We start from the raw sequence: 55,854 nt of genomic DNA, 5'->3' as shown, positions 1-55,854 counted from the left end.
GGCGTGCTCGGGGCGGACGACCCGGCTCGCGCCGGGGATGGCGTCGGGCAGCAGGAAGGCCCCGCCACCCACCGCGACCAGGGGTCTGTCCGTTTTGCCGAGCGCCATCCGGTCCACCGCGTCGATGATCATCTCGTCCGCGATGGCCACCGCTCTTTGCAGGGTGTCTGCCATTCTTTCCGACATGTCACCCGAGTCGCGCGCCCGGACGGCGGCCTCGAGGCGCTCGCGCCACCCGGCCGCCTCGTCCGGGGTCCGGCCCGCCGCCACGGCCGCGTCGGTCATCGTCACCGTGGAGCCGCCGAACACGAGCGCCTCCTCGACGATCCGGTAACCCACCGAGTCGGGGCCGATGCCCGGATTGCGGACGACCGTGCCGCCGCCGAGCGCGATGGCCAGGATGTCGGGCATGCGGAAGTTGGTCAGCACCCCGCCGATCTCGACCGCCGCCGCCGACTCCCTCGGGAAGCCGCCCACCAGCACGCCGAGATCGGTGGAGGTGCCGCCGACGTCCACCACGATCGCGTCGGCGACCCCCGACAGGTACGCGGCGCCGCGCAGGGAGTTCGCCGGACCCGAGCCGATCGTGGAGACCGGCAGCCGGGCGGCGTGCTCCAGCGTCATGAGCGTGCCGTCGTTCTGCGCCAGGTACGGCCTCGCGCCCAGGCCCCGTTCGGCCAGCGCGGTGACCAGGGCCTCGGTCACGTGGGTGGCGACGCCGTACAGGGCGGCGTTGAGCACGGTGGCGTTCTCGCGCTCCAGCAGCCCGAGCGAGCCGATCTCGTGGCTCACCGAGACCGGCAGGCCGTACTCGGCCTTGATCAGCTCCTCGACGACGCGCTCGTGATCGCCGCTGGCCGGGCTGAACACGCCGGTGACCGCCACCGCGTCGGCCTCCAGGCCGTCCAGGAAGCGGCGCACGGCGTCGAGCCCCGGCGGGCCGATCTCGCGGCCGTCCACGTAGTGGCCGCCGGGCACGATCGCCTCCCCCGCCGAGACGGCCGCGCGCAGGTCGCCGGGCCAGCCGGACAGTGGCGGGACGGAGGTGGTGGCGGGCGCGCCGAGCCGTAGCACGGCGACGCGGCCGAGGTTGCGCCGCTCGAGGAGGGCGTTGGTCGCGTGCGTGGTGCCGAGCATGACCCGGCCGATCCGCGTTCGGCCCTCTCCGTCCTCTCCGAGCTCGCCGAGGACCGCGTCCAGGGCGGCCCGGAGCCCTTCCGTCACGTCCGGCGTGGTCGGCCGCTTGGCCTTGGCGATCACGCGGCCGTCGGCGTCGAGCACCACCGCGTCCGTGTTCGTGCCGCCGACGTCGATCCCCACCCGCAGGTCAGCCATGCGCCGTCAACTCCTCGACGGGAACGTGGTCCAGGTCGTAGCCGAACGCCCGGGGCCCGGCCGTCTCCAGGCCCTTGGGGGTGCGCCAGAGCGGGTCGCACGGCCAGGCGAGCACCGTGACGCGCTGGCCGTACCTGAGCCCCTCGGTCTGGACGGCGGCGGCGGTCTCGGTGTCCACGACGGTGATGAGGTCGGGCACGATGGCCCGCACCCGGCCGTCCTCCAGGGCGACCAGGTTCTCGTTCTGCAGCTCCAGGGTGAGGCGGCGGCCCCGGTCATCGCCGGTGCCCTCGATCGTGGCCGTCCCCCGGACGAACCCGCCCGTGGTGCGCCGCTCCACGTCCGTCAGCTTGCCGGTGATCAGCCGGGCGGCGCCCAGGCTCCCCTGGAGCGCGCCGAGCGGGTCCGCCGCGCCCTCCGTGGCCCTGCCGATCTCGATGGCGCGGGTCACCGTACCCTCGATGACCGCGCCTCTGGCCCGTACGGTGGTGAGCACGTAGTCGGCCATCAGCGCGGACGAGCCCGCGGCCACGCAGACCGCCCTGGCCAGCCGTTCCGACCAGAGGCCGTCGACGGGGCGGATGGTCACCACGTTCCCGACGATGTCAGACATGATCACCAGGTCGGCCGGCAGCCCCGCCACGTACATCGACACCATCTGGACCTCGGGGAACGCCCGCCCCATGCCGTCGGCGTCGAGCAGCGGCAGGCCGAGCCGGGCGGCCCAGGCGACGGGCGCGACCCCGTTGGAGCCGCCGATCTCGGAGGACATGATCGCGCTCGGCGAGCGGCCGAAGAGGCGTTCGATCTCCTCGGCGATGCGCTTGGGCTCGTCCGCGCTGTGGATCATCTCGTGGCTCACGGTCGGAGCCCCGATGCCCGACAGCGGCACGATCAGCGCGTCGTCGTCCAGGTCGTCCAGGCCGATCAGCGGGACCTCGCCGTACTCGCGGACGGCCCCGATCGCCGCCAGCGATCCGGTACGCACGTCACCACCGCCCCCGGTGCCCAGGACGGCACACCCGCGGGCGAGCGCCGGAATATCGCTCTCGTCAATATTCATATGGCGACACAACCAAGCACACTTCATCTCATTTAGCCAGTCCAGGGCATGTGCTGGCGCCTGGGCCGCGGCGCTTGATACATCTGAGGTCGGAACGGGAGGGCACATGCGGATTTCGGTGGCCGCCGACAGCAAGGACGGGGTGGCCGAACGGGTCGTGTCGGAGCTGCGCAGGCGGGGACACGAGGTGGTCACCCACGGCGCGCTCAGCGAGGAGGAGCGCGACGACTGGGCATGGGCCTCCGAGCTGGCCGCCCGCGACGTGCGCGAGGGGCGGGCCGACCAGGCGGTGGTCTGCTGCTGGACCGGTACGGGCGCCTCGATCGCGGCGAACAAGGTGCCCGGGATCCGAGCGGCGCTGTGCGTGGACGCCTACACGGCCGACGGGGCCAGGAAGTGGAACGACGCCAACGTGCTGGCGCTCAGCCTGCGGCTCACGTCCGAGGTGGTGCTCGACGAGATCCTCGACGCCTGGCTGGCGGGATGGCCGAGCGCCGAGTCCGCCGACGTGGCGAACATCTCCCACCTGGACGAGATCTGACTAACCTGTATAGGCATGCCGAACTTACACTGTACGCACTGCGGTGAGGAGGGGCTCGAGGCCGGGTTCATCCGAGACTCGGGCGAGAACTCTCCGGGCTTCGCCAGATGGGTCGAGGGCGCGCTGGAGCGCGGGATCTTCGGCGGCGCCAAGCTGATGGGCCGGCCGAAGTGGGAGATCGACGCCTACCGCTGCCGATACTGCTACCACGTGGAGCTTTTCGCGGCCCGCCGCGACTGAGCGCGACCGTCCGTGACTTGACGCGACCGGTCGCGGCCGAGAAACGGCAAGATCTTTCGCGCGGCGCCGCCCGTGAACGTGACCAGTCTCGGCCGATCCCGGCCGGGAGGCGGAAATCGTCGGCATCGCCGTTTAGGGTGCTTGCCATGACCGACGTGCTGCTCCGCGGCGGGCACCCCTGGGGGCGCGACGCCCCCGCCGACATCCTCGTCCGTGACGGCCGGATCCACCTCGTCGCCCCAGGCGTCGAGGCGCCGGGCGCCCGGATCGTCGACATCGCCGGGCAGCTCGTGCTGCCCGGTCTCGTCGAGGCGCACTGTCACCTCGACAAGACCCTCTACGGCGGCCCGTGGGTGCCCCACTCGGCCGACGACACGCTGGCCGGGCGCATCGGAAACGACCTCGGCCGCCGCGCGGAGCTGGGCGTGCCGAGCGCCGAGCGGATCGGCGCGCTGCTGGCGCGCATGAGCGCGGCGGGCACGTCCCACGTCCGCACCCACACCGACATCGACCCCCAGGTGGGGCTGCGGGGCGTGGAGGCCGTGCTCGAGGCGGCCGCCTCCTCCCCCGTCGACGTTCGGCAGGTCGCCTTCCCCCAGCACGGCGTGCTGATCAACCCCGGCACGGCCGAGCTGCTCGAAGAGGCGCTGAAGAGCGGCGTGGAGGCGGTCGGCGGCCTCGACCCTGCGGGCATCGACCGCGACCCCGTACGCCACCTCGACCTGGTCTTCGGCCTGGCCGAGCGCTACGGCGCCCACCTCGACCTCCATCTGCACGACGGCGGGTCGCTCGGCGGGTGGGAGCTCGAGCTCATCACCGAGCGCACCAGGGCGCTGGGGCTGGGCGGCCGGGTGACGGTCAGCCACGCGTACGCGCTCGGCCAGCTCGACGACGCCTACCAGGACCGCCTGGTCCAGGGGTTCGCCGAGGCGGGCGTCGCCATCGCGACCGCGGCCGTCTACAGCTTCCCCGTGCCGCCGATCAAGAAGCTGCGGGCCGCGGGCGTCACCGTCGCCTGCGGCCACGACGGCATCCGCGACCTGTGGGGGCCCTACGGCAGCGGCGACATGCTGGAGCGGGCGATGCACGTCGCCTACCGCAGCACGTTCCGCAGGGACGAGGACATCGAGCTGGCGCTGGAGGCCGCCACCTACGGCGGCGCCCGCGCGCTCGGGCTGGAGTCGTACGGCCTGTCCCCGGGCGACCGGGCCGACCTGGTCGTGGTGCCGTGCGGGGGCGCGGCGGAGGCCGTGGTCGTTCACCCTGCGCGCACTCTGGTCATGAAAGACGGCGTCGTCCTGCACAATTGACCGGCGGGACCATCGAAAGGCAGGCAAGTGCTCTCTATTCACCAGCGGATCGCGGCAGAGCTGGGCGTACGCGACGGCCAGGTGCAGGCGGCCGTCGAGCTGCTCGACGGCGGCGCCACCGTGCCGTTCATCGCGCGATACCGAAAAGAGGTCACCGGCACCCTCGACGACGCGCAGCTGCGCACGCTCGAAGAGCGCCTGCGCTACCTGCGCGAGCTGGAGGAGCGGCGGGCGGCGATCCTTGAGTCGATCGAGTCTCAGGGCAAGCTCGACGACGAGCTGCGCGAGCAGATCATGGCGGCCGAGACCAAGGCCCGGCTCGAGGACATCTATCTGCCGTACAAACCCAAGCGGCGCACCAAGGCGCAGATCGCCCGCGAGCTCGGCCTGGAGCCGCTGGCCGACCAGCTGCTCGGCGACCCGACGCTCGACCCCGCCGCCACGGCCGAGGGCTTCGTCACCGAGGGCGTGGCCGACGCGGGCGCGGCGTTGGAGGGGGCCAGGGCGATCCTGATCGAGCGGTTCGCCGAGGACGCCGACCTGATCGGCGGCCTGCGCGAGCAGCTCTGGAGCCGCGGGCAGCTCGTGTCGAAGGTCCGCGAGGGCAAGGAGGAGGCGGGGGCCAAGTTCTCCGACTACTTCGAGTTCGGCGAGCCGTTCACGAAGCTGCCCTCGCACCGGATCCTGGCGATGTTCAGGGGCGAGAAGGAGGAGGTGCTGTCGGTCGCGCTGGAGCCGGACGACAGCCCCGAATACGAGATGCGCATCGCGTCCCGGTTCGGCGTCTCCGACCAGGGGCGGCCGGCCGACAAGTGGCTGGGCGAGACCGTGCGCTGGGCCTGGCGCACCCGCATCCTCGTGCACCTCGGCATCGACCTGCGGATGCGGCTGTGGCAGGCGGCCGAGGACGAGGCGGTGCGGGTCTTCGCGGCCAACCTGCGCGACCTGCTGCTCGCCGCCCCCGCCGGGAGCCGGGCGACCATGGGCCTCGACCCCGGTCTGCGTACGGGGGTCAAGGTCGCCGTGGTCGACGCCACGGGCAAGGTCGTCGAGACCGCGACCATCTACCCCCACGAGCCCAAGCGGCAGTGGGACCAGTCGCTGGCCGTCCTGGGCGCGCTCGCGCAGCGCCACGGGGTCGAGCTGATCGCCATCGGCAACGGCACCGCCTCCCGCGAGACCGACAAGCTGGCCGGTGACCTGGTCAAGCACATGCCGTCGATCACCAAGATCGTCGTTTCCGAGGCCGGGGCCTCGGTCTACTCGGCCTCGCCGTACGCGTCGCAGGAGCTGCCCGAGCTCGACGTGTCCCTGCGCGGCGCGGTCTCGATCGCCCGCCGGCTCCAGGACCCGCTGGCCGAGCTGGTCAAGATCGACCCCAAGTCCATCGGCGTCGGCCAATACCAGCATGACCTGGCGGAGTCCAAGCTCTCCCGCTCGCTCGACGCGGTGGTCGAAGACTGCGTCAACGCCGTCGGGGTCGACGTCAACACCGCCTCGGCGCCCCTGCTCACGCGCGTGTCCGGCATCGGCTCCACGCTGGCCGAGAGCATCGTCCGCCACCGCGACTCCAACGGCCCCTTCCGTACGCGCGCCGCGCTCAAGCAGGTGCCCCGGCTCGGGCCCAAGGCGTTCGAGCAGTGCGCGGGCTTCCTGCGCATCCGCGAGGGCGACGACCCGCTCGACGTGTCGAGCGTGCATCCGGAGGCCTACCCGGTGGTCCGCCGGATCCTCACCTCGGCCAAGACCGACCTCAAGTCGCTGATCGGCAACACCGCGGCCCTGCGCTCGATGAAGCCCGAGACCTTCACCGACGAGACGTTCGGCCTGCCGACGGTCACCGACATCCTGCGCGAGCTGGAGAAGCCAGGCCGCGACCCGCGTCCCGCCTTCAAGACCGCCGTCTTCAAGGAGGGCGTCGAGAAGCTCTCCGACCTGTCCTCGGGCATGATCCTGGAGGGCGTGGTCACCAACGTCGCCGCCTTCGGCGCCTTCGTGGACATCGGCGTCCACCAGGACGGCCTGGTCCACGTCTCGGCCATGTCGCGAAACTTCGTCAAGGATCCGCGTGACGTGGCCAAGCCCGGCGACATCGTCCGCGTCAAGGTCCTCGACGTCGACATCCCCCGCAAGCGCATCTCCCTGACCCTGCGCCTGGACGACGAGACCCCCGCCCAGTCCCCGGGCGACGGCTCCCGCCGAGGCGGCGGCCGCGGAGAGGGCAACCGCGGCGACGGGGGTCGCGGCGAAGGCGGCCGCAGAGACGGCGCACGCGGTGACGGTGCACGTGGCGACGGTGCACGCGGTGACGGCGGGCGCGGCGACGGGAAGGGCAACGGCGGCCAGCGCGACCGCACCCAGGGCCGCGGCGACGACCAGCGCGGCCGGGGAGACGGCGGTCGTGGGGACGGTGGCCGTCGCGGCGGAGGCGGCGGGGGCGACCAGCGCGGTCGCGGAGACGGCCAGCGCGGCGGCCAGCGCCGCCAGGACCGCCCGGCCCCCTCCGGCGCCATGGCCGAAGCCCTCCGCAAGGCAGGCCTCACCGACTAACCCACCACCAACCCACCGGCCCCTCCCGCGGAACCAGCCGCGCGAGGGGCCACGGCGTACCACCCCAGCGAGGACGACGGCCCTCCCTCCGGCGCAGTTGGCACGCCGCCACACGCGCACCCCACCCCTGGTCGCCCCAGACCACTCGGCGAAGACGCCGCGCACCCGCGGGCGATCCTCCACACGCGGGACAGCCGAACAACCCGGGGCCGGGCGATACGGTCGAAGGTTGACTTCCTCCTCCGCCTAAGGGCAGAGGGTTCCAGCCCTCACGGGCTGGGCTTCCTGCTTCACAGCCGACCGCACCCGGGAGTACCCGGAATGTCTCACATCAGCTCCACAGGCAGACACGGCAAGACCTGCCGCCAGAATGTTCTTGGCCGCGTTGATGTCCCGGTCGTGCCGGGTGAGGCAGCCCGGACAAGTCCAGTGCCGGGTGGACAGGCTCAGCTCAGCGAGCAGGTGCCCACAGCGGGAGCATGTCTTGGACGAGGGATACCAGCGATCTATCACGATCAGGCGGCGACCATACTTGGCTGCCTTGTACTCCAGCATGCGACGGAAGGAGCCCCATCCGCAGTCGGAGATCGCTTTGGCCAGGCTGCGGTTGCGGACCATGCCACGCACGTTGAGGTCCTCAATGAGGATAGTGTCGGCCTGGCGGACCATTCGGGTGCTGACCCGGTGCAGGAAGTCCTGTCGGGCGTCCCGCATCTTGCGGTGGGCGCGGGCGACCTTGGCCTTGGCCTTGGCCCGGTTGTTGCTCCCACGTTCCTTGTGGGCCATGCGCCGCTGGTAGCGGGCCAGGTTGCGCGCCTTGCGGTCCAGCAGGCGCGGGTTGGCGACACGGTCCCCATTGGAGGTCACCGCGAAATCCTTGACACCCAGGTCAACGCCGATCATCCGCCCGGCCGGCGGGAGTTGCTCGCCGTCGTTGCCTTCGGTGTCGACAGCGATGGAGACATACCAGCGGCCGTCGGGGTCTCGGGAGACGGTCACGGTGGTCGGGTTCAGTGTGGCCGGGTCCACGTCGGGCCACGACCAGACGAACTCCAGCGGGCCGTCCAGCTTGCCCAGGTGCAGACGCCCGTCACGCCAGCGGAAAGCCGACCGCGTGTAGGCTGCGGCCTGCTTGCCGTGCCGGGACTTGAAGCGCGGGTAACGGGCACGTCCGGCGAAGAAATTCATAAACGCTGTGTACTGGTGCCTGAGCGTCTGCTGGAGCGGCACCGACACCTCGTACAGGAAGTCGTGTTCGCCGTCACGTTTGAGCTGGGTCAGGTATCGGTCTGTTTCGGCGTAGGAGGTCTTCCGGCCTTCGGTGTGGTAGCGGGCGTGCCGCCAGGCCAGGACCGTGTTCCAAATCAGACGTACGCATCCAAACGTGCGGTTGAGCCCCGCGACCTGTTCGGGGGTAGGGTAGGCCCGCATTTTGTACGCCGTACGCACGTTCGAATCCTACCGAAATCCAAGAAGATCCATAAGCATTTTGGAAAGGAGTGGCTATGTGCGCTTTGCGCTTGAGACCAGCGCGGCCACGTCGGCGTTATGCTGGCGGGGGTCTGGTTCCATCTGGCCCTAAAGGACCGGCCCTCCTACAGAGGTTTAAGTGAACACGACAGTGTTTACCATGGCGATTACCCAAGCACGTGACCTGCTCCGGTGGTGCTCGCCGCTGAGGACCGAGCTGTGGGCGGCGCGGCTCGCCGCCGATCTCGAGCCGGACCAGGTGGAGCCCTTCCTGCGGCAACTGTCCGAGGACGGCGGGACGGAGGCGCGGCTCGCGCTCGCGGCCCTGGCGGCGGTCGACCCGGCCGCCGACGCACGCCCAGCGTCCGACGCACAGCCTGCGTCCGACGCAGGCCCCACATCCGATACACCCCTCCCATCCGATACACGGCCCGCGTCCGGCGAAGGTCCTGTGGCCGATGTGGGCTCGGGGTCCGGAGCGGACGCTCGGGGTGGGGCGGGGTCCCAGGGCCAGGCGGCGGCGAGCGTGTACGTCAGGGCCGCTGACGGCGTCCTGGAGACGCTGCCCGGGTGGGTGCGGCGGATGGGGCGGGTGGCGTGTGAGGGCGGCTGGTACGGCAAGGCGGACCCGTACGGCGAGCAGGCCCTCGCGGCCCTGTCGTTCCGGTACGAGAACGGCAAGGAGCCGCACCTCCTCGTCGTCGCCATCGACCAGGTGAACGGCGGTCTGGCGGTGGACGCGGTGGTCGAGGAGGTGAAGTTCCTCGACGACCTGGGCCTGCGGGCCGAGGAGCCGGGAGCGGTCGCTGGGCGGGTGCTGGACGCGTTCGAGCTGGGCGACCGGATCATGGGGGCGCTGGTCGCCGACACGCTGCCCGCCGTGCGGCCGGTCGCGCTCTCCAGGGCCCGCGCGGTGCCCGATCTCGTACGCCCGGCGCCCGACGACACCGTGAGCCGGTTCCGCGAGCTGCCGGACCTGCCCGGGGCGCGGGAGGCGTTCGAGAAGCTTGCCGAGTTCGTGGGCGATCGTCCTCTGTGGTGGAGCCCGGCGCGGGTCACCCAGTTCCTGACGTCCTGGTTGCCCAGGGAGGCCATCCTGTCGGAGGCGGGAATCGCGGCGATGCCGGAGGTGGTGCGGGCCTGGAGCCGCTTCTGCGGAGCGCATCCCGCGGTGCTCGCCCAGGTCGAGGCGGACGCGCCGCGGCTGCCCGCCCTCATGGCCGACGAGTCCTTGGCGAGCCTCGGCAAGCGCATCGCCAAGAACCGCCTCTGACGCCGGCGTCCTGATACCCCCAGAGGCAGGCCGGCGTCCCGGTACGCCCACGAGTGCGCCGCCATATCCGGATGCGGCCGCCGGCGGCCCCCCGCTACGGCCGCGCTGAGGGTCGCAGTCCGTCGATGGCGAAGGCCAGCAGCCGTTCCCCCTGCTCGGGCGTCGTCTGCTCGCCCGCCCACGCAAGCGCGTTGATCAAGGTGTAGAAGTCCGAGGCGGTCGCGTCGGGGCGTACGGCGCCGGCCGCCTGCGCGCGTTCGAGCAGCCGTTCGCCGGCGGTCAGCACGGACTGGCAGGCGGCGTGCAACTCCGAGGTCTCGTCCTCGATGCTGCGCATGAGCGAGGTGGCCAGCCCCCGATACATCGCCGCATGCGCGATCCCCGCGCGCGCCCAGGTGATCAGCGCCTCGTGGGCGTCCGGGTGGTCGAGGAGGTCGCGGGCCCGGCCGGCCAGGGCCTCCATGCGGTCGCGCATCAGGGCCTCGAGCAGCGCCTGCCGGGTGGGGAAGTGGCTGTAGAGCGTGCCGTTCGCCACCCCCGCGCGCCGCGCGACGTCCTCCAGCGAGGACTCCACCCCGTGCTCGGCGAACGCCGCCGCCGCTTCGGCGAGCAGCCGTTCGTAGTTGCGGCGCGCGTCGGCGCGCATCCGGCGCCGGGGCGCTGGGCCGGTGGTCGTCATAGACACTCCCAGGTTGCTTAACTTGAGACTATCTCAATATATTTCTTGAGACAGTCTCATCTTACTGTGAGGAGCCCTGGTGAACCTCGTCGACAAGCCCGTCCTGGTGACCGGCGCCACCGGACGCCAAGGCGGCGCCACCGCCGTCCAACTGCTCGCCTCCGGCTGGCCGGTCCGCGCCCTCGTCCGCGACCCGGACGCGCCGGCGGCCCAGGCGCTGAAGGCGAAGGGCGCCGAGCTACGCGTTGGAGACCTCGACGACACCGGCTCGCTCGCGGAAGCGGCGGCCGGCGCGTACGGCGTCTTCGGCGTCACGCCCGACGACGACGACCTCGACCGGGAGATCCGCCGCGGCCGCGCCCTCGTCGACGCCGCCGCCGCGGCCGGAACCTCCCACTTCGTGTTCACCTCGGTCGGCGGCGCCGACCGAGGTGCCGGCCTGCCCTACTGGGACAGCAAGTGGCAGATCGAGCAGCACATACGCGCGTCCGGCCTGCCCGCGACGATCCTGCGGCCGGTCCGGTTCATGGAGAACCACACCATTCCCGGCCTGCCCGTCGGCGGGATCGCAGGCGGCGAGCTCAGGCATCTCTTCGGCCCGGACACGCCGGTGCAGCTCATCGCCGCCGCGGACATCGGCGTCTTCGCCCGCCTCGCCTTCTCCCACCCGCGGGACTACCTCGGGCAGGCGATCGAGATCGCCGGGGACGAGCTGACCCCCAGGCGGACGGTGGAGCTGATCAGCCGGAGCCTCGGGCGCGAGATCACCTACCGGCAGCTGCCCATCGGCTCTCTCGGGCTCGGTCCGGACGCCGAGAGCGCCTTCGCGGACGAGCGCGGACTGTGGCGCGCCGACATCGCGGCGTTGCGCGAACGCCACCCCGGTCTCCTGGACTTCCGCACCTGGCTCCGGGACGGCGGCACCGAGCAGATCCGGGCCCTGCTCACCTGAGCTGCGCGGACGCGCTCGACAGGAGCATGTCGAGGGCCGTGGGGTAGGCGCTGTCGTTCATCTCGGCCACCAGCAGCGGCGCCGTCGCGGCGATGTTCGGGTGCGTACGGGCGGGCAGCCGCGCGTACGTGGCCTGCCACACCTCCTCGTCCGCCTCCCGCGCCGCCTTGGGCAGGGCCAGCGTGGCGGCGTCGAGGATGGCGAAGGCCAGGCTCTGGTCGATGAACGCGTGATAGATCCGCACCGCGTCCCCGTCCGCGAATCCGGCACCGCGCAGGATGCCGATGATGGTCTCGTCCCCGGCCACCTCGTTCGGCCGGCCGGTGACCCGGCTGGCGGTCAGCACCGCGGCCTGCGGGTGCGCCAGGTACGCGTGGTGGATGCGCAGGCCCAGCTCGCGCAGGTCGGCGCGCCAGTCGCCGGTAGGCCGCCAGTCGGCCATCGCCGTGCCGAACAGCTCGTCCGCGATCGCCAGCACCAGGTCGTCCATGCCGCGGAAATAGCGGTAGACCGTGCTGGCGTCCGCGCCCAGCGCCAGACCCAGGCGGCGGGCGGACAGCCCCGCCGCCCCGTGCTCGCGGAGCATGCGGAGCGAGGTCTCCACGATGAGCTGATGGGTGAGGACCTGCCCGTGTTTGGTGGGGCGGCGCCGTCTGCGCGCCGCCTCCGGCACCACTCGCTTGGCCACGAGTACGGCCTCCTTATGCCAACGCCATTGACGTTGACGAGCCTACCCAAGTTAAATTCTCGACACACCCCCCAAAACAGCATTAAAAGGGGACTTATCGTCATGCGTATCCTTCTCGTTGGAGCCGGCGGCGTGGGAACCGCCATCACCCGGATCGCCGCCCGCCGCCCTTTTCTCGACCACATGGTGGTCGCCGACTACGATCTCCCCCGCGCCAAGGCCGCCGTCGCCGCGCTGGGCGAGCAGGCGGACCGGTTCACCCCTGTCAAGATCGACGCGGCCGACCGGGCCGCGGTCACCGCGCTGCTGAAAGAGCACCGGTGCGACGTCCTCCTGAACGCGACCGACCCCCGATTCGTGTTGCCGCTGTTCGAGGCGGCCCTCGCGGCCGACGCCGACTACCTCGACATGGCCATGTCGATGTCCAGGCCGCACCCCGACCGCCCGTACGAGGAGGTGGGGGTCAAGCTGGGCGACGACCAGTTCGCCCGCGCCGCCGAGTGGACCGCGCAGGGCCGGCTGGCGCTGGTCGGCATGGGCGTGGAGCCCGGCCTGGCCGACGTGTTCGCCCGCTACGCCGCCGACGAGCTCTTCGACGAGATCGAGGAGATCGGCATCAGGGACGGCGCCAACCTGACCGTCGACGGCTACGAGTTCGCCCCGTCGTTCAGCATCTGGACCACCATCGAGGAGTGCCTCAACCCGCCGGTCATCTACGAGAAGGACCGCGGCTGGTACACCACCGAGCCGTTCAGCGAGCCCGAGATCTTCGACTTCCCCGACGGGATCGGCCCCGTGGAGTGCGTCAACGTCGAGCACGAGGAGGTCATGCTGGTCCCCCGGTGGATCCCGGCGCAGCGGGTCACCTTCAAGTACGGGCTCGGCGAGGACTTCATCGGCAAGCTCAAGACCCTGCACGCGCTCGGCGTGGACCGCACCGAGCCGGTCGCGGTCCGGACCGACGACGGCACCGCCAGGGTGTCGCCGCGCGACGTGGTGGCCGCCGTGCTGCCCGACCCGGCGGGCCTCGGCGACCGCATGCGCGGCAAGACCTGCGCCGGGACCTGGGTGAAGGGCGTCAAGGACGGGCGGCCCCGCGAGGTGTACCTCTACCACGTGGTGGACAACCAGTGGTCGATGCGCGAGTACGGCTCCCAGGCCGTGGTCTGGCAGACCGCCGTGAACCCGGTCGTGGCCCTGGAACTGATGGCGAACGGGGTCTGGAAGGGCACGGGCGTGCTGGGGCCCGAGGCGTTCGAGCCGGGCCCGTTCCTGGACCTCCTGGTGGAGTACGGGTCACCCTGGCGCATGCGCGAACAGTGAGCGCGAGATCATGGAGGCGTAACGACCCGCACGACGAAGGGCAGCGCCTTGAGCATCGCCGACGACCCCGACCGCGCACCGGCCCGATCCCACTTGTACGCCATGGGCTGGTCGGAGGAGGACATGCGCCGCCCGGTGGTCGGCATCGCCTCCACCTGGACCGGCACGATGCCGTGCAACCTCACCCACCGTGAGCTGGCCGCCCACGTGGCCGAGGGGGTGCGCGCGGCGGGCGGCACGCCGATGGAGTTCAACACGATCGCGGTCTCCGACAACCTCACGATGCACACCCCCGGGATGCGCACGTCGCTGGTCAGCCGCGAGGTCATCGCCGACTCGATCGAGCTCATGGGCCGCGCGCACGGCTTCGACGCGCTGGTGGTCATCGTGGGCTGCGACAAGACCGTGCCGGCCGGGATCATGGCGCTCGCCCGCCTGGACGTGCCCGCCGTCGTCCTCTACAGCGGCACGATGATGCCCGGCAGGTGGCGCGGGCGCGACGTCACGATCCAGGACATGTGGGAGGCCCTCGGCGAGCGCGCCGTCGGCCGCCTCGACCAGGCGGAGCTGGACGACCTGGCCAAGCACGCCTGCCCGGGCGCCGGCACCTGCGCCGCCCAGTACACCGCCAACACCATGGGCAGCGTCGCCGACTTCCTCGGCCTGGCGCCGTTCGGAGTGGGTGACATCCCGGCGGTGGCGGAGGAGAAGAACGCCGCGGCCCGGCGGGTCGGCGAGATCGCCATGGAGGCGCTGGCCCGCGACGCCCGCCCCTCGCGGGTGCTGACCGCAGACGCCCTGCACAACGCGATCGTCTCGGTCGCCGCCATGGGCGGCTCCACCAACGCCGTCCTGCACCTGCTGGCCATCGCCCGCGAGGCGGGGCTGCCGCTGCGCATCGACGAGATCGGCGAGGTCTGCCGCCGGGTCCCGATCATCACGGGGCTCAAGCCGAGCGGCGGCGACCACACGGCCCTGGACCTGTGGCGGGCCGGCGGCACCTCGCTGGTGGTGCGCCGCCTGCTGGAGGCCGGGCTGCTGCGCGAGAACGCCACGCTGGTGGACGGCCGCACGCTGGCGGAGGTCGCGGCCGACGCCGAGGAGACGCCGGGGCAGGAGGTGGTGGCGAGCGTGGCCGAGCCGTTCAAGCCGCGTGGCGCGCTGGCCATCCTGCGGGGCTCTCTCGCGCCCGACGGCTGCGTGCTCAAGCTGGGCGGCAAGGACGACTTCCGCCACGAGGGCCCGGCCAAGGTGTTCGACTCGGAGCACGACTGCTACGTCGCCATCCAGGAGGGTCACATCGTGCCGGGCGACGTCATCGTCCTGCGTTACGAGGGCCCCGCGGGCGGTCCCGGCATGCAGGAGATGCTCTCGATCACGGGTCCGCTCGTCGGCCGCGGCCTCGGCGCCTCGGTGGCGCTGGTCACCGACGGGCGCTTCAGCGGGGTCTCGCACGGGCGCGTCGTCGGGCACGTGGCGCCGGAGGCGTACCACGGCGGGCCGATCGCGCTGGTGCGCGACGGTGACACGGTGGTCATCGACAGCGCGGCGGGGGCGATCGAGCTGGTGGTGCCGGAGGAGGAGCTGGCGCTGCGCCGCGCCTCGTGGAAGCGGCCCGAGAGAGAGGTCGAGCGGGGGGTGCTGACCAAGTACATGGCGACGGTGGCCTCCGCCTCGGACGGCGCCGTCACGGCCTGATCCGGGTCGAGCAGGCGGCGCGGGCCGCTATGCTGCGCAGTGACGTACTCGAGTCGCTGTTAGGAGATTTGCGCGATGTACAAGGAGTTCGCTGTCGAGGCCGTGATGTGGCTCGTTCCGGTCGCGGTGCTGATCGGGGTGGCACTCCTCGTCACCGCGTGAGCCAGGGGCTCAGCCGGGGGTCGGCTTGGCCCCTGGCGGCCGCTCAGCGGTAGTACCTGTACGAGACGTACGTGTTGGCGTAGCGGTTGAAACTGCTGAAGCCGTCCAGCCAGTTGTTGTAAGCCTGAGACAGGGACCGCGTCCGCACGGTGCTCTCTGCACCGGCCGAAGTAGACCTTGGTGCGGATGAGCTGGCGGGTGCCGCCATGAGTGTGGCGGCGGTAAAGAAGATCCGATACGAAACGGTTATCCGTTCTCCCATGAGGCCAGCGGGCTACGCGGTGAAGCTCCCGGGTTCGTTGAGCTCGGCGATGGCCAGCTCGGCCGTGGTGCGGATGTCGAAGAACTTGTCGAGCGCGGTGATCGCGAACAGGTGCTTGCACCGGCCGTTCAGCCCTGCCAGCAGCAGCCGGCCGCCCGAGGCGGTGACGGCCTTGTGCAGGTAGACCAGCACGGACAGGCCGGAGGAGTCACAGACGCTGACCGCCTGCATGTCGATGACGAGCATCGGGGGCTGGGTGAGATCGAGGGCCTTGGTGACACGATCACGGACCTCGGCGGCAGACCCGAAGTCGAAGTCCCCCGTCAGTCGCGCGATGACACAGGGTCCCTGGAGCCCGAGGCTTATCGACAAGGCCTGCTCCGAAGTCACCCAGCTCCACCTACCTGCATTGCTTGCCCGATCCACCTACTTTACGAGAAGTAGCGCTTCGGGTTGAACACCAGCATCTGCTCAATCTGGTCGTCGGTCACACCCGAGTCCAGCAGTGCGGCCAAGACGTCGTCGTGGATGTGATCGTAGCGCCAGTTCGGCGCGAGCGTTGAGCGGGCCTCGTCCCAGGCGCCGCCGAAGTAGTCCATGAAGCACGCCGTGTCGTGGCTGAGGACCATGCGATCGGCATATCCGCGCCCGCACAGCTGCGCGACCGTGGCCACCCGCTGCGCGGTCGGGTTGTACGGATCCAGCCCGAACCGGTCCATCCCCAGCGTCGCGCCCGTGTCGGCCAGGCGCATGAGGTAGTCGAGGTCGTTGCTGTCGCCCGCGTGCCCGACGACCACCTTCGCCAGGTCGACGCCCTCCTTGGCGAACAGGTCGAGCGCGATCAGCCCGCTCTGCGTGAAGGAGTTCGTGTGGATGGTGATCGGCGCGCCGGTGCGCAGGTGCGCCTGCGCGACGGCCCGGCAGATGCGCTCGACGCCGGGCGTCAGGCCCTTCTGCTCGACCACGCACTTCAGGAACGCCGCCTTCACGCCGGTGTCGGCGATGCCCTCGGTGAGGTCGCGGACGAAGTCGTCGATCATCGGGTCCGGCATGTCGATGAACAGGCCGGGGCCGCGGTGCTCGTACTGGTGGGGCAGCTCCTCGAAGGAGTAGATGCCGGTGGCGACCACGATGTTCAGGCCGGGCACCTGCTCGGCGACGCGCTGGATGCGCGGGATGTAGCGGCCGAGGCCCCACACCGTCGGGTCGACGATCGTCCGCACGCCCTTCGCGGCCACCGCGTTCAGCTTGGCGACCGCGTCCGCCACCCGGGCCTCCTCGTCCCACCAGGCACCTCTGCCGTAGTTGTCGAGGTGCTCGGTGGCGAGGACGAACACGTGCTCGTGCATGAGCGTCTGCCCGAGCTCCTCGACGTCTACGGGGCCGCGAATGGTGGGGACGGTGGCCATGGGCGCCTCCATACCGGCTGGTCGGTGTGCGCCACCGTAGGCTCCCTCCGGGACTCCGTCAACCAGCCACTCCGGCCGTGGCGAGGCGGCGGAACAGCGGCTCGGGCCGGGGCAGCCGCTCGCCGGCGACCGCAGCCGCCACCCGAGCCGCCGCCGTCGGCAGGAAGGGCTCCAGCTGTACGGCCAGCGTCCGGCAGGCGTGCACCAGCGTCCCCAGCGCGGCCTCCTGCCCGGCCCGGGGCTGCCGCCACGGTTGAGTCCGCTCGACGTACCTGTTGGCCTCCTCGACGAGCGCCCAGACGGCCGTCGCCGCCCGCCGGAAATCGAATGCCTCCAGCGCCTCGTCCACCGGCACCGCGGCCAGTTCCTCCCCTGCCGGGGGCACGTGGCCGTCCAGGAAGCGGTGGACCATGGTGACGACCCGGTTGACCAGGTTCCCCAGGCCGTTGGCCAGGTCCTCGTCCGCCCGGGCGACCAGCCGTTCCTCGGTGAAGTCGGCGTCGCCCACGCGCGGCACCTCGCGCAGCAGCCACCACCGCACGGCATCGACCCCGTACGCGTCCACGAGCGCCACCGGATCGGCCGCGCCGCCCGACGACTTGCTGATCTTGCGGCCGCCCACCGTGAGGTAGTCGTGCACGAAGATCTCCGTGGGCAGCGGCTCGCCCGCGGAGAGAAGCATCGCCGGCCAGTACACGGCGTGGAACCGGATCACGCCCTTGCCCATCAGGTGCACCTTGCGCCGCTCGGAGACCCACCAGCGGTCGTAGTCGTCGCCCTCGAGCGCGGTGACGTAGTTGGCCAGCGCGTCCCACCACACGTACACCACCTGGTCCGGGTCGCCGGGCACGGGGATGCCCCACCCTCGGGCGCGGGCGGCGGAGCGCGAGACGCTGATGTCGTCCAGCCCGGCCTCGATGAACGCCAGCACCTCGTTCCGCCGCGCGACCGGCTCGATCCTGAGCCGCCCGACGCGGATGAGCTCGCTCAGGGCGTCCTGGTAACGGGAGAGCCGGAAGAACCAGTTGTGCTCGGAGACGCGCTGCAGCGGCGCCTCGTGCCCGTCGGGACAGGGGCCTTCCGGGTAGAACTGCTCGCAGCCCACGCAGTAGAGCCCCTCGTAGTGCCGCTGGTAGAGGTCGTGCCCGGTCGCCTCCCAGATCCGCTCGACCCCGGCCCGGTGCCCGGGGTGGACGCTCGTCCGGATGAACGAGTCGAACGACAGGTCCAGCGGCTCCCGCAGCCCTTCGAACGCGGCCGCGTTCCGGTCCACCAGCTCCCGCACCGGCACGCCCGCCGCCTCGGCTGCCAGCACGTTCTTCAGCGAGTTGTCGTCGGTCCCGGTCTGGAACCGCACCGGCTCGCCGCGCCGCCGGTGGTGCCTGGCCAGCACGTCGGCCTGCACGAGCTCCAGGGCGTGCCCGAGGTGGGGGCGGGCGTTGACGTACGGGATGGTCGTCGTGAGATACATCAGGTGCCTCCAAGGGGCCCCGAACACGACGAGAGGCCCCGCTCGCAGGGCCTCGACAAGACGTCGCCGACGAAACCCCCTAAGGGGCCATCATCTTCGGCGAGATCGTCATGCCGCCCATGCTAACGACGTCCACCCGCCCCGGCCACCCGTTAACGCCCGGCGCGGTGGCGGACCAGCCAGACGGCCAGGCCGACCGCGAAGACCGCCAGGCCCGCCAGCACCGACGCCGGCGGGAGCGTGGCGGCCAGCAGCACGCACAGGCCCAGCCCCAGCCCGGCGACCGGCCGGGGCGGCGCGCCTTCCGCGCGGTCGAGCGTGAGCGCGCACGCGTTGGCGATGCCGTAGTAGACCAGCACGCCGAACGACGAGAACCCGATCGTCCCCCGCAGGTCGGCGACCAGCAGCAGCACGATCACCGCGGCCCCGACGGCCAGCTCGGCCCGGCGCGGCACCTGCCGCGCCGGATCCACCACGGCCAGCGCGCCGGGCAGGTCGCGCTCGCGCGCCATGGCCAGGACCGTGCGCGAGACGCCCAGCAGCAGCGCCATCAGCGCGCCCAGCGCCGCCACCGCGGCCCCGGCGCCCACCACCGGCACCAGCCACGGGGCCCCGGCCGCCCTGACGACGTCGGCCAGCGGCGCCGGGGACCTGGCCAGCAGCTCCGGCCCGAGCGCGCGCAGCGCGGCCACCGCGACCAGCGCGTAGACGACGAACGTGATGCCCAGCGCGATGCCGACCGCCCGCGGGATGGTGCGGGCCGGGTCGCGCACCTCCTCGCCGAGGGTGGCGATCCGGGCATAACCGGCGAACGCGAAGAACAGCAGCCCGGCCGCCTGCAACACACCCCAGACGTCGACCTGTGACCCGGGCAGGGGCTCGTAGGCGAACCAGCCGAACGTGACCGTGTCGTCGCCGAGCAGCCCCGTGACCACCACCGCGGCGAGCACGGCCAGCACGAACACGACGATCACCCGGGCCACCCCGGCCGAGCGCTGCACGCCGTACAGGCTGACCGCCGTCAGCGCGGCGACCGCGCCGACGGCCAGCGGCCTGGCCAGCGCGGGGGCGACGTAGGCGCCGAACGTGAGCGCCATCGCCGCGCACGAGGCCGTCTTGCCGACCGTGAAGCCCCAGCCCGCCAGGTAGCCCCAGAGCGGGCCGAGCCGCCGCCTGCCGTAGACGTAGGTGCCGCCGGACTCGGGGTAGAGCGCGGCCAGGCGGGCCGAGGAGGTGGCGTTGCAGTACGCCACGACGCCGGCCAGCACGAGGGCCACCGGCAGCCAGGCGCCCGCCGCGGCCGCCGCGGGCGCGAAGGCCGCGAACACGCCCGCGCCGATCATCGCGCTCAGCCCCACCACGACCGCGTCGGTGGTGCCGAGCCGCCGCGACAGCTCCTCCGGCACGTGCCCGCCCCCTCTCCCGCCTCAGGAGGCTCCCACTCTGCCGCATCGCACCGACAACCCGGCCGACGGCGGGGTGAACGCCCGCTGTCAGGTCTCCGCGTCGTCAGTGGCGTCGTCGGTGGCGTCGTCGGTGGCGGGGGCGGGCACGACCAGCACCGGCCGGCCCGCGTTGTGCAGCACCCGGTCGGACGTGCTGCCGAGCAGCAGCGAACGCACCCCGCCGAAGCCCCGCGTCCCCGTCACGACGAGCCTGGCGTCGATCTCGTCGGCCACGTCCACGATCGTCGACCACACCGCCACCGAGTCCGCATCGCACCGAGGGGTCGCGTCCAGGCCGGCCTTGCGGGCGAGGTCCGCGCCGTGCTCGGCGAGCTCCCGCATCGCCACCTCGATCGCCGCGTCCTCCGTGCCCAACTGGTCGATCGCCATCATGAGCCCGGCGGAGGCCCTGGCCGAGGCCATCGCCGCCCGCTCCCACACCGTCAGCACGACGGCGGACTCCCCCTTCAGGAGCTCGCCCGCGAAGGCGATCGCGGCCTTGGCGTCGTCGGAACCGTCATACGCAATCAAAATCGTCATCTCAGCACTCCCACATCGTGATCGGGCCCGTACCTCTATCCCGGGCAAGCCGTTTCACGCCTACGTCAGGGGTAGCCGCCTCATATGACCGTTACGCGATTCCACGACCTGCCCCTCGCCGAGCGCGACCGCGAGTGGGACGCCGCCGCGGCGGACAAGCGGGTGCGCAAGTGGGCGGACGCCGAGGACAAGCCGAACGCGAAATACCGCGAGGCCTTCATCTGGTACGACGCCGACAACGCCGACGAGTTCGGGGCGTACAAGCTGCCGATCGCCGACGTCGTGAACGGGGAGCTGAAGGCGGTGCCGCGGGCCGTGTTCGCCGCGGCCGCGGTCATAGAGGGCGCCAGGGGCGGGGTCGATCTGCCGAAGAAGGACATCGAACCCGTCAAGGAGCACCTGGCGCGCTACTACGCCAAGCTGGGCGAGGAGCCGCCCTGGGAGCGCTGAGCCAGCGGCTTGAGCATCGACAGCCCGGCCAGCGCCAGCACGCCGATTTCGGTGACGACCACGGCCCGCTGGGTCAGCCCGGCCGGGATCTCGTCGTTGGTCAACGGGATGCCGAACATCCGCACCACGTACGGGACCACGACCAGCAGCAGGGCTCCGAGCGCCACCCCGCTGAGGATCCGCACCGCCCTGGCGTACCGGATCCTGGCCTTGGCCAGCAGCATCCCCGCCGCGGGCATCACCAGGAACGCGGCGAAGGCGGCGTAGCGGTGGATGCCACCCGACAACGACAGCGGCACTCCCGGCCGGTCGGTGGGAAAGGCGCCGATCAGGAACATGCTCGCCCCCCACGCCAGCAGCAGCGCGACGACCCAGCGGCTCATCCCGGCGCGGCGCATCGCCTCGGCGATCAACGCGGAGCCCACCGCGAACAACGTCAGCGAGGCGGGCAGCAACCAGCCGGACGCCTGGAAGGCGTACTCGCTGATGACGCTGTGCAACGGGTCGAGGTCGGATTCCGCGTGGAGGGTGAGCATGGCGCCGCTTCCGGTGCCGATGGCCGCGAATCCGCTGACAAGCAATGCCTTCATGCCTCAAAGCTCGTGGAAAGCGGCCTCGCGGAATATCGGAGATCGACCCTGAAGTGACCTGAACGATCCCTTAATACCTCGGTCGGAAACGACCCTGAGAACACCCGGCCACCTGCGCAGACGTGACCCTGAGTAGGGACTCCCCCCTCAGGGTGGGTCCCGGGCGCCTGACCCGGTTTGACCTGGAACGCACTCCAGGGGTGAACCTGGAAACATGAAGAAGCGCACTCTCGGGAACGGCGGGCCTCAGGTCTCGGCGCTGGGCCTCGGCTGCATGGGCATGTCCGACTTCTACGGGCCGGGCGATGAGAAGGAGTCGATCGCCGTCATCCACCGCGCACTCGACCTGGGCATGAATTTTCTGGACACGGCCGACACGTATGGGCTCGGGGCCAACGAGGAGCTCGTCGGCCGGGCCGTCAGGGACCGGCGGGACGAGGTGGTGCTGGCCACCAAGTTCGGCGTCAAGCGCGGCGGCGGCACCCGCTCCGTCGAGAACAGCCCGGAGTACATCAGGGCCGCCTGCGACGCCTCGCTCCGGCGCCTCGGCGTGGACCACATCGACCTGTACTACATGCACCGCCGCAACAGGAACGTCCCCGTCGAGGAGTCGGTCGGCGCGATGGCCGAGCTGGTCGAGCAGGGCAAGGTAGGCCATCTCGGGCTGTCGGAGGTGAGCGCGGGCACCCTGCGCAGGGCCTCGGCCGTCCACCCGATCGCGGCCCTGCAGAGCGAGTACTCGCTGTTCACCCGGGGGCTGGAGGCGGAGATCCTGCCCACGGCCAGGGAACTGGGCGTGGCGCTGGTGGCGTACTCGCCGATCAGCCGCGGCTTCCTGTCCGGCGCGCTGCCGCCCGTGGAGGAGCTGTCCGAGGACGACGTCCGCCGGTGGATGCCGCGCCTCGCGGGCGAGAACGCCGAGCGCAACGCCGGGCTGGTCGCGGAGGTACGGAAGATCGCCGACGCCGCCGGGATCACCGCCGCGCAGCTCGCGCTGGCCTGGGTGCTGGCCCAGGGGGACGACGTCGTGCCGATCCCGGGGACGAAGCGGCTGACGTACCTGGAGGAGAACGCGGCGGCGGCCGACATCACGCTGACCGCCGACCAGCTCGCCGCCCTGGCCCGCGCCGTCCCGGCGGACGCCGTCGCCGGCACCCGCTATCCGGATATGTCGGAGATCGAGGGGTAGTGGCCGGCCGGGCTCAGGCGACGGGGCCGGGCGCGTCGAAGTAGACGCGGATGGCGGTCGCCCCCGGGCGGGTGTGCACGCGTACGAGGTCGCTCAGGAGGTTGACGATCAGCAGGCCGCGAGACCCCGCGTGGCGCGGGTCGACCGGGCGGCGGCCCACCAGCGGGTCGGTGATGTGCCCGGCGTCGCTGACCTCGCACACCAGCCGCCCGTCCTCGGCCCAGGCCCGGATCGTGCCCGAGCCGCCGCCGTGGTCGAGGCTGTTGGCGCCCAGCTCGGCCACCGTCAGCTGGATGTCGTCGAGCCGGTCGCCGGAGAATCCCATCTCCGCCGCCCGCCGCGCGGCCAGGCCGCGGGCCGCCGACAGGCTGGTGCGGTCGAAGCGCAGCGAGACGAAGTCGGCGGGCTCGTCGAGCGGCCGGTTGTGCGCGGACACCACCAGCTCGGGCGCGTATTCGGCGCTGGCCCACTCCCCCGAGAGGTCGCACAGCACGGGGTGGGTGCGCTCCGCCTCCTGGAGGACCTCGGGAGCGAGCCGGTCGGCGTCGTACGGGCACAGGATCGTGACTTGCCGCCCCGCGAACGACAGGTTGATCAGCGCCTCGTGCTGCGCGGCGGCCCCGTATTCCGTCCTGGTGCGCCCCGGCCAGATCGGCTCTCCGATGATCCGCACGTGCCCGCCGGTATGCCGGTCGGCGAAGTCGCGCAGCACGGCGGGGATGATCCGCCCCGGATTGCGCCCGGCCTCCTGCATGTCGAGCAGGTGCACGGCCTTGGCGTCGTCGCCGAGCTCGGCCTCGATCAGGGCCAGATTGCGGGCCGGCACCGCGATCGCGACAGGCTCGTCCAGGGCCAGCCCCGCGCGGACGAATGCGCTGGTGGCAGCCACATATTCCCGGTCGCCCCGATAGAGGAGCGCCGGGTGCGTGAACGGTTCCGCCAACATCAGCATTCACGCTACCCAAGGAAGATGACTTCACAGCAATCCGGTGGGTAGGTAATTGGCGTGAAGCGAATCCGGGTCGTTCGCCGCCCCCGCCTCGTCCGGGGGCCGCTCCCCCTTGATCTCCGCACCCCTTCCGGCCGACAACTCCCGTTCTGAGCGCTGCGACTCTATGCTCAAGATATGTCGCAATTGCAGATGCGAGTGTCCGACGAGGACCGAGAGCGCACCGCGCAACAGCTCCAGCACGCCTTCGCCGAAGGCCGGCTCACCCAGCTGGAGCTCGAAGACCGCCTTGAGATCGCCCTCACCGCGAGGACCTACGGCGAACTGCTGGGCCTGATCGAGGATCTCCCCACCGACCAGCCGCAGGTCGACGACGTGGTCGACCTGGAGTCCAAGAACGGCCAGATCAAGCGCGCCGGCGACTGGGCCGTCCCCCGGCGGCTGCGGGTGGCCTCCAAGTACGGCGGCGTCGAGCTGGACCTCTCCGAGGCCGTCATCACCCACCCGGTGGTGGACATCGAGCTCGACCTCGCGTACGGCTCCGCCAAGATCATCCTCCCGGACGGCGGCGTCGCGAACGTGGACGCCTTCCGCAGCGACTGGGGCCAGGTCCACACCTCCGACGTGCCCGGCAGGCCCCGCCCCGGCGCCGTGCACGTGGTGATCAGCGGTAGCACGAAGTACGGCAGCCTGACCGTCCGCTACCCGCGCAAACGCTGGCTCGCCCGCTGAGGCTTTACGCCCACTTGATACCCGTGGTGTTAGTGGGGTGCAAGCGACAGTCAAGGGCTGATCCATAATGTTCCCTTCGTTCGTAGAAACCACCGAAGGGCAAGAAATGACTCCCCCTCGTCGTCGCCTGGCCGTCGCGGCCGCGACGCTGACCCTTGCTGTCCTCACGAGCACCGGCTGTGGTGCGCTGGGCCAGGCGGTTGACTGCAACACCGCCGCCCAGGAGGCCACCAAGATCATGAATGAGTGGACCACCGCGATCACCAAGGACGCCACCGACACGAAGGCCATCGGCACGGCCTCGAAGGACGCGGCGGGCAAGACCAAGGAGCTCGCGGGCAAGTACGACGGCGAAGTCGCCGCCGCGCTGAACGACCTCGCCGCCGGTTTCGAGACCCTGGAGAAGGGCGACCTGGCCGAAGTGTCCTCGTTCACGGGCAAGATGCAGGGCTTCTCGACCAAGATCACCTCTGCCTGCAGCTGACGCTGAGCCCGCGGTCGCCGTTCCGCCTGTGGGGGGCAGGACGGCGCGGCGGCCGCGCCACGTTCGGGTGGATTCGTTCTACCCTTGCTGCCCGTGACGGGTGACACTCTGGCGGCGCGACAGGGGGCGTCCGCCGCCGCCTTCCTCTGGAAGATCCGGCTGTCCGGCCACCGCGTACGCGTGGGCGCCATCGCGCTCGTCGCCGCGGTGGCCTACGCCGTGCTCGGCCTGGTCAAGCTGGCCACGTTCCGGGCCACGTCGTTCGACCTGGTGATCGTGGACCAGGCGGTGCGCAACTACGCGGCGCTTCGGCCGCCGCACATCCCCGTGCTGGGCATGTTCCACGGGCGGGGCATGGACTACGTGCAGCTCGCCGACCATTTCTCGCCCGTCTACGCGATGCTCGCGCCCCTCTACTGGATCCACGACGGGCCCGAGACGCTGATCGTCGCGCAGGCGCTGCTGTTCGCCGCCGCGATCCCGTTCATCTGGCTGTTCACCCGGCGCGTGCTCGGCGTGGCGCCCGCCTACCTGGTCTCCGTGGCGTACGCGCTGTCGTGGCCCGTCGCGCAGGCCGTGGCGTTCGACGCGCACGAGGTCATGTTCGTCCCCGTGCTCACCGCGATCATGATCGAGCGCTACCACGCCGGCCACCGGCTGCCCGCCCTCATCGCGATGCTCGACCTCCTGCTGGTCAAGGAGGACATGGGGCTGATGGTGATCGGGGCGGGGCTGTGCCTGCTCGTCCTGGGCGACCGGCTGCGGGGGCTGCTGTGCATGGCGCTCGGGATGGGGGCCGTCCTGCTCGTACGCGGGCTGGCGATCACAGCCTTCGGCGGCGACTCCAAGGACTTCTGGGCCTACAACCATCTCGGCCCCGACGTGCCGAGCGCGATCCTGGCGCTGCTGCGCGACCCGATCGCGGCCGTGCTGCTGCCGTTCAGCGAGGAGGCCAAGGTCGACACGCTGTTCCTGCTGGTGTGGCCGACGCTGCTGCTGTGCCTGCTCTCGCCGCTGTCGCTGGTGGCGCTGCCGCACGTGCTGGAGCGCATGTTGTCCGACCGCTCCCAGTGGTGGCAGGCCGACTTCCAGTACAGCGCGTTCACCGTGGTCATCCTCTTCTGTGCGGGCGTGGACGGGCTGGCCAGGCTGCTGCGCTGGATGAAGCGCTCCGACGACACCTCGCTCAAGCTCGCCTGGGCGACGGCCGCCTGCGTGGTCGCGATCACCCTGGTGCCCAGATTCGCGCTGGACCAGCTCTACCATCCGCCCTTCTACCAGGAGCCCAAGGCGGCCGCCGCCGCCGAGGCCGTGAGCAAGGTGCCCTCCGGGGTCACCGTCGAGGCGGTCAACTCCGTCGGCCCCGCCCTGACCTCCAGGACCACCGTCCTGCTGTGGACGGCCCAGTCGCATGGCGCGCCGTGGGTGGTGGCCGACACCTCCCGCTGGGAGTTCCCCTTCGGCTCTGCGGACGAGCAGCGCGCCGCGGTCGACGCGCTGCAGGGCCAGGGGTACGCGAAGGTGTTCGAGCGCGACGGTTACGTGGTGCTCCGGCGCGGCTGAAGCGCCTCCGCGTAGGCCCGGTCGAACCCGTCGAGGACCGACGGCCACGAGCCCGCCGCCGGAGGGGTCGCCCGGTTGTGCGCGGCGATCGACTCGCGCAGCGCCGCGTCCGTGCAGAGCCGGGCCACCGCGCGGGCCAGGTCGCCGAGCGTGTGGCCGAGCAGCCCCTCCGTGCCGTCCGCGACGAAGTCGGCGACCCCGCTCTGCGCCCTGGCCACCACGGGCAGCCCCGCCGCCCGCGCCTCCAGCGCCGCGATGCCGAACGACTCGCGCGGCGCGGGCGCCACGAACACGTCCGCGGCCTCCAGCACCTTCGCGATCTGCTCCCGCGTGTAGCGGCCCGGCAGGGAGACCCAGCCGGCCATGCCGTGCCGGGCGAGAAAACGTTCCATCTGGCCGCGAGCCGGCCCGTCGCCGACGATGGTGGCCCGCATGGGGATCCCGGCGGGCACCCGCCGCCTGGCCGTCTGGAGCAGCCTCAGCAGGCGTACGGGCTGCTTGCGCGGCGCCAGCCGGCCCACCGCGACGATGTGCACCTCGTGCACCTCTTCCCGCCGGTCGGGCGTGCCGGGAGGCGGCGCCCAGCCCGACAGGTCGAGGCCGTTGGAGACCACCCGGACCGGCACCTCGGGCCCGGCCACGGCGCGGATCGGGACCGCGGCGGCGTTGCTGACCGTGGTCGCCACCAGCCGCCACCGCTGCCAGCCGAACGCCAGCCGCAGCAGCCGGTAGAGCGCCCGCGTGACCGGGTCCCACATGCTGTGCACGGTCACCACGCACGGCAGCCCGGCCCGCGCGGCGGCCCGCACGCCCATCCAGGCGAACGGCGAGACCGCCCCCGTGTGCACGTGCACCACGTCGGGGCGCAGGGACGTGAGCCGGCGCGTGAGATGCCCCACTCCGAACGGGTGAACGGGCAGGTCGAACGGCATTCTGGCGACGATCCGGTGGACCCCGGGCAGCGGCTCGCCCCTCGTCGCCGTGGCCACGGAGACGTCGTGTCCCGCCTCCCGCTGCATCCGCACGAGATCGGCCACCTGGACCTCGATCCCTCCGAGTCGCGGCAGGTAACAGTCGCTCACGTGAAAGATCCGCACCCCTCCCAGACTAATCTGGGCGTGTGCCTCCACGTACCGCAGTGTTCTTTCACGCTCACCCTGACGACGAGGCCCTGCTGACGGCGGGCACCATGGCGATGCTCGCGGCCGAGGGACACCGCGTGGTGCTCGTGGTGGCCACCGCGGGCGAGCGCGGCCTGGCCGAGATGGAGCCCGGCGAGGCGCTCGGCGAGACCAGGCTCAAGGAGCTCTACGAGTCGGCCGCGCTGCTCGGCTGCGCCCGCGTGGAGTGCCTCGGCTACGGCGACTCGGGGCTGAGCCCCAAGGGCGGCATCGCCGAGGAGCGGCCCGACAACGCCTTCATCGACGCCGACACCGAGGCTGCGGCCAAGGCGCTGGCCGCGATCCTGCAGGAGGAGGAGGCCGACCTGCTGGCGATCTACGATCCGGCGGGCGGCTACGGGCACCCCGACCACGTGCAGGTGCACCGGGTGGGCAAGCGGGCGGCCAAGATCGCCGGGACCGAGATCGTCCTGGAGGCGACGGTCAACCGCGATCCGCTGGTCAGGCTGCTGCGGCTGGCGGGGCGGTTCTACAAGTTCCCGCCGGAGTTCGACGTACGGACGTTCGAGAGCGCGTACTCGTCGAGCGAGACGATCACCCACCGGGTCAACGTCAGGAAATACACCCGCCAGAAACGGGCGTCCATGGCCGCGCACGCCTCCCAGGCCAGCGGCGGCGACAGCGACCGCACGCTCGCCGTCATGCTGAAGGTCCCGCGCCCGATCTACCGCCTCGTCTTCGGCACCGAGTGGTACGTCCGCCGCGACCTGCCGCCGGGCACCCGGCTCACTCATCCCTTCGACCAGTGGCCGAAATGATTCCTCCGAAGGAGGATCCTCGTCCGGCGACCCGTCAGACTGGACCCCGATGAAGAACAAGTGGCTCCAGATCGCGCTGTCCGTGCTGTCGCTCGGGCTGGCCGTGCTGCTCGTGGTCTACCTTCCGCAGATCGTGCGCACGCTCACCGGCAAGCCCGTCTCCTGGCACGAGATCGGCAAGGTCTTCGGCACGCTCGGCGCCGGCGAGATCGCGCTGATGACCGTGCTGTGGCTGCTGAGCCTGCTGGCGTACACGTTCGTGCTGACCAACTCCCTGCCCGGCCTCAACAACCTCCAGGGCCTCACGCTCAACGCGGCCGGGAGCGCGGTCAGCAACCTGCTGCCGTTCGGCGGGGCGGTCGGCGTGGCGGTGTCGTTCGCGATGACCAGGGGCTGGGGCTTCTCCAGCCGGTCGATCGTGGTCATGACGCTGGTCAGCGGCATCTGGAACACGATGTTCAGGTTCATCCTGCCGGCGGTCGGGATCATCGCGCTGCTGGCGGCCGGCGAGGCGCCCAACCCCACCGTCGCCAAGGCCGGGTGGACGGGCGCGATCTCGATCCTCGTGCTCTGCGTGATCGTGGCGGTCGCTCTTTACTGGGACCGCGCCGCCGTCGCGCTCGGCCGCGCGCTCGACGGCGTCACCCGGCTGCTGCGGCTGAAGATCCACGCCTCGGACGCGTTCCACAAGCTGCGTGCCGACACCGCCGGCGTCGTCAGGTCGAGATGGCCCGGGCTGTCGCTGGCGATGGTGTTCTTCCTGGGGTTCCAGTGGTCCATCATGGCGCTGTGCCTCCAGGTGACGGGCGCCTGGCCGGGGTTCGCCCAGTCGATCGCCGTCTTCGCCCTCTCCCGCGTGCTCACCGCCGTCCTGATCACGCCCAGCGGGGCCGGGATCATGGAGGGCGGCGTGGTGCTCCTCCTCACCGAAGGGTTCGGTGTCGGAGTCGCTCCGGCCACCGCGACCGCACTGCTTTTCGGCTTCTGGACTTACACTATCGAGATCCCGTTCGGCGGCCTGGCTCTGGGCGCATGGGCGCTCCTGCGCAGGCGCAACGGCCGGAACGCCGGGGCGGAGCCCCCGTCCGCGATCTCGAAGGCCCAGTAGTGACAATCCCAAACCCATCAAAGACCTTGTGCGTGATTCCTAGGCCCGCATAGCGTGGCGGCTGACATGGTGGCGTTCCGAGTTCTGGGGCCAGTCGAGGCGTACGAACACGACGACGAACTCGACCTCGGCGGGTTGCGGCAGCGGGCCGTCCTCGCCCGGCTTCTCGTGGCCAGAGGTCAGGTCGTGCCCGTTGACACGCTTCTTTACGATCTGTGGGATGACGACGGGGCCAAGGGCGCGCAGTCGGGCCTGCAGGTCTACATCTCGCGCCTGCGCCGGGTGCTGGAGCCCGGCCGCCCGCGCGGGGGGCCCAACCGGCTGCTGGTGACGGTCGCGTCCGGCTACGCGTTGCGGGTGGCCTCCGACCAGGTCGACGCGCTCAAGTTCGAGCAGCTCGTCCGCGCGGCGGGCGAGCACCTCGAAGAGGGCGATCCGCAGTCCGCCCGAGGCCGCCTGGAAAAGGCGCTGGGCCTGTGGCGCGGCACTCCCTATTCCGACTTCGCCGACCAGTCGTGGGCGGAGGCCGAGGTCAACCGGCTGGCGGAGCTGCGCCTCGTGACCCGCGAGCGGCACGCCGACACCGGGCTGCGGCTCGGCCTGCACGCCGAGACCGTTCCCGACCTGGAGGCGCTCACCACCGAGAACCCGCTGCGCGAGGAGGGCTGGCGGCTGCTGGCGCTGGGCCTCTACCGCTGCGGCCGGCAGGGCGACGCGCTGGCCGCGCTGCGCCGGGCCAGGAACATCCTGGCCGACGAGCTGGGCATCGACCCGGGGCCCGCGCTGCGCAAGCTGGAGTCCGACATCCTGGCGCAGTCCCCGGAGCTGGATCTGGCCGTCACCGCGCGCCCCGCGCGGCCCGCCGCGCCGGTCACCGACACCTGGCCGCCCAGGCCGGCCGCGGCCGTCGAGCCGCCGCCGCTGGAGCCCGAGCCGTTCGTCGGCCGCGACGCCGAGCTTGCCAGGCTGACCACGGCGGCCTCGCGCACAGGCCGGTTCCAGGTCGCGATCGTGGCCGGGGTCGCGGGCGCGGGCAAGACCACGCTGCTGCGCCAGCTGGAGAGCAGGCTCGCCACCGACGGCTGGATCACCGCGTCCGGCGCGTGCCCCGACTCCAGCGCCACCCCGCCGGGCTGGGCGTGGGTGGAGATCCTGCGCACGCTCACCGTCGCGACCGGCGCGGGCGAATACGCGCAGCTGCTCGCGCCGCTGCTCGACGACGCCGCCCCCGACCCCGACGAGGACGAGGCGTCCGGCGGCTTCCGGCTGCACCGCGCGGTCGGCGGCTACCTGGCCGGGGTCGCGCGCCGCGCGCCGGTGCTGCTGACCCTGGAGGACCTCCACTGGGCCGACGACCAGACGCTCGCCCTGCTGCGCGCGCTGCCGAGCCTGCTGGCGACCAGCCGGGTGCTGCTCGTGGTGACGTGCAGGGAGAGCGAGCTCGACGACCGCCAGTCCGACGTGCTGGCCGCGCTGGCCAGGCTGGGCCCGGTCCGCGTGGGCCTGTCGGGGCTCGACCCGAAGGCCGTGGCCGAGCTGGTCAAGGCGACGTGCGTACGCGACATCGACGAGGACGCGGTCGAGTCGATCGTCGAGCGCACGGGCGGCAACCCGTTCTTCGTCCGCGAGACCGTGCGCCTGCTCGACTCCGAGGGCGCGGCCGACCGGGCCAGCGCCACCGAGGTGCTCTCGCAGGTGCCCTCCGGCGTGCGCGACGTGCTGCGGCGGCGCATCTCGCGGCTGCCGTCGGGCGCCCAGCAGATCCTGCTCCAGGCCGCCGTGATCGGGCGCGACGTCGATCTCGACGTGCTGATCGCCGTGTCGGGCGACGAGGACGCGGTGATCGAGGCCGTGGAGGCGGCGCTGCTGGCCGGGCTGGTGACCGAGCCGGGTCCGGGGCTGCTCAGGTTCGACCATGACCTGGTGCGCGACACGATCTACTCCGACGCCTCCAGGCTGCGCCGCACGCGGCTGCACGCGGCCGTGGCGGCGGTCATCGAGCAGCACACGCCGTCCGACGTGGCGGCGCTTGCCCACCACTACTTCCTGGCCGACGCGGCCGGGAAGGCGGTCCACTACGCGGGGCTGGCGGCCGAGCAGGCGGAGCGGCGCTTCGCCCACCGCGAGGCGGCCACCCTGTGGGAGCAGGCGATCGCGGCGTTCGACCGCTCGCGCGACGAGCAGAGCGGCGCGCAGACGCCCGAGCGCAGCAAGGAGCGCCTGCGGCTCATGCTGCGCCAGATCAGGGCGCTGGCGCTGTGCGGCGACATGACGGCGGCCCGGCTGCTGCGCCGCCAGGCCATGGACGCCGCGCTGCCGCTGGGCGACCTGGAGATCACCGCCAAGGTGGCGGCGTCGCTGGCCGTGCCGCACAAGGGCATCGCGCGCGACTTCACCCGCACCGCGTGGGAGATCGTCGACATCACCGAGAAGGCGCTCATGGAGCTGCCCGAGGGTGAGCAGCGGCTGCGGGCCAGCCTGCTGACCACGCTGGCGCTGGAGCTGGAGGGCTCCTCCTCCCCCGAGCGCGGGCGTCAGGCGTCGCTGGAGGCGCTGGAGCTGGCCCGGCAGAGCGGCGACCCGACGCTGATCGCGGCGGCGCTGAGCGGGCGGCTGCGGCAGTCGTACGACATCCCCGCCGTGGACACCCGGGAGAGCATCGGCAGGGAGCTGCTGGAGGTCGCGCAGCGCTCGGGGCAGATGGCCACGCAGGCGCTGGCCCACCTGGTGCTGCTGGAGTGCGCGGCGGCCAGGGGCGAGTTCGCGGTCGCCGACCAGCACGCGTCCGCCGCCGACGCCCTGGCCAGGCAGTACGACCTGTCGGCGCCGGCCGCGGTCGTGGTCTGGTACGCGGGCCAGCGGCTGATGATCGCCGGCGACTACACGGGCGCGGAGCGGGCCTATCGCGACGCGACCAGGATGACGGCGCGGGCGGGCATGCTGGAGGGCCGCCAGGACCTCCCGCTGATCACGACGTTCTGCCTGCATCTGGTGGACGGCCGTGCGGCCGAGATGGTCGACCTGCTCGCCGACGCCCACCGGCGGGGCGCCAAGTGGACGCTCGACGCGTACGCGCTGGCCCTGGCCTCGTCCGGGCACCTCCAGGACGCCAAGGCCGTGGCCGCCACCCGCCCGCCGGTGCGGCCCGACTTCCTCTACGAGCTGGCGATGACCTGGCGGGCGCTGGCCGGCATGCTGCTCGACGACCGGGAGCGGATGGTCGACTGCTACGACAAGCTCAAACCGTTCGCCGACCGGGTGGCGGGCGCGGGCACCGGCGTGGTGGCGCTGTGGCCGGTGGCGCTGACGCTGGGCGACCTCGCCGTGCGCCTGGGCCAGCCGGACGCGGCCCGCGCCCACTACGAGAAGGCCCTGGAGGTGGCCGAGCGGGTCGGCGTGCCGCGCTGGGTGGAGGCGGCGCGGCGGTCGGTCAGCAGCTCACCTGGAAACGGTCGCTCGTGACGGTCTTGACGCCCTTGGCCGACAGCTCGACGCGATACCAGCCGGGGTCGCCGGAGAGCTCGGGCCGCCACTCGACGGTCTGCGCGGAGCCCACGAAGCCGTCGTAGTCGACCAGGTACGTGCGCCACGACTTGGTGGAGGGGCTCCAGCGGGCGAGCTTCCAGCCGTAGTGCACGCTCCGGCCGGGCTCGAGGCTGACGAGCACGCTGCGCGCGACGAGCGGCCCCGAGCAGGCGCCGACCAGTCCGCCGAGGGTGACCTGGCCGGGCTGGGCGGCCGGGGCCAGTTCCTCGGCGACGGGCACCTCGCGGGCCGACAGGGTGATGGTCGTCACGGCGGCCGGCGCGCCGTCGGCTGCGCTGTAGGCGGAGAAGCCGATGTACGCGCTGGTGAACGCCAGGGCGGCCACGATGAGCTTGACCGCGTTCGTCGTGCCACTCGCCAGGACGGCCGCGCTTCTCGACGCCATCTTCAACACCCCTTTTGCCTCACCCATAGAGTGAGCTCGGGTGGTTGAGGCCTGCTTGTCGGCTGGTTGCGGCGGCTTGCAAGCCGATATGGCGAAAGCTTGCAACTTGAACTAAGGTAAGCCTGACCTAAGGCTTGGGAGGGGTGGGAGAGCATGACCGGCATCGCCGATCCCACGAGGCCTTATTGGCTCGGTCTGCCCTACTGGCTGGTGGGCGCCATCCTGATCCTGGCCCTGTTCGGCGCGTTCCAGGTCTACTACTGGGTCGGGCGCAAGCTCGGCGTGAAGCTCTACGACTCGCGCGTCGGCGCCCGGGTGGGACGCGAGCGCATCGCGAAGATCGAGCACGTCGTCGAGAAGTGGGGCGCGCTGGCCGTCTACGGCTGCTTCTGGGTGCCCATGCTCCGGCACACGCTGCCGTGGGTGGCGGGGGCGCTGCGGGTGTCCTACCCCTGGTACGTGGTCGCGAGCGCGCTGGGCTGCCTGACCTGGGCGCCGATCTGGTGGTTCGGCATCACGGCGCTCGTGTGGGGCTGGCTGGAGCTGGCCGCGCGCTCGCCCGTCACGGCCGGGGTCGTGGCCGTGCTGGCCGTCGCGGCGGCGTTCTGGCTGGTGGTGCGGCGCAGGAGGAAGCGGCGCGCGGCCGCGTCAGAGAAGGCTCTGGTCTCCTAGGCCCCGCCCGGTCCGGTCGTCGATGGCGGCCTCGGGAGCGTTCCTGCGCACGGTCTCGATGCCGTTCACGCAGGCGGCCTTGCTCGGGTAGCCCTCGCCGACCGCGAGCGTCTGCCCGTTGTTCGCCACGAGGGCGAACCTGAATCCGCCCTGCCCGTCCTCACTGATCACGAACCTGCCCGCCACCGCCGCTCCTCTCTAACCTGGCATTGATTTACCCCCATCTGATCGGGCTTTATGGCGTAGTTAGGCAAACGGACCCTTGATCTCCTGTCAACATGATTGCCATGCGTATTGGGGGTTTCATTGGCTCCGCCGTACTCGCGCTGGTTGTGGGAGTCGCCTCCCCGGCCGGGGCGGCGGACGCGCCGGAGGTCGGGGCAAAGTCGGCGTACCTGGTCGACTCTGCGGGAACGATCCACTTCGGCAAGCGCGAGACTCGCCGGGTGCCCGTGGCCAGCCTGGTCAAGGTCATGACGGCGTACGTCGTGCTGCGCGAGGCCAGGCTGAACGACACGATCACGATCACGGCGACCGACGTCAAGCACGCGACCAGCAACGGCGCGACCACGGCGGCGCTGAAGAAGGGTGAGCGGCTCACGGTCAACGATCTGCTGTACGGTCTCATGCTGCCGTCGGGGGCCGACGCGGCCAACGCCCTGGCGCGGCGCTACGGCCCGGGCAAGACGGCGTTCGTCGCCAAGATGAACCGCGCCGCCCGCGCCTTGGGGCTGTCCGACACCCGCTACACCAACCCCGACGGCCTGCCCACCCCCGGGAACGGCGGCTACTCGACGGCCGTCGACCAGGTCAAGCTGGCGGAAAAGGCGCTGGACAACAGCACCTTCGCGGCCGTGACGGGCACCAAGGTGCACAAGGTGGCCAAGACCGCGCTGCACCGGGCGCACACCTGGCGCAACTCGAACAAGCTGCTCTCGCGCGCCGACGGCGTGCTCGGCGTGAAGACCGGCTACACGCGCGCCGCCGGCTACTGCCTGCTCTTCGCCGGGGAGCGGGGCGGCAAGCGCGTGGTCGGCGTGCTGCTCGGGGACCAGAACGAGCGCCGCTTCGAGACGGCCGAGCGGCTACTGGACTACGCGGGCGAGCAGATCGCCGGCGGCTAGCAGCTCGCGGGTGTACGGGTCGGCGGGGGCGGCCCACACCTGACCGGCCGGACCGGTCTCGACGATCCGGCCGTGGCGCAGCACCGCCACGCGATGCGCCACGTGCCGGATCAGGGCCAGGTCATGACCGATGAACAGCTGGCCCAGCCCCAGCTCGTCGCGCAGCTCGGTGAGCAGGTTGACGATCCCGGCCCGTACGGACGGGTCCAGCGCGGACACGGGCTCGTCCAGCACGAGCAGCCTGGGCTCGCAGGCCAGGGCGCGGGCGATGCCGACGCGCTGGCACTGCCCGCCGGACAGCTCGTACGGCCTGCGCCGGGCGAGCGCGGGATCCAGGCGGACGAGGTCGAGGAGCTCGCGGACCCGGGCGGGACCGGTCAGCGGGTCCCAGCGGCCCTGGACGCGCAGCGGCTCCGCGATCGCGTCGTGCGCCCGCAGGCGCGGGCTGAGCGAGCCGTACGGGTCCTGGAAGACCGGTTGCAGCGCGGGCCGCAGCGGGCGCAGGGCGCGCTCGTCGAGCGCGGTGAGCTCACGGCCCTCGAAGCGCACCGAGCCCGCCTCGGGCCTGCGCAGCATGAGGACGGCGGCGGCGATGCTCGACTTGCCCGACCCCGACCCACCGACCAGGGCGAGCGTCTCGCCGGCGGCCAGGGTGAACGAGACGCGGTCCACCGCCAGGACAGGCGTGGGGTAGCGGACGGTGAGATCGCGCACCTCCAGCAGGGGTGTCGTCATGCGGGCTCCTGGTAGAGGTCGGTGGCCGGGCCGGGCAGCTCGCCGAGCCGGTGACAGGCGGCCAGCCTGTGCTCCCCGGCCTCCTGCGGCTGTGGCTCCCGCTCGTGACAGACGTCGGCGGCGGCCGGGCAGCGGGGGGCGAAGGCGCACCCGGGCGGCAGCGCTCCTGGCGCGGGCGGCGAACCGGCGATCGCCGGGAGCGGCCGTCCCGTCACCTCGCGCGGCGGGAGGGACGCGACGAGGCCGCCGGTGTAGGGGGCGCGCGGCCCGCGCAGCACCGCGCCGGCCGGGCCCGACTCGGCGAGCCGTCCCGCGTACATGACCAGGACGCGATCCGCGTACGCGGCCGCCGCCCCCAGGTCGTGCGTGATGAGCAGCACGGCCGGCCGCGTCCCCTCGCGGGGCTCCGTCAGCAGGCTGAGGATCCGGGTCTGGACGACGGGGTCCAGCGCGGTGGCCGGTTCGTCGGCGACGACGAGGGCGGGGTCGTTGACGGTGGCCATGGCGATCACCGCCCGCTGGCGCATCCCGCCGGAGAACTCGTGCGGGTAGGCGCGGGCCCGCCGCGCGGCGTCGGGGATGCCGACCCGTTCCAGCGCGGCCACCGCGCGTTCCCAGGCCTGCTTGCGGCCCAGTCGCCGCACGGCGCGGGCGAGCTGGTCTCCGACCGGGTACACGGGGCTGAGCACCGACAGCGCGTCCTGCGGCACGAAGGCGATCCGCCGGCCGCGTACCTGCCGGTAGACGTGCTCGGGCGCGCCGGACAGCTCCCGCCCGTCCAGGCGCACGCTGCCGGACATGCGCGCGCCGGGCGGCAGCAGCCCGAGCACGGCCCGGGCGGTCAGCGACTTGCCCGCGCCGGACTCGCCGACGACGGCGAGCGTCTCGCCCTCGGCCACGTCGAACGAGAGCCCCCGTACGACCTCCGTGCCCGCCACGCCGACCCTCAGGTCCCGTACGCGCAGCAGCGTCATGCGGCACCCCGGGTCCGGCGGCCCGCCGTGGAGAGCGAGACCGCCAGGGCGGCCAGCAGCAGGAGCATCCCCGCGGGGACCAGGGCCGCCCACGGCGCGCGCTCCACGTACGGCAGCGACTCGGCCAGCGTCAGGCCCCACTCCGGAGCGGGCGGCTGTGCCCCCAGGCCGAGGAAGCCGAGGGAGGCCATGGCCAGCGCGATCCCCGGCAGCCGCAGCACCGCGTGCCTGGCGACCGGGCCCGCGATCGCGGGCAGGACGTGGCGGGTCAGGATCCAGGCGGGCGAGGAGCCGATGGCGCGCTGGGCGGTCAGGTGGGCCGCGGCACGTACCTCGGAGACAAGAGCCGCGGCGTGGGCCGCGAGCGCGGGCCACGAGACGAGGGCGACCGCGACGGACGCGCCCGGCGTGCCTGGCCCGAGCACCGCCGCGACCAGGATCCCGGCGATCACCGGCGGCACGGCGTTGGCCACCTCGGCCGCGCCGGAGGCCAGCCCGGGGAGGAGGCCGACGGCCAGGGCGATGACGTACGAGCCCGCGCAGACCAGCGCGGAGACGCCGAGCGTGGCCGCGGCGCCATGACCCACCCTGGCCAGCACGTCCCGGCCCAGCGCGTCTGCGCCCAGCGGGTGGTCCCAGCTCGGCCCCGCCAGCCGCGCGGCCACGTCCACGGTCAGGGGGTCGAGCAGCGACCCCCACCCGACGGCGACCGCCAGCACGACCCCGCACACGCCGGCGACCGGGCCACCACCTCGCCCGCCACCGCCTCGCCGGCTGCCGTTGCCCTGGCCGCCGCCGATGGCCGGTGCGGGGAGCGAGAGGGCGGCGTCGCGGAGGCCGGGGCCGAGCATCCGGTGCCGGGCGGCGCTCGCCAGGATGCCGGCGAGCACACCCAGCAGGACCAGGGCGAGTACCGCGGCCTGGAGCAGCGGAAGGTCCTGAGCCTCCGCTGCCCCCAGCGCGGTCCGGCCGATGCCGGGCACCGCGAACACCGTCTCCACGGCCACCGCCCCTCCCGCCAGCCCCACGGCGACCAGCCCGAGCTGGGGCACCAGCGCGGGCAGCGCGCGGCGCAGCGCCGCCCGTGCGATGACGCCGGGACCACAGCCCGCCGAACGCCACAGCCCCACCCACGGCTCGGCGAAGGCCGCGGGCAGCGTGTCGTCCACCAGCCGCCCCAGGACCCCGCCTGCCGGGATGCCCAGGGCCAACGCGGGCAGCACCAGGTGCCGCGGCTCCTGCCAGCCGTAGGGCGGCAGGAGGCCCAGCCACACCGACAGCGTCACCAGCAGCACCGTCGCGATGAGGAATTCGGGCAAGGCCCCGAGCATCGCCGCCACCGCCCCCGTACCGCCGCCCCGCAGGGTGCCCCGCGCGCCGCGCACCAGGGTGGGCGCGCACAGGGCGCACGTCAGTGCCAGCGTCACCGCCAGCGCGGCGGCCATCAGCGTCAGCGAGACGCCGAGACCGGACAGCACCGACGGCAGCACCGCGCTCCCGTCCGCCCACGAGCGGCCGAAGTCGCCGCGCAGGACGCCGCCCAGCCACTCGCCGAGCAGCGGCAGCGGGCCGCCGTCCAGGCCCAGCTCGTGGCGGATGGCCTCCAACGCCTCAGGCGTCGGCTCCTGCTCGGCCGAACGGGCCCGCAGCAGCGACAGCGCGGCATCACGACCGGACAGCCAGGGCAACAGCCCGACCACCGCGACGACCGCCACGACCGCGACACCCCGCGAGAACAGCACCCCGCCGGTCATTTGAGGCGGGTCTCCGCCGTGATCAGGACGCGCTCGCGCGGGTCCTTCACCGAGTCCAGCACCGTGGTGGCATCGCCCTGGATCACGCGCTCGTGCAGCATCGGGACGGCGGCGTCGGTACGCAGGATCGCCGCCTCGGCCTCAAGGGTCGCCGCGTGCCTGGCGGGACCGGCGTCCGCCGCCGCGGCCTCGCGCACCGCCCGGTCGACGTCCTCGTCACACAGGCGGGCCAGGTTGAAGGAGCCGTCGCAGGTGAAGTCGGCCTGCATGTACGCCACCGGATCCCCCGAGTCGAGCACGGTCGCCCGGGAGAGGACGAACGCGTCGAACCTCCCGGCCAGCGCGTCCTCCTCGATGTGCGCGTACTCCCGTACCACCAGCTCGACCGCGAACCCCGCCTCCCGGAGCTGCTGCTGCAGCACGGAGGCGACCTCGGGCAGCTCGGCCCGGTCGGAGTAGGTGGCCAGGGTGATCGCCACGCCCTTCGCGCTCGCGGGGGCCGTACGCTCCCCCAGGCTCTCGCGGCCCTCGGCGGCCCACGGCAGGGCGGGCCCCAGCAGGCCCGAGGCCACGTCGGCGCGCCCCTCGTACACCCCCCGCACGAGTTGCCCCGCGTCGACGGACGCGCGCACGGCGGCGCGCAGGCCGGGGCTCTTGAACGGTCCCTTGGCGGTGTTCAGGTACAGGGTGTTGGTGCGCGGCATCGGCACCTCGCTGATCGTCTCCTTCGCCAGCAGCGCGGCCTGCGAGACCGGCACCGCCTCCGCGATGTGCGCCTCGCCGCTGCGGATGGCGGCGGCGCGGGCGGCGCCGTCCGGGACGAAGGAGACGTCGATGCCCGGCGCCTTGGCCTTCGTGCCCCAGTAGCCGTCGTGGCGGTCGAGGGTGGCGGTGGTGGTGCCGTTCACCTTGACCAGCTTGAACGGGCCGCTCCCGGTGCCGACCGGATCGACTTTGCCGTCGGTGCCGTACGCGCGCTCGGCCAGGATCGCCAGCTGCGGCGAGGACAGTCGGTGCGGGACCAGCGGGTCGGGCTCGCGGGTGGTCACGACGACCTTGCCGCCCTCGGCCCTCGCGGTCAGCTCGACGCCGTCGAGGATGCGCGGCTTGGGCGTGGCCTGGGTGGCGCGGGTCAGCGCGGCGGCGGCGACCCCGGCGGTCAACCGGCTGCCGTCGTGGAAGATCACGCCGTCGCGGACGGTGAACTCCCAGGTCCGTTCGGAGGTACGGGTCCACGCGGTGGCGAGGGCGGGTCGCGCGTCGCCTCTCGCGTCCAGGTTGACCAGGGTCTCGGCGGTGGACCAGCGGGAGAGCTTGAAGGCGTCGTCGCTGAAGGGCGACAGGCCGGAACGCGGCGGCTGGAGCATCGCCACCTTGATCCGGCCCGTGCTCTGCCCGCCCGCCGGGGCGGAGCACGCGGACAGGGAGAGGACTGTCATGAGGGCAAGCCAGAGGCTGCGATGTTGCACGGATTGTCCCAAATTCAGGGGGAATGAGCGGGACGAGGCACTAGCACATGATAACCGTTTCCATATTCACATCCGATAGGCGTGCCCCTCGACGCCCCACTCCCCGAACGGCGGCCGCTCTCCCCGGTCGATCGCCCGGATGGAAGGGCGGCCCACATGGGCGAACACCAGCCGCCCCACCCCGTGATCGCGCGCCTCCCGCGCCACCTGGAGCACGCTCGCATGCCCGCCCACACCCCCGGCGAAGCGGATCGGCCGGTCCCAACCGGCGGCGTCGGCGAACATCAGATCCACCCCGGCCGCCCAGTCCGGAAAGCCCCAGAACTCCGGCGCCCAGACGGCCCGCGCCCCGGCCGTCCTGATCAGGTAGCCATAGGTGGGGTGAGAGGTGTGGCTGACCGGCAGTGGCACGATCTCCACTCCCGCGGTCTCGAAGGTCGCCACCGCGGCGGCCAGCCCGAGCGCCCGCGCCGTACGGCGGATCTGGGGCATCAGTTCGGCCCGCTCATCGCAGACCAGCCAGCCGTCGAGCCGCTCACCGGCCGCGGCGTCGCCACCCCCGTCGAGCAGGACGCGGTGACCGCGCCAGCCGACCAGCAGCCCGGCCGGGCTGTAGCGCGGCGAGTTCATCGCACCGACCCCCACCAACCGCAACCACACGACCGCCACCCCCACCCCAGACGCAGCCGCTACCCACTCCCCCAGCCCGACAACCGACGTCGACGACGCACCCGCACCGCAGGCGACCACCAGCGGCCAGGGGACCCGCGAAAAGGGCTCACCCGAAGGTGATCTTGCCGCTCCCAGGAAGCGTGCTCATCCCCCGGGCGGCGCAGCCGAGGATGGCCGCCGCCGGTGAGAGACCGCCGCGGACGCGCTCCCCCTTGAGAGCGCCGGCGGCGATGGTGCCGGTGAGCAGGGCGTCGGCCGGATGCTGGGTGGCGAGCCGGTCGGCCTTGATGCGCAGCCTCGAGGTGCCGACGGGCCGGCCGTCCCCGCCGAACCAGGTGATGACGGCACCCCCGCGCACCTCGCGGGCACTGGTGCACGAGGCCTCCGCGGTCGCCTTGACGGCGACCCAGGCGGAGCGGAGGGACGGGGCCGAGCCGTCGGGTGAGGTGCAGTCGGTGAGCTGGAGGTTCCCCCGGGCGGCGACGCGCCGCGGCGTGAGGCCGACCTGCGGCGTGAACGCCAGCGGCCGCTCGGACGGCGTGGCGACGGCGCAGGTCAGGGCCGGGTCCGGGAGGCCCGCCGGGGCCGAGGTGGCGATCGCGATGATCCAGTCCAGGTACATAAGCCTTCCCCGTTGGCTGCTGTACGTAATCAGCACCTCACATTGTGCTGCATCACGCGGTACGGCACGCCGGATCCAGCCGATCCGCGGTCCACCTGAGCGAGTGCGCCACCCGTACGCGCACCTTGGCCCTCGCGCGGTGCGGCTGCCGAGGTGCGCCCGGCAGGGCTTCGCCGAGCGACTCCCGGTAGCCCATCGCGGTCTGGTGAGCGAGCACTTGCATGGGATCCATAAACCCTCCTTAATCAATTAAGACCTTAATCGATTAAGACAAGCCGGGCAAGCTCTTCGGTACGGTGGGACGATGGCCAGGGTGACACTGCAGACGATCGCCGACCGGCTGGGCGTGTCCCGGGCCACCGTGTCCTACGCGTTCTCCCGGCCCGACCAGCTCAGCGACGGGCTGCGGCAGCGGATCATGGAGGTGGCCGACGAGCTCGGCTACGCGGGGCCCAACCCGACGGCGCGATCGCTCCGGCTGGGGCGGGCGGGGGCGCTCGGGCTGCTGTTCAGCGAGACGCTGGCCTACGCGTTCGCCGACCCGTACGCGATCGGCTTCTTCCAGGGGCTGGCGACGGCGGCCGAGGACGCGGGGGTGGGGCTGCTCATCCTGCCGCTGCCGCACGGCGACCGGCGCAGCGAGACGGTCAGGGACGCGGTGGTCGACGCGTTCTGCGTGATGTCGCTGCCCGACGGGCATCCGGCGCTGGCGGAGGTGCTGGCCAGGAAGCTGCCCGTCGTCGTGGTGGACGAGCCGTACGTGCCGGGGCATCCGTTCGTGGGGACCGACGAGCCGGCGGCCGCGGCGGCGGCGGCGCGGCACGTGCTCGAGCTCGGGCACCGGCGGATCGGGGTGGCCATGGTCGGGCTGCACGACGACGGCCACACCGGCTGGGCCTCCCTGGAGCGCCAGGAGGGCGCGGTGTTCGAGGCCATGCGGCGGCGTGCCGGCGGCTACCGGCAGGCGTGCGAGGAGGCCGGGATCGACTGGTCAGGGGTGCCGTTCTACGAGGTGGCGCGCAACTCCCGCGAGGCCGGCAGGAAGGCGGGGCACGCGCTGCTGGGGCGGGACCCGCGCCCCACGGCGATCCTCACCAACACGGACGTGCTGGCGCTGGGAGTCCTCGACGCCGCCGCCGACCTGGGGCTGGAGGTGCCCGGGGAGCTGTCGGTGGTGGGGTTCTCCGACAGCGCGGCCGAGGAGGCGGGGCTCACCACGATCCGGCAGGCCAAGCAGGAGATGGGAGCGGCGGCGGGGCGGCTGCTGCTGTCGGGGGCCGCGGCGGAGCCGGAGCGGCTGGTGTTCCCGCACGAGCTGATCGTCCGCGCCTCGACCGCTCCCCCGGCACACGCTTGACGAACCAGGTCACCCCAGGAGGAGCAGCACGCCCGCCGCGGCGCTGACCAGGGCGGTGGCGCCGTGTATGCCCCACGAGATGCTGGGGTGGCCGCCGCGCCTGGCCACGATGAGCGCGTCGCCGACGGGGATGACGCTCATGACCAGGATGACCCACCCCAGCGTGTGCGCGTCCGCCACGGCGATCATGACGAAGATGGCCAGGGCGGTGCCGAGGTCACGAACGGCCTTCACGGAGAAGTAGGCGCCCGTGTCCATGCCCACGGCCGAGCCCGGCACGCCGTACGCCTTGGCCGCGGCCTCGGGGACGAAAAAGAAGCGCAGGCTGACCACGACGAGGCCGATGCCGACCAGGGCTGCGATCACATAAGCGGTGGTGACCATCTTGTGCACTCCAAGCGAGAGTCATCGGTAGAAGTGCTAGCAACGCTAACCTAGCGATGACTCGATGTCTAGCAGCGCTAGAAACTGGTCGCCTAGTCATGCCAGACCGCGGCCACCTCCTCGGCGATCCGCTGCGACCGGCCCAATTCGGCCACTCCCGCACCTCGTCGCCGAGCCACCGGGCCACCTGCGCGCGCCGCTCCGCCTCCGGTACGGTCCTCGCGGCCAGCGCGAGCCGCCCCATCCGCGCGCCGAACTCCTGGGACGTCTTGGACCTGGACAGGTTCCACACCATGCGGAACAGGCCCAGCGGCGACGACGTCGGCCTGCTCTCCCCGGTCGGAGGCTCCAGCTGCCGGGCGTACAGGTGCTCGGGATCGAGCCCGGAGGCGAGTTGCGCGCCCACGAGCGCGCCGGCGGACGTGCCCACCACCAGGTCCGCCTCCCGCAGGTCGACGCCGTTCGCGGCGAGCCCGGCCAGGACGCCCGTCTCCCAGGCGATCCCCAGCACCCCGCCACCACCCAGAACCACTGCTCTGCTCGTCATCCGCACTCCTCGGGTCGAGTCCGGCCCGGCCGCGGGAAATCGGTTACCGACCGGGAGTCACGTAGGTAAGGTTGCCCTCACACCTCTCCCGAAGGACAGCCCCATGGCGCAATTCATCGAGGTCCGAGCGACGGTCGAGGGCCATGAGAGGGCGGCCGCCCTGGCGAAGGGCATCTTCAGCGCCGGCCTGGCGGCCTCGATCGACATCGCCGAAGTGCCGTCCCCGCGCCGTGACACGACCGTCTGGGAGCTCACGCTCATCACGACGGACGGTCAGGTCACCACGCTCGAACGGCGCATCAGGGAGACCGCCGACGGCTGCTCCGTCACCAGCCGGCCGGTCTCGCCCGACGCCGACGGCTACCCCGACTGGCTCTGAGCCCTGCTACGCGCCTCCTCGTTCGAGGGCGGTATCCACCCATTCGGCAGCCCGCACCGCGCCGGTCCGGATGCCCCGGTCGCTCACCTTGGCGTCCACGGCGGTGTACGTGACCTCGATGACGAGGTTGTCCTGGAGGAACGTCAGCTTCGTGTAGTGCACGCCACCCGCGCGGGGGCCGACGTCGGCGGCGAAGGCCTCCTCGCCGATGCCCGGCACGTCCCGTGACCCCGTGGTCGAGTCCCTGAACACCCGCTCGACCCCGATGTCGTCCCGCCGCCATTCGATCCCCGAGGAGGCGTCGGGGGCGAGCTCCTGTCGCCGGAGGAACTCCTGGCGCGCCGCCGATGTCCTGGGGTGCCACGATTTGGCGGCGTCCGGTTCGGGCCCCAGCGGTGTCACGTCGAGGGCCCGGCCTTGTGACGTCCAGATGCAGCCGCCGGTCTTGTCGTCGTACCGTTCGCGCGGCCGCGGGACGAGTCGCCGTACCTGACCCGGTTCGAGGAGGGCGCAGTAGTCGATGGGCCGGGAGAACCGGCCGCTCTCCTGTGGCGTCGGGCTCGCGGTGAACTCGGAGTCCGAGAGGTCCGAGAAGTCCGGCATTTCGGGACTCCCCGGGGAGAGGGCGATGATCGCCAGTGCCACGAAGGGGCTCACGAAGAGGGCCACCATGATCCGGTCGCGTAACCTCCGAGAGGTCGGGTCCACGGCCTTCGCCGGGCGCGGCGGCGCGGGGACCTCCCGGCCCCGTACGGGCGACAGCCGCGTCTCTTGCTCGTGCGCCGAAAGCCCGGCACTCCCGGCCTTCGTGGACCTCGGGCTCGGCGGCTCCACCACGGTGGACCCACCGGCGGGCGCACCGGCGATCGGCTCCGCCACGGCGGGCACGTCGTCCGGCTGCTCCGGGGGTGGGGCGGACTCGGCGACAAGGGTGCGGACGGCCTCGGCGACGGGGTCGGGCAGCCACCGGGCCTCGGTGTACAGCTCGGCGAGCGCGCCACCCCCCGTGGCACCGTCCGACAGCTCGTCCAGCAGCGCCGTCGCGCCCGGCCGCTCCTCGGGCCGCTTCTCGAGGCACCGGCGCACGATGGAGCGAAGCCGGGGCGGGAGCCCTTCCAGGTCCGGCTCCTCGTGCACGGTCCGGTACCACAGCCCCTGCCACGACCCGCCCCCGAACGGCCCGGTCCCCGTGGCGGCGTACGCGAGCACCGCCCCCAGGCAGAACACGTCACTGGCCGGCCCCACCGAGTCCCCCGTCAACTGCTCGGGAGAGATGAACCCCGGCGTTCCCACGGACACGCCGGTCCGCGTCAGCCTGCTGCCTTCCACCGCCACGGAGATGCCGAAGTCGATGACCCGCGGCCCGTCCACGGCCAGCAGCACGTTGGAGGGCTTCAGGTCCCGGTGCACCACCCCCGCCGCGTGGATCGACTCCAGCGCCTCGGCCAGCCCGGCCCCCAGCGCGAGAACGGCCTCCTCGCGCCAGGTCCCGTGCTCGGCGACGGCCTCGTCCAGGGACAGGCCGGGCACGTACGCCGTCGCCAGCCACGGCGGCGCCCCCTCCGGATCGGCGTCCACCACCCCGGCCGTGAAGAACCCGCTCACCGTGCGGGCCAGGGAGATCTCGCGGGCGAACCGCTGCCCGAAGTCCCGGTCGGCGGCGAGCTCCGGGTGCACGACCTTGACCGCCACCGCGCGTCCGCTCTTCGACCGCCCCAGGAAGACCCGCCCCATCCCGCCGGCGCCCAGCCTCGCCTCGATCCGGTACGGTCCCACCTTCCGCGGATCCTCCGGCCGCAGCACCTCGAACACGGACACGCGCCCTCCCCAGGGTCCGCGATCAGACGTGTCGAATCACCACATTAGCCCGATCCCCGAAGGAGAGGGATCAACTTCACATAGCGACGGTCAGCCGGAGCAGCGGCGCCGCCGAAGGCGCCGAGGGAAGGTCCCCGACCGCCGCCAGGAGGGCGTCCACCCTGTCCGGCGGCAGCGCCCGTCCCGCGTTGGCGCGGAACTTGACCCCCAGCTCGTCCGCCGTCAACGGGTGCTCCGGCCCGCCCCGCGAGGAGTCCACGCGGTGCTCCAGGGTCGAGCCGTCACGCAGCCGTACCCGCATCACCGCCGCGAACGCGCGCGGGAAGATCTCCGACGCCCGCTCGTCCGCCACGCAACGCACCCGCTTGGCCAGCTCCAGCCGCTCCGGGGACAGGGCGGCGAAGTCGTCCAGGGAGAGCCCGAGCCCGCCGCCGCCGTGCAGCGCCGCCGCGACCGTGTACGGGCCGGAGAACTTCGCGTGGTACGGCGACCTGGGCGCGGTCTTCTCCTCCCTGGGCTCCGCGATCGTGCGCAGCACCGGGGCGGGCACCCCCAGCTCGATGTCCTCGACGTCGTCCGGGGACAGGCCGCCGGCCCGCAGCGCCAGGGCGCAGTCGATGGCCGGGTGGGTGAAATGGTTCGTCGGGTAGGGCTTGTAGACCGTGCGCAGGAGCTCCCACCGCTCGCCCAGGCCGGACAGCAGCGCGGCGTCGTCGTACCGGCCGTCGAGCCAGGCCTGGAAGAACCCGAACCGGCCCTCCAGCACGGTCGGCGGCCCGGTCACGCCTTCCAGGGCGAGCACCGCGGCCGAGACGCCCGCGTGCGCGGCCCAGCCGCAGTGGACCCGCTTGATCGTCCCGCCCGTGCGGTTGGCCTCGATCACGCCCGCGCCCATGCTGGCCGCCACGCCGACCGCGTGCGCGATGCCGTCCGCCGTGAGGTCGAACAGCAGCCCCGCGGCGACCGCGGCGCCCAGCGTGCCGCAGATGGACGTCGCGTGCTGACCCTTCTCGAAGAAGAGCGAATTGCGCGCCTCAGGCAGGTAGGAGGCCATTCCGAGGCGGTTGCACACCTCGACGCCCGCCGCGATCGCCGCGGCCAGCGCGGCTCCGCTCGCCCCGGTCGCCTCGGCGACGGCCAGCGCGGCGGGCACCACGGACGCGCTCGGGTGCAGCACCGACGGCAGGTGCGTGTCGTCGTAGTCGAGCGCGTGCGCCAGCGTGCCGTTGACCAGCGCCGCCGCCGGCGCGGGGAGCCGGTCGCCGCTGCCGATCGCGCTCGACTCCTCGACGCCGCCCCACCGGCGTACGGCCCGCAGCACGGCCGGTCCCGCGTCGCCCTCCGGCTCGGCGTAGGCGGCCAGGCAGTTGCCCAGCACGTCGAGCACCCGTCCGGTCACATCGTCGCGCACCCGGTCGGGAACGCCCTTGTCACGGCAGGCGACGGCGAACTCGGCCAGCCGCTGGACATGGGTTGTCATGGTCCCTCTCAGGTCAGTCGATCACGGCGAGCGGACGGACGGGGGCGCCGGTGGCGCCGACGACCGGCAGCGGGTTCAGCACCAGCACGAACTCGCGTGCCCCCGAGTCCAGCAACTCGGACAGCCGCATGGTCTCCACGATGTTGATGCCCGACTCCACCAGCATGATCCGGTGCACGGGCAGCGTGGCATGCCCGCGACCGGGCGCGATGTGCTCGAAGGCGATGGACTCGCCGCCCACCACGCGCGGCCGGCGCTCGGCCAGCCAGCGCGCCGCCTCGACGCCCGGCCCGGGAACGCCGCCCCGCTGCCCGACGAACTCCTCCGCCGACGACCACAGCCGCGACCAGCCGGTGCCGATGAGCACGGCGTCGCCGGCGCGGATCTCCAGGTCGCCGGCGGCCCGCGACAGGTCGTCGGCGGTGATCTCGTAGCCGGCCGGCAGCGTGTCCACGCCGTGCACGGCGGCCACGTCGAGCAGGACGCACCGGCCCACGTACGGCTCGAAGGTGTCGATGCCGAGCGCGCCGAACCCCTCGTGCGACATCACCTCGGACGCGGGCCGCCCGCCGTACAGGAGCCCTTCCTGCGAGACGTGCGCGAGCGCGTCGACGTGCGTGCCGACGTGGCCGCCCGTGACGATGATCTCGTTGGCGGCGGAGCCGCCGTCCGGCCTGACCATGTCGCCGTGCCTGCGCTCCAGCGCCATCCGGAACGGGGGGTGGTTCGGTGACTGCGGCATGCCTTTGCGCATCGGCTGCGCGAGATCAAGGACACGCGCCCCTTCCAGCGCCTTCCACAAGGACATCTCGGACGGCTCTCCTTATGTTCCGATCATGAAAACAGCGTCTCGACAGTACACAAGACGGACAAAACCGGCTCAATCAGCCCGCAGATCGCATCAACCCATGACAGGCGATGGCCGCGGCGGCCACCACGTTGAGCGAGTCGACGCCCGCCGCCATCGCCGACCGGCTCATCGGGATGCACACCGCCCGGTCGGCCTCGTGCAGCCAGTGGGAGGAGAGCCCGTCGCCCTCGGCGCCGAGCAGCAGCGCGACCCGCTCCGCCAGCTCGACGGTGTCCAGGGGCGTGGCCGCCTGGTCCGGGGTGAGGGCCAGGGTCTGGAAGCCCGCCTCCCTCAGCTGCGCCAGCCCGCCGAACCAGTCGTCCATCCGCGCGTACGGGATCGAGAACACCGCCCCCATCGACACCTTCACCGCCCGCCGGTAGAGCGGATCCGCGCACCGGGGCGACAGCACGACCCCGTCCACCCCCAGGGCGGCGGCGCTGCGGAAGATGGCGCCGATGTTGGCGTGGTCGACCAGGTCCTCCAGCACGAGCAGCCGCCGGGCGCCGCCCTTCAGCAGGGTCTCGACGGCGGGGAGCGGGAGGCGTTCCATCGAGGCGAGGGCGCCGCGGTGCACCTGGAAGCCGACGATGCCCGACATGATCTCGTCGCTCACCACGAAGACCGTCGCGTCGCCCAGGACGTCCTCGAGCGAGGCCAGCCAGCGAGGCGTCGTCAGGACCGAGCGGATCGGGTGGCCGGTGCCGATGGCCCGCCTGATCACCTTCTCCCCCTCGGCCAGGAACAGGCCGCGCGACGCCTCCAGGCTCTTGCGCAGCTCCACGTCCCGAAGCCGGGTGTAGTCGGACAGGCGGGGGTCGTCGGCGTCGGTTACGTACTCAAGCACCTTCCGATACTGCCATGCGCCGCCTGACCTGCCAGACCGCCGCGTAGCAGGCGAGCACCAGGCACAGGCCGATCAGCGTTCCGGCGCCCGTCTTGGTGATCACGCTGGGCAGGCCCAGGTGCGGGACGGGCTCGTCCACGAGGGGCCAGAGGAACGCTCCAGCCACCGTGCCGATCGAGCACAGCGTCATGACGACCGCACGCACGCGCGGGGCGATCCGCAGGCGTTCCGGTACGGGGGCCGCGGGCATCCGGGACAGACCGCGCCAGCCCCACCACACCACGACGGCCAGGCCGATCACGGACGAGACGTACTGCAGCAGCCGGAAGAGCCTGATCACGCCCATGACCGAGACCGCCAGCCAGCCGCCCCACTCCACCGGGCCGGTGGAGTGGGTGAAGGAGTCCCACAGGACGTGGCTGGCCGCGCCGATCACGCCCCCGACCGCCATGGGGAGCAGCCGCAGCCGGGACGGCGCCAGGAGCGCGGCACGGCCGGCCAGCGAGGACGGGAGCAGCGAGATCAGCGGGTCCCTGAAGACGCCGTGGAAGAGCGGCAGCAGCACCAGCACGGCGGCCAGGTCGATGGTGACGACACCGAGCCAGGAGTGCCAGTTGCCGTAGTCGGGCAGGAACGGCAGGAAGATCGGCAGGTCGGGCACCATCGCCCCCAACGCCATCGCCCACGGATCGGCGAACCTGCGTACGCGCTGTGACGAAATCAGCGGCACCATCGCGGCCACATGACTGGGCGTGAACGGCAACCGGCCCTCCCTCGGCGTTCCGGGCAACCTTCGCGACCTGGCGATCAACGCTCATTATGCGGGCAAGCTTGACCATCCTTTGCCCGGACGAAACTACGCTACTGTCTGTAATGGGTACGGTACGTATCGCTGTCGACGGCCGGATAGCCGGGAGTGCGGGGGGTCATGGTGCCTGACCAGCGGATTCATGAGCGTCCGGCCGCGTCAGCCGATTGGCTGCGCGCAGCCCGCGCCGCCCGGTCGCTCTCCGTCGCCACCCTGGTCTGGCTGAGCGTGGAAAGCACGCTCGGCCTGGCCGCCGGCTTCGCGGCCCACTCGCTGGCGTTGATCGGCTGGGGGCTGTCGGCGTTCGTGGAGGCGGCGGCCAGCCTGATCGTGGTGTGGCGGTTCACCGGCGCCCGCACGCTCTCGCCGCACGCGGAGAACACCGCCAGGAAGGCGGTCGCGGTGAGCTTCTGGCTGCTCGCGCCGTACCTCGTCCTGCACGTGGCGCACGACCTGGACGCGGGGCACCGGGCCACGCCGAGCGTGCTGGGGATCGTGGTGACGACGTTCAGCCTGGTCAGCATGCCGGCGCTGGGGATCGCCAAGCGGCGGCTCGGCGCGCGCCTGGCGTCGGAGGCCACGTCCGGCGAGGGGACGCAGAACCTCATCTGCGCGGCCATGGCGGCGGGAGTGCTGGCGAGCCTGTGGCTCAACACGCTGGGGTGGTGGTGGGTCGATCCGGTCGTGGCGGTGGTGCTGGCGGCGGTCGCCGTACGGGAGGGAAGCCGGGCGTGGCGCGGCCATCAGTGCTGCCATTAGCCCCCGATTCGCCGATCATGCATATCTCTCAGAAACCGTCACGCACGCAGCCAACACCACCCACACAGGGTAATCACCGCACCAAAAGGGCTGTTTTCCCGCACTCGCCACACCGAGTATCGTTCCCGGAGTATTGCGGAGCATCTCCCGCTAGGGTCTCCGGAAGGTCTCAAGCACACCTAAGAGGACATCGTGGGGCGACACCGCACAGACGAGCTTGATGGCGGATACAGAGCGCACGAACCACCCCCAGCCCGCAGAAGGTCGAACGGCCGCGGCAGGGTTCTCGTACCGCTGGCCGGTGCCGTCGCGCTGGCCGTGCTCCTCGGTGTCGCCGCGTTCGTGATCTTCAACCGCGACCACGACTGCTCGGGCGGCAAGCTGGCGCTGCGGGTCGTCGCGACACCCGACATCCAGCCCGCGCTGAACAAGGTCGCCGGCAACTACAACAAGGCCATGCACTCGATCGACAGCAAGTGCGTCGAGGTGACGGTGGCCAAGGAGGCCGCGGCCAGGACCGCGAACGCGGTGGCCGCCGGCAAGGCCAAGGCGGACTTCTGGGTGGCGGATTCCAGCCTCCTCATGGAGAGCCTGCGCAACACCCCGGCCGGCCAGGCCCTGCCGCAGATCGAGGGGTCGATCGCGACCTCGCCCGTGGTGCTGGCGACGGCGAAGTCGTTCGCGTCGAAGCTGAGCGGCGCCCTCCAGCCGAGCTGGGCCGCCATGATCTCGGCCGCGAACGTGGCCAACGTGGACGGTCCGGGCAAGAAGGTCCGCGTCCTCGCTCTCGACCCGCAGAAGAACTCCGCCGGGCTGGCCGCGCTGCTGGCCGCCGCCGGCACGGCGAAGGAGGCCGGGCTGGACAAGGCGCTGGTGGGCGCGATGAAGGAGCTGTCGGGCCAGCTCGCCTCCGACCCCACGGCGCTGCTGGCCAGCCTCACCGTGAAGTCCGGCAGCAGGGTGCCCATCGGCGTCACCTCCGAGCAGGCCATCTACGCCCACAACGCGAAGAAGCCGGAAGCGCCGGTGGTCGCGCTCTATCCCAAGGAAGGCACGCTCAACCTCGACTACCCGGTCACGATCCTGACCAAGGATCCGGCGGTGCTCAAGGCGGCGGCGGACTTCAAGCAGGACCTCGCCACGGAGTCGGCCAAGAAGACCCTGCGCGACGCGGGCTTCCGCAGCACGGACGGCAAGGCGGGCGACGCGCTCGCGACGGACAAGGGCTTCAAGCAGGAGACCCCGACCGCGCTGGAGCCGCCGGACGGCAAGACCGTGGCCAGGATGGTGCAGACCTGGTCCCGGCTGAACCTCGGCAGCCGCCTGCTCACGCTGCTCGACGTCTCGGGCACGATGGCGCTGCCGGTCCCCGGTACGGGCATGACCCGCATGCAGGCCATCAACAAGATCGCCACCGAGGGCCTGAGCCTGTTCCCCGCCGACTCCGAGCTGGGTCTGTGGACGTTCTCCACGCATCTGGACGGACAGGGCAAGGACTGGAAGGAGCTCGTCTCCATCGGACCGGTCAGCGAGTCGGTCAACGGCACGCTGCGCAAGGACATGCTGGGTAAGGCGTTCTCCTCGATCCAGGCCAAGCCCACGGGCGACACCGGGCTGAACGACACGATCAAGGCCGCGTACACGCAGCTGACGAAGACGTACCAGGAAGACAAGATCAACACGCTGCTGGTCCTCACGGACGGCGCCGGCAACGACGACCCGGACGGCGGCGTCAAGAACAGCGAGATCCTGCAGTTCCTGAAGAAGACCTACAACCCGAAGCGGCCCATCAGCATCCTGCTCATCGCCTTCGGCCCGGAGGCCGAGAAGGGCAAGCAGCAGATGGACGCCCTGGCCAAGGCCGCGGGCGGCGAGGCGTACATCGCCAAGAACGTCCTGCAGGTGCGCGACTTCTTCCTCCAGGGCATGGAACGCCGCCTCTGCATGCCGGGCTGCGACGGCTGAGAGCCGACCGAGGTGCACCCTGCTTATTGCCTCACTTCGTGAGGCGGGCTCAGTCGCCATGGAGCCATGCCCGATGGGCATAAGGGGCGAACCCATCACAATGAGGCCGCGTCCTCTCCGCGTGGGGCTTGAGAGCCCGTTCTACCCGCGGGGGAGGAATTCGTGCCTGGATGGCCGTCCGTCGGTCGCGCCGAGGATCATGAGCTGTTCGAGGCTCTGCGGCGCGCGGACACCGACGCTCCCGCCAAGCTGTACGACTGCTACGGCGAGCGGCTGCACGACTACGCCGCCTCCTTCGCCCAGGACCTGGCCGCCGAGGCCGTGCACGATGCCCTGGTCACCGCGCAGGGGTGCGTGCACCGGCTGAAGGAGCCGGCCAGGATGCGGGCCTGGCTGTACGCGCTGACCAGGTTCCAGGTGCGGGCCAGGATGTCCCGCCGGACCCCCGTGGACGGCGTGCCGCTGCCGGAGCTCGAGGCGCAGGGGGACCCCGAGCTGACCGACCTCGTCCACGAGGCGCTGGGCGAGCTGAGCAGGAACGAGCGCGAGGTCCTGGAGCTGTCGCTGCGCCACGGGCTGACCCCGGCCGAGGTCGGCGCGGTGCTCGGGCTGACCTCACGGCAGGCGACCGGCAGGCTCACCAGGGCCCGCGACCAGCTGGAGAACGCCGCCGCGGCCGTGGTGCTGGCCAGGACGGGCCGGGCGCACTGCCCCGACCTGTCGGCGATGCTGGACGGGTGTGAGGGCCCGCTCACCCCGCTGCTGCGGCGCAGGTTGTCGGGCCACATCGGCGGGTGCGAGGTGTGCACCGAGGGCCGGCACCGGCAGGTCTCGGCGACCAGACTCCTGGACCTGGTCCCGGTCGCCTACCCGCCCATCTCGCTGCGCCGCCGGGTGATCGACACGTGCGTCAACCCCGAGCGCGACCAGACCCGCACCTTGATCACCGATCGCGGTGACAGCTTCGACCGGACCGGGTTCCCCGTGGCCGTCGAGAACCGCTCGCGGCGGCGCAGGCCGCGCCGCCTGGCGCCGGTGCTGCTGGCGGGCGCGTGCGTGCTGGCCGCGACGGGGGCCATGGTCGTGATCAACGGCCGCGACGTCTCGACCGGCACGCCTCTGCGGTCGGCGCCCTCCCCCTCCTCCCCCGCCGCCTCGCTCGACCCGGGCGAGGAGAGCCCGTCGCCCGATCCCTCACCGGAAGAGGACGAGCTCACGCCGGCCCCCACCCCCACCCCGACCCCGAGCCGCACTCCCGGCACCCGCGCCACGCCGGCCGAGCGGCCCAGCGCCCGGCACGCCGCCGGGCCGACGCCCACCCGCCGCAGGCCCGCGCCCGGCGCCCGGCTCCGCACCTCCTGCCCGAAGGCGATCGAGGGTGCCGCCAAGATCGGCCTCGGCGCCCGCAACGCCACGGTCTCGTGGGTGGCGACCGCCTCGCAGGGGCTGGACGTGTTCCCCGCGAGCGGGTCGATCAAGGCGGGCGGGTCGGTCGCGATCTGGGTCACGATCGTCGACCCGAACGCCGCAGGCCGCGGCCGCGTCGCGTTCACGTCGAACGGCGGGAGCGCGAACTGCTCGCTGTCCTGGGACGGCGACGGGCCCGAGACGTCCGACCCGACCGACGAGCCGACGAACTCCAGCGAACCGACTCCGTCACCCTCCGTAACCGCGTCAGCCGAGAATACGGAGACGCTGGAGGGGTAAAACGGACGCCAAGCGGGAGTAGATCAACTTTTCTTGCCAACAAACCCGGATAAATCGGACCCTGGCTCGAAGAACCTCGGTCACATAGGGCATTCTGGTGTGCTTGGGGGCCACGTCCGGGCCGGAGTCACTTGACCGTGTGTTGAACATCACACGAGAAATCTCTGCCTGCCGGTAAACCGGGATGCGTCCTCAAGCGTCGGCATTGACGTGTCCTGGCGCAGATTGGTCCCATGAACTGCGATCAATCGTGCTTTAACCAGCAGAAGCAGGAGAGAAAAGGGAGATGCTCAAGCACCGGAGAGCGCTGGCCTGGCTGCTGGCGCTCGCCTGCATAGCGGGAGCGGTCGTCGCGCTGTTCGACATAGAGACACCGCTGCGCCCGTTCTTGATCTCTCTGTTCCTTCTCGTCGTCCCAGGGGCGGCAGTGGTGGGACTGTTGCGTGATCGTGACCCCCTTGCCGCACTATCAGTAGGAGCCGCGGCAAGTCTCGTGCTGAACGTGCTCCTCGCTCAGGCCATGCTGCTTTTCGGCGCGTGGTCGCCCCGGGCGGGCGTCGCGACGGTCGCCGTGCTCGGAGGGTTCATGTACGTGCTTCGCGTGTTGTACCGGGGGAAGAGCATGCAGACCCAACAGGGGGCCAGGTGAACATCCAGGTAGTTCGGCCCAGAGAGCTCGGGGACTCCGAGCGGGCACGATGGCGGGAGCTGCAGAAGGCCGACCCGAGTCTGGACAACCCGTTCCTGTCTGTCGAGTTCGCCGTGGCGATGGACCGCTTGCGCGATTACGTGAGGGTGGCGGTCATCTCCGACGCGAGCGGCATCGTGGGGTTCTTCCCGTACGAGCGGCACAGCTTCGGCATCGGCAAGCCGCTCGGCGGCTTCCTCACCACGTGCCACGGCCTGATCGCCGGCCCGGACCTCAAGCTCGACGCCAAGGCCCTGCTGCGGGCCTGCAAGCTCAGCGTGTTCGACTTCGACCACCTGGTGGCGGGGCAGCCCACTTTCGCCCCGTACGAGCAGGATGTCCGGCCCGCGCCGGTCATGGACTTCACCGCCGGGTACGACGCCTGGATCGAACAGGTGAAGACCAACTCCCCCAAGAACCTCAAGACCGTCCGCTACAAGGAGCGCAAGCTCGGCAGGGAGCAGGGCGAGCTGCGCTTCGAGTGGGCCTCGGCCGACCCCGAGGTGCTCCGCACGCTGCTGAACTGGAAGTCCGACCAGTATCGAAGAACTGGCCGCGTGGACAGGTTCGCCCAGCCGTGGATCGTCGAATTGACGGACATGATGCATGCCGAAAAGTCATCGGACTTCGGGGGCGTCCTGACCATGCTTTATGCCGGGGACGTCCCGGTAGCCGGACATTTCGGCCTCCGCACGGCCACCACGCTTGTAGGGTGGTTCCCCGCCTACGACACCGAGTTCGGCCGCTACTCGCCGGGCATCGTCCATCATCTGCAGATGGCCGAGGCCGCCGCGAACGACGGCCTGCACATGGTGGACATGGGCAAGGGCGGCAAGGAGTACAAAGACTGGCTGAAGAGCGGGGTCCTGTACGTTGCCGAAGGCCGCATCTCGCGAC

Annotated in this window: 53 protein-coding genes and 1 pseudogene (2 of these 54 running past the window's edge); 25 read left to right on the top strand and 29 right to left on the bottom strand. The window is 71.9% G+C overall.

All coding sequences use genetic code 11. The features are described 5' to 3' along the window. Both AB0J87_RS54830 and AB0J87_RS54825 read right to left on the bottom strand, forming a co-directional pair. Positions 1–1,335 carry the 5' portion of a hydantoinase/oxoprolinase family protein gene (locus tag AB0J87_RS54830; RefSeq protein ID WP_363981975.1) on the bottom strand. The gene continues 249 nt to the left of window position 1, outside the view, so the window shows 1,335 of its 1,584 coding nt (coding positions 1–1,335); it begins with the start codon at positions 1,333–1,335; its stop codon lies beyond the left edge, outside the window. Beyond that, positions 1,328–2,398: a DUF917 domain-containing protein gene (locus tag AB0J87_RS54825; protein ID WP_363981972.1), complete on the bottom strand. Its 1,071-nt coding sequence runs from the start codon at positions 2,396–2,398 to the stop codon at positions 1,328–1,330. Before AB0J87_RS54825 ends, AB0J87_RS54830 begins: the two co-directional genes overlap by 8 nt. A 106-nt stretch (positions 2,399–2,504) precedes the next feature. Between AB0J87_RS54825 and AB0J87_RS54820 the strand changes: the two genes are divergently transcribed. From AB0J87_RS54820 to AB0J87_RS54805, 4 genes are all read left to right on the top strand, one after another. After that, on the top strand, positions 2,505–2,939 hold the full coding sequence (locus AB0J87_RS54820) for an RpiB/LacA/LacB family sugar-phosphate isomerase (RefSeq protein WP_363981969.1): 435 nt from the start codon (positions 2,505–2,507) through the stop codon (positions 2,937–2,939). A gap of 15 nt (positions 2,940–2,954) precedes the next feature. Then, positions 2,955–3,179 carry a hypothetical protein gene (locus AB0J87_RS54815; RefSeq protein WP_350728090.1) on the top strand — a complete coding sequence of 75 codons (225 nt, stop codon included), beginning with the start codon at positions 2,955–2,957 and terminating at the stop codon, positions 3,177–3,179. Between the two features lie 146 nt (positions 3,180–3,325). Then, on the top strand, positions 3,326–4,489 hold the full coding sequence (locus tag AB0J87_RS54810) for an amidohydrolase (protein ID WP_363981965.1): 1,164 nt from the start codon (positions 3,326–3,328) through the stop codon (positions 4,487–4,489). Positions 4,490–4,516: 27 nt separating this feature from the next. Then, on the top strand, positions 4,517–7,039 hold the full coding sequence (locus AB0J87_RS54805; protein WP_363981962.1) for a Tex family protein: 2,523 nt from the start codon (positions 4,517–4,519) through the stop codon (positions 7,037–7,039). Between the two features lie 246 nt (positions 7,040–7,285). On the opposite strand, the gene AB0J87_RS54800 is transcribed toward AB0J87_RS54805, so the two are convergent. Beyond that, the gene (locus tag AB0J87_RS54800; protein WP_363981959.1) at positions 7,286–8,488 is read right to left on the bottom strand and encodes an RNA-guided endonuclease TnpB family protein; all 1,203 of its coding nucleotides are present in this window, start codon (positions 8,486–8,488) and stop codon (positions 7,286–7,288) included. A gap of 181 nt (positions 8,489–8,669) precedes the next feature. Between AB0J87_RS54800 and AB0J87_RS54795 the strand changes: the two genes are divergently transcribed. Then, positions 8,670–9,782, top strand: coding sequence for a hypothetical protein (locus tag AB0J87_RS54795; protein WP_363981957.1), 1,113 nt, complete (start codon positions 8,670–8,672; stop codon positions 9,780–9,782). A 94-nt stretch (positions 9,783–9,876) separates the two neighbouring features. On the opposite strand, the gene AB0J87_RS54790 is transcribed toward AB0J87_RS54795, so the two are convergent. Next, positions 9,877–10,461, bottom strand: coding sequence for a TetR family transcriptional regulator (locus tag AB0J87_RS54790; protein WP_363981954.1), 585 nt, complete (start codon positions 10,459–10,461; stop codon positions 9,877–9,879). Between the two features lie 79 nt (positions 10,462–10,540). Here AB0J87_RS54790 and AB0J87_RS54785 point away from each other — a divergent pair, with 79 nt between their 5' ends. Beyond that, positions 10,541–11,413, top strand: a complete 873-nt coding sequence (locus AB0J87_RS54785; RefSeq protein ID WP_363981951.1) for an NmrA/HSCARG family protein — start codon at positions 10,541–10,543, stop codon at positions 11,411–11,413. Here the strand turns inward: AB0J87_RS54785 and AB0J87_RS54780 are convergent. After that, positions 11,406–12,101, bottom strand: a complete 696-nt coding sequence (locus AB0J87_RS54780; protein ID WP_350728096.1) for a TetR/AcrR family transcriptional regulator — start codon at positions 12,099–12,101, stop codon at positions 11,406–11,408. The genes AB0J87_RS54785 and AB0J87_RS54780 overlap by 8 nt on opposite strands. Before the next feature lie 102 nt (positions 12,102–12,203). On the opposite strand from AB0J87_RS54780, the gene AB0J87_RS54775 reads away from it, so the two are divergent. Continuing rightward, positions 12,204–13,424: a saccharopine dehydrogenase C-terminal domain-containing protein gene (locus tag AB0J87_RS54775; RefSeq protein ID WP_363981947.1), complete on the top strand. Its 1,221-nt coding sequence runs from the start codon at positions 12,204–12,206 to the stop codon at positions 13,422–13,424. 48 nt (positions 13,425–13,472) lie between these two features. Beyond that, positions 13,473–15,122 carry a dihydroxy-acid dehydratase gene (gene ilvD / locus AB0J87_RS54770; RefSeq protein WP_350728098.1) on the top strand — a complete coding sequence of 550 codons (1,650 nt, stop codon included), beginning with the start codon at positions 13,473–13,475 and terminating at the stop codon, positions 15,120–15,122. 436 nt (positions 15,123–15,558) lie between these two features. On the opposite strand, the gene AB0J87_RS54765 is transcribed toward ilvD, so the two are convergent. The 5 genes from AB0J87_RS54765 to AB0J87_RS54745 all read right to left on the bottom strand — a co-directional run bounded on the left by AB0J87_RS54765 (position 15,559) and on the right by AB0J87_RS54745 (position 20,411). After that, the gene (locus tag AB0J87_RS54765; RefSeq protein ID WP_363981944.1) at positions 15,559–15,936 is read right to left on the bottom strand and encodes an STAS domain-containing protein; all 378 of its coding nucleotides are present in this window, start codon (positions 15,934–15,936) and stop codon (positions 15,559–15,561) included. A 41-nt stretch (positions 15,937–15,977) separates the two neighbouring features. After that, complete coding sequence (locus tag AB0J87_RS54760) at positions 15,978–16,955, bottom strand: phosphotriesterase-related protein (RefSeq protein ID WP_363981941.1); 978 nt, start codon at positions 16,953–16,955, stop codon at positions 15,978–15,980. A gap of 58 nt (positions 16,956–17,013) precedes the next feature. Next, entirely contained in the window at positions 17,014–18,426 is a 1,413-nt protein-coding gene (locus AB0J87_RS54755; RefSeq protein ID WP_363981938.1) for a methionine--tRNA ligase, read from the bottom strand. Positions 18,427–18,578: 152 nt separating this feature from the next. Continuing rightward, positions 18,579–19,832, bottom strand: coding sequence for an APC family permease (locus tag AB0J87_RS54750; RefSeq protein ID WP_363981935.1), 1,254 nt, complete (start codon positions 19,830–19,832; stop codon positions 18,579–18,581). An 87-nt stretch (positions 19,833–19,919) separates the two neighbouring features. Then, positions 19,920–20,411 (bottom strand): universal stress protein, encoded by a 492-nt coding sequence (locus AB0J87_RS54745; RefSeq protein ID WP_363981932.1) that lies wholly within the window; start codon positions 20,409–20,411, stop codon positions 19,920–19,922. Positions 20,412–20,495: 84 nt separating this feature from the next. Here AB0J87_RS54745 and AB0J87_RS54740 point away from each other — a divergent pair, with 84 nt between their 5' ends. After that, positions 20,496–20,861, top strand: coding sequence for a hypothetical protein (locus AB0J87_RS54740; protein ID WP_363981929.1), 366 nt, complete (start codon positions 20,496–20,498; stop codon positions 20,859–20,861). On the opposite strand, the gene AB0J87_RS54735 is transcribed toward AB0J87_RS54740, so the two are convergent. Continuing rightward, complete coding sequence (locus AB0J87_RS54735; RefSeq protein WP_355199451.1) at positions 20,822–21,451, bottom strand: DUF998 domain-containing protein; 630 nt, start codon at positions 21,449–21,451, stop codon at positions 20,822–20,824. The genes AB0J87_RS54740 and AB0J87_RS54735 overlap by 40 nt on opposite strands. Positions 21,452–21,665: 214 nt before the next feature. On the opposite strand from AB0J87_RS54735, the gene AB0J87_RS54730 reads away from it, so the two are divergent. Continuing rightward, positions 21,666–22,640 carry an aldo/keto reductase gene (locus tag AB0J87_RS54730; RefSeq protein WP_363981926.1) on the top strand — a complete coding sequence of 325 codons (975 nt, stop codon included), beginning with the start codon at positions 21,666–21,668 and terminating at the stop codon, positions 22,638–22,640. A gap of 13 nt (positions 22,641–22,653) precedes the next feature. Here AB0J87_RS54730 and AB0J87_RS54725 read toward each other — a convergent pair whose 3' ends face one another. Beyond that, the gene (locus AB0J87_RS54725; RefSeq protein ID WP_363981923.1) at positions 22,654–23,586 is read right to left on the bottom strand and encodes an anti-sigma factor RsbA family regulatory protein; all 933 of its coding nucleotides are present in this window, start codon (positions 23,584–23,586) and stop codon (positions 22,654–22,656) included. A gap of 180 nt (positions 23,587–23,766) precedes the next feature. Here AB0J87_RS54725 and AB0J87_RS54720 point away from each other — a divergent pair, with 180 nt between their 5' ends. The 3 genes from AB0J87_RS54720 (at position 23,767) to AB0J87_RS54710 (ending at position 26,368) form a co-directional block, all read left to right on the top strand. Beyond that, positions 23,767–24,321 carry a DUF1707 domain-containing protein gene (locus AB0J87_RS54720; protein WP_363981920.1) on the top strand — a complete coding sequence of 185 codons (555 nt, stop codon included), beginning with the start codon at positions 23,767–23,769 and terminating at the stop codon, positions 24,319–24,321. Between the two features lie 67 nt (positions 24,322–24,388). Then, positions 24,389–24,805: a hypothetical protein gene (locus tag AB0J87_RS54715; protein ID WP_363981917.1), complete on the top strand. Its 417-nt coding sequence runs from the start codon at positions 24,389–24,391 to the stop codon at positions 24,803–24,805. 93 nt (positions 24,806–24,898) lie between these two features. Beyond that, positions 24,899–26,368 carry a DUF2079 domain-containing protein gene (locus AB0J87_RS54710; protein WP_363981914.1) on the top strand — a complete coding sequence of 490 codons (1,470 nt, stop codon included), beginning with the start codon at positions 24,899–24,901 and terminating at the stop codon, positions 26,366–26,368. On the opposite strand, the gene AB0J87_RS54705 is transcribed toward AB0J87_RS54710, so the two are convergent. Then, positions 26,344–27,450, bottom strand: coding sequence for a glycosyltransferase (locus AB0J87_RS54705; protein WP_363981911.1), 1,107 nt, complete (start codon positions 27,448–27,450; stop codon positions 26,344–26,346). The genes AB0J87_RS54710 and AB0J87_RS54705 overlap by 25 nt on opposite strands. A 56-nt stretch (positions 27,451–27,506) precedes the next feature. Between AB0J87_RS54705 and AB0J87_RS54700 the strand changes: the two genes are divergently transcribed. From AB0J87_RS54700 to AB0J87_RS54690, 3 genes are all read left to right on the top strand, one after another. Next, on the top strand, positions 27,507–28,307 hold the full coding sequence (locus AB0J87_RS54700; RefSeq protein ID WP_350728112.1) for a PIG-L family deacetylase: 801 nt from the start codon (positions 27,507–27,509) through the stop codon (positions 28,305–28,307). A 49-nt stretch (positions 28,308–28,356) separates the two neighbouring features. Next, positions 28,357–29,415 carry a lysylphosphatidylglycerol synthase domain-containing protein gene (locus AB0J87_RS54695; RefSeq protein ID WP_363981904.1) on the top strand — a complete coding sequence of 353 codons (1,059 nt, stop codon included), beginning with the start codon at positions 28,357–28,359 and terminating at the stop codon, positions 29,413–29,415. A 66-nt stretch (positions 29,416–29,481) separates the two neighbouring features. Beyond that, positions 29,482–32,877: a BTAD domain-containing putative transcriptional regulator gene (locus AB0J87_RS54690; protein WP_350728114.1), complete on the top strand. Its 3,396-nt coding sequence runs from the start codon at positions 29,482–29,484 to the stop codon at positions 32,875–32,877. On the opposite strand, the gene AB0J87_RS54685 is transcribed toward AB0J87_RS54690, so the two are convergent. Continuing rightward, complete coding sequence (locus AB0J87_RS54685; RefSeq protein WP_363981901.1) at positions 32,846–33,346, bottom strand: hypothetical protein; 501 nt, start codon at positions 33,344–33,346, stop codon at positions 32,846–32,848. The two genes, AB0J87_RS54690 and AB0J87_RS54685, sit on opposite strands and share 32 nt — an antisense overlap. 153 nt (positions 33,347–33,499) lie before the next feature. On the opposite strand from AB0J87_RS54685, the gene AB0J87_RS54680 reads away from it, so the two are divergent. Beyond that, positions 33,500–34,018 carry a VTT domain-containing protein gene (locus AB0J87_RS54680; RefSeq protein WP_355199461.1) on the top strand — a complete coding sequence of 173 codons (519 nt, stop codon included), beginning with the start codon at positions 33,500–33,502 and terminating at the stop codon, positions 34,016–34,018. Here the strand turns inward: AB0J87_RS54680 and AB0J87_RS54675 are convergent. After that, positions 33,995–34,204: a DUF1508 domain-containing protein gene (locus tag AB0J87_RS54675; protein WP_363981897.1), complete on the bottom strand. Its 210-nt coding sequence runs from the start codon at positions 34,202–34,204 to the stop codon at positions 33,995–33,997. The genes AB0J87_RS54680 and AB0J87_RS54675 overlap by 24 nt on opposite strands. A gap of 101 nt (positions 34,205–34,305) precedes the next feature. On the opposite strand from AB0J87_RS54675, the gene AB0J87_RS54670 reads away from it, so the two are divergent. Beyond that, positions 34,306–35,142, top strand: coding sequence for a serine hydrolase (locus tag AB0J87_RS54670; protein ID WP_363981894.1), 837 nt, complete (start codon positions 34,306–34,308; stop codon positions 35,140–35,142). Here AB0J87_RS54670 and AB0J87_RS54665 read toward each other — a convergent pair. The 7 genes from AB0J87_RS54665 to AB0J87_RS54635 all read right to left on the bottom strand — a co-directional run bounded on the left by AB0J87_RS54665 (position 35,104) and on the right by AB0J87_RS54635 (position 41,600). Further along, complete coding sequence (locus AB0J87_RS54665; RefSeq protein ID WP_363981891.1) at positions 35,104–35,877, bottom strand: ATP-binding cassette domain-containing protein; 774 nt, start codon at positions 35,875–35,877, stop codon at positions 35,104–35,106. The genes AB0J87_RS54670 and AB0J87_RS54665 overlap by 39 nt on opposite strands. Next, positions 35,874–36,851, bottom strand: coding sequence for an ABC transporter ATP-binding protein (locus AB0J87_RS54660; protein WP_363981888.1), 978 nt, complete (start codon positions 36,849–36,851; stop codon positions 35,874–35,876). Before AB0J87_RS54660 ends, AB0J87_RS54665 begins: the two co-directional genes overlap by 4 nt. Continuing rightward, complete coding sequence (locus tag AB0J87_RS54655) at positions 36,848–38,605, bottom strand: ABC transporter permease subunit (protein ID WP_363981885.1); 1,758 nt, start codon at positions 38,603–38,605, stop codon at positions 36,848–36,850. The genes AB0J87_RS54660 and AB0J87_RS54655 overlap by 4 nt, the downstream gene beginning before the upstream one ends. Continuing rightward, entirely contained in the window at positions 38,602–40,044 is a 1,443-nt protein-coding gene (locus AB0J87_RS54650) for an ABC transporter substrate-binding protein (protein WP_363981882.1), read from the bottom strand. Before AB0J87_RS54650 ends, AB0J87_RS54655 begins: the two co-directional genes overlap by 4 nt. Before the next feature lie 96 nt (positions 40,045–40,140). Continuing rightward, the gene (locus tag AB0J87_RS54645; protein ID WP_363981879.1) at positions 40,141–40,734 is read right to left on the bottom strand and encodes an MBL fold metallo-hydrolase; all 594 of its coding nucleotides are present in this window, start codon (positions 40,732–40,734) and stop codon (positions 40,141–40,143) included. Between the two features lie 118 nt (positions 40,735–40,852). Further along, positions 40,853–41,368 carry a hypothetical protein gene (locus AB0J87_RS54640; protein WP_363981876.1) on the bottom strand — a complete coding sequence of 172 codons (516 nt, stop codon included), beginning with the start codon at positions 41,366–41,368 and terminating at the stop codon, positions 40,853–40,855. A 52-nt stretch (positions 41,369–41,420) separates the two neighbouring features. Then, positions 41,421–41,600 (bottom strand): hypothetical protein, encoded by a 180-nt coding sequence (locus AB0J87_RS54635; protein ID WP_363981873.1) that lies wholly within the window; start codon positions 41,598–41,600, stop codon positions 41,421–41,423. Positions 41,601–41,672: 72 nt separating this feature from the next. Between AB0J87_RS54635 and AB0J87_RS54630 the strand changes: the two genes are divergently transcribed. Then, positions 41,673–42,725, top strand: coding sequence for a LacI family DNA-binding transcriptional regulator (locus tag AB0J87_RS54630; protein ID WP_363981870.1), 1,053 nt, complete (start codon positions 41,673–41,675; stop codon positions 42,723–42,725). A 9-nt stretch (positions 42,726–42,734) separates the two neighbouring features. Here the strand turns inward: AB0J87_RS54630 and AB0J87_RS54625 are convergent, their stop codons facing one another. Both AB0J87_RS54625 and AB0J87_RS54620 read right to left on the bottom strand, forming a co-directional pair. Beyond that, positions 42,735–43,109: a DUF4267 domain-containing protein gene (locus AB0J87_RS54625; RefSeq protein ID WP_363981867.1), complete on the bottom strand. Its 375-nt coding sequence runs from the start codon at positions 43,107–43,109 to the stop codon at positions 42,735–42,737. A gap of 361 nt (positions 43,110–43,470) precedes the next feature. Beyond that, positions 43,471–43,656, bottom strand: a pseudogene (locus AB0J87_RS54620) (patatin-like phospholipase family protein); the annotation flags it as partial. A gap of 103 nt (positions 43,657–43,759) precedes the next feature. On the opposite strand from AB0J87_RS54620, the gene AB0J87_RS54615 reads away from it, so the two are divergent. Then, positions 43,760–44,035 (top strand): hypothetical protein, encoded by a 276-nt coding sequence (locus AB0J87_RS54615; RefSeq protein ID WP_363981865.1) that lies wholly within the window; start codon positions 43,760–43,762, stop codon positions 44,033–44,035. A 6-nt stretch (positions 44,036–44,041) separates the two neighbouring features. Here AB0J87_RS54615 and AB0J87_RS54610 read toward each other — a convergent pair whose 3' ends face one another. The 5 genes from AB0J87_RS54610 to AB0J87_RS54590 form a co-directional block, all read right to left on the bottom strand. Next, positions 44,042–45,853 (bottom strand): protein kinase, encoded by a 1,812-nt coding sequence (locus AB0J87_RS54610; RefSeq protein ID WP_363981862.1) that lies wholly within the window; start codon positions 45,851–45,853, stop codon positions 44,042–44,044. A gap of 76 nt (positions 45,854–45,929) precedes the next feature. Further along, the gene (locus tag AB0J87_RS54605; protein ID WP_363981859.1) at positions 45,930–47,333 is read right to left on the bottom strand and encodes an MmgE/PrpD family protein; all 1,404 of its coding nucleotides are present in this window, start codon (positions 47,331–47,333) and stop codon (positions 45,930–45,932) included. 13 nt (positions 47,334–47,346) lie between these two features. Then, on the bottom strand, positions 47,347–48,141 hold the full coding sequence (locus tag AB0J87_RS54600) for a cyclase family protein (RefSeq protein ID WP_363981856.1): 795 nt from the start codon (positions 48,139–48,141) through the stop codon (positions 47,347–47,349). Positions 48,142–48,217: 76 nt separating this feature from the next. After that, positions 48,218–49,030, bottom strand: coding sequence for an RNA methyltransferase (locus AB0J87_RS54595; protein ID WP_363981853.1), 813 nt, complete (start codon positions 49,028–49,030; stop codon positions 48,218–48,220). Next, positions 49,023–49,793, bottom strand: a complete 771-nt coding sequence (locus tag AB0J87_RS54590) for a DUF4184 family protein (RefSeq protein WP_363981850.1) — start codon at positions 49,791–49,793, stop codon at positions 49,023–49,025. The genes AB0J87_RS54595 and AB0J87_RS54590 overlap by 8 nt, the downstream gene beginning before the upstream one ends. Positions 49,794–49,958: 165 nt before the next feature. Between AB0J87_RS54590 and AB0J87_RS54585 the strand changes: the two genes are divergently transcribed. From AB0J87_RS54585 to AB0J87_RS54565, 5 genes are all read left to right on the top strand, one after another. Then, positions 49,959–50,597, top strand: coding sequence for a hypothetical protein (locus AB0J87_RS54585; RefSeq protein ID WP_363981847.1), 639 nt, complete (start codon positions 49,959–49,961; stop codon positions 50,595–50,597). Between the two features lie 318 nt (positions 50,598–50,915). Beyond that, complete coding sequence (locus tag AB0J87_RS54580; protein WP_363981844.1) at positions 50,916–52,562, top strand: substrate-binding domain-containing protein; 1,647 nt, start codon at positions 50,916–50,918, stop codon at positions 52,560–52,562. A gap of 162 nt (positions 52,563–52,724) precedes the next feature. Then, the gene (locus AB0J87_RS54575; RefSeq protein WP_363981841.1) at positions 52,725–54,269 is read left to right on the top strand and encodes a sigma-70 family RNA polymerase sigma factor; all 1,545 of its coding nucleotides are present in this window, start codon (positions 52,725–52,727) and stop codon (positions 54,267–54,269) included. 286 nt (positions 54,270–54,555) lie between these two features. After that, complete coding sequence (locus AB0J87_RS54570) at positions 54,556–54,918, top strand: hypothetical protein (protein WP_350728136.1); 363 nt, start codon at positions 54,556–54,558, stop codon at positions 54,916–54,918. Continuing rightward, positions 54,915–55,854 carry the 5' portion of a GNAT family N-acetyltransferase gene (locus AB0J87_RS54565; RefSeq protein ID WP_350728137.1) on the top strand. 191 nt of this gene lie beyond the right edge of the window, so only the first 940 of its 1,131 coding nucleotides appear in the window; it begins with the start codon at positions 54,915–54,917; its stop codon lies off the right edge, out of view. Before AB0J87_RS54570 ends, AB0J87_RS54565 begins: the two co-directional genes overlap by 4 nt.

It is taken from the genome of Nonomuraea sp. NPDC049625 (genome assembly GCF_040675285.1).
GTDB lineage: Bacteria > Actinomycetota > Actinomycetes > Streptosporangiales > Streptosporangiaceae > Nonomuraea > Nonomuraea angiospora_A.
This window is presented reverse-complemented; position numbering and strand designations above follow the sequence as displayed.

What these genes read in the sequence shown, in the direction of transcription:
- AB0J87_RS54825 (WP_363981972.1), bottom strand. Translation starts at nt 2,398, where the DNA reads ATGAATATTGACGAGAGCGATATTCCGGCGCTCGCCCGCGGGTGTGCC.
- AB0J87_RS54820 (WP_363981969.1), top strand. Translation starts at nt 2,505, where the DNA reads ATGCGGATTTCGGTGGCCGCCGACAGCAAGGACGGGGTGGCCGAACGG.
- AB0J87_RS54815 (WP_350728090.1), top strand. Translation starts at nt 2,955, where the DNA reads ATGCCGAACTTACACTGTACGCACTGCGGTGAGGAGGGGCTCGAGGCC.
- AB0J87_RS54810 (WP_363981965.1), top strand. Translation starts at nt 3,326, where the DNA reads ATGACCGACGTGCTGCTCCGCGGCGGGCACCCCTGGGGGCGCGACGCC.
- AB0J87_RS54795 (WP_363981957.1), top strand. Translation starts at nt 8,670, where the DNA reads ATGGCGATTACCCAAGCACGTGACCTGCTCCGGTGGTGCTCGCCGCTG.
- AB0J87_RS54790 (WP_363981954.1), bottom strand. Translation starts at nt 10,461, where the DNA reads ATGACGACCACCGGCCCAGCGCCCCGGCGCCGGATGCGCGCCGACGCG.
- AB0J87_RS54775 (WP_363981947.1), top strand. Translation starts at nt 12,204, where the DNA reads ATGCGTATCCTTCTCGTTGGAGCCGGCGGCGTGGGAACCGCCATCACC.
- AB0J87_RS54760 (WP_363981941.1), bottom strand. Translation starts at nt 16,955, where the DNA reads ATGGCCACCGTCCCCACCATTCGCGGCCCCGTAGACGTCGAGGAGCTC.
- AB0J87_RS54755 (WP_363981938.1), bottom strand. Translation starts at nt 18,426, where the DNA reads ATGTATCTCACGACGACCATCCCGTACGTCAACGCCCGCCCCCACCTC.
- AB0J87_RS54745 (WP_363981932.1), bottom strand. Translation starts at nt 20,411, where the DNA reads ATGACGATTTTGATTGCGTATGACGGTTCCGACGACGCCAAGGCCGCG.
- AB0J87_RS54740 (WP_363981929.1), top strand. Translation starts at nt 20,496, where the DNA reads ATGACCGTTACGCGATTCCACGACCTGCCCCTCGCCGAGCGCGACCGC.
- AB0J87_RS54735 (WP_355199451.1), bottom strand. Translation starts at nt 21,451, where the DNA reads ATGAAGGCATTGCTTGTCAGCGGATTCGCGGCCATCGGCACCGGAAGC.
- AB0J87_RS54730 (WP_363981926.1), top strand. Translation starts at nt 21,666, where the DNA reads ATGAAGAAGCGCACTCTCGGGAACGGCGGGCCTCAGGTCTCGGCGCTG.
- AB0J87_RS54725 (WP_363981923.1), bottom strand. Translation starts at nt 23,586, where the DNA reads ATGTTGGCGGAACCGTTCACGCACCCGGCGCTCCTCTATCGGGGCGAC.
- AB0J87_RS54720 (WP_363981920.1), top strand. Translation starts at nt 23,767, where the DNA reads ATGTCGCAATTGCAGATGCGAGTGTCCGACGAGGACCGAGAGCGCACC.
- AB0J87_RS54715 (WP_363981917.1), top strand. Translation starts at nt 24,389, where the DNA reads ATGTTCCCTTCGTTCGTAGAAACCACCGAAGGGCAAGAAATGACTCCC.
- AB0J87_RS54695 (WP_363981904.1), top strand. Translation starts at nt 28,357, where the DNA reads ATGAAGAACAAGTGGCTCCAGATCGCGCTGTCCGTGCTGTCGCTCGGG.
- AB0J87_RS54690 (WP_350728114.1), top strand. Translation starts at nt 29,482, where the DNA reads ATGGTGGCGTTCCGAGTTCTGGGGCCAGTCGAGGCGTACGAACACGAC.
- AB0J87_RS54685 (WP_363981901.1), bottom strand. Translation starts at nt 33,346, where the DNA reads ATGGCGTCGAGAAGCGCGGCCGTCCTGGCGAGTGGCACGACGAACGCG.
- AB0J87_RS54680 (WP_355199461.1), top strand. Translation starts at nt 33,500, where the DNA reads ATGACCGGCATCGCCGATCCCACGAGGCCTTATTGGCTCGGTCTGCCC.
- AB0J87_RS54670 (WP_363981894.1), top strand. Translation starts at nt 34,306, where the DNA reads ATGCGTATTGGGGGTTTCATTGGCTCCGCCGTACTCGCGCTGGTTGTG.
- AB0J87_RS54665 (WP_363981891.1), bottom strand. Translation starts at nt 35,877, where the DNA reads ATGACGACACCCCTGCTGGAGGTGCGCGATCTCACCGTCCGCTACCCC.
- AB0J87_RS54660 (WP_363981888.1), bottom strand. Translation starts at nt 36,851, where the DNA reads ATGACGCTGCTGCGCGTACGGGACCTGAGGGTCGGCGTGGCGGGCACG.
- AB0J87_RS54655 (WP_363981885.1), bottom strand. Translation starts at nt 38,605, where the DNA reads ATGACCGGCGGGGTGCTGTTCTCGCGGGGTGTCGCGGTCGTGGCGGTC.
- AB0J87_RS54650 (WP_363981882.1), bottom strand. Translation starts at nt 40,044, where the DNA reads ATGACAGTCCTCTCCCTGTCCGCGTGCTCCGCCCCGGCGGGCGGGCAG.
- AB0J87_RS54640 (WP_363981876.1), bottom strand. Translation starts at nt 41,368, where the DNA reads ATGTACCTGGACTGGATCATCGCGATCGCCACCTCGGCCCCGGCGGGC.
- AB0J87_RS54635 (WP_363981873.1), bottom strand. Translation starts at nt 41,600, where the DNA reads ATGGATCCCATGCAAGTGCTCGCTCACCAGACCGCGATGGGCTACCGG.
- AB0J87_RS54630 (WP_363981870.1), top strand. Translation starts at nt 41,673, where the DNA reads ATGGCCAGGGTGACACTGCAGACGATCGCCGACCGGCTGGGCGTGTCC.
- AB0J87_RS54625 (WP_363981867.1), bottom strand. Translation starts at nt 43,109, where the DNA reads ATGGTCACCACCGCTTATGTGATCGCAGCCCTGGTCGGCATCGGCCTC.
- AB0J87_RS54615 (WP_363981865.1), top strand. Translation starts at nt 43,760, where the DNA reads ATGGCGCAATTCATCGAGGTCCGAGCGACGGTCGAGGGCCATGAGAGG.
- AB0J87_RS54605 (WP_363981859.1), bottom strand. Translation starts at nt 47,333, where the DNA reads ATGACAACCCATGTCCAGCGGCTGGCCGAGTTCGCCGTCGCCTGCCGT.
- AB0J87_RS54600 (WP_363981856.1), bottom strand. Translation starts at nt 48,141, where the DNA reads ATGTCCTTGTGGAAGGCGCTGGAAGGGGCGCGTGTCCTTGATCTCGCG.
- AB0J87_RS54585 (WP_363981847.1), top strand. Translation starts at nt 49,959, where the DNA reads ATGGTGCCTGACCAGCGGATTCATGAGCGTCCGGCCGCGTCAGCCGAT.
- AB0J87_RS54570 (WP_350728136.1), top strand. Translation starts at nt 54,556, where the DNA reads ATGCTCAAGCACCGGAGAGCGCTGGCCTGGCTGCTGGCGCTCGCCTGC.